Origin of the sequence: Kitasatospora sp. NPDC052896 (genome assembly GCF_044547075.1) — a bacterium.
In the GTDB taxonomy this organism is placed as follows: Bacteria; Actinomycetota; Actinomycetes; order Streptomycetales; family Streptomycetaceae; genus Kitasatospora.
In genome coordinates this window covers 226,554-271,337 of the sequence record NZ_JBITZU010000010.1, presented here as the reverse complement: position 1 = coordinate 271,337, position 44,784 = coordinate 226,554, and the positions used below count along the sequence as shown (strand labels likewise).

40 protein-coding genes and 2 pseudogenes (1 of these 42 cut by a window edge) are annotated in these 44,784 nt (G+C 71.5%); 17 read left to right on the top strand and 25 right to left on the bottom strand.

Features of this window, described 5'->3' with window-relative positions:
• Positions 1–131 precede the first annotated feature (131 nt).
• The gene (gene tnpA, locus ACIGXM_RS22525; RefSeq protein WP_396563550.1) at positions 132–560 is read left to right on the top strand and encodes an IS200/IS605 family transposase; all 429 of its coding nucleotides are present in this window, start codon (positions 132–134) and stop codon (positions 558–560) included.
• 97 nt (positions 561–657) lie between these two features.
• Here tnpA and ACIGXM_RS22520 read toward each other — a convergent pair whose 3' ends face one another.
• The gene (locus ACIGXM_RS22520; RefSeq protein WP_396563548.1) at positions 658–1,758 is read right to left on the bottom strand and encodes a DUF1254 domain-containing protein; all 1,101 of its coding nucleotides are present in this window, start codon (positions 1,756–1,758) and stop codon (positions 658–660) included.
• 166 nt (positions 1,759–1,924) lie between these two features.
• Complete coding sequence (locus ACIGXM_RS22515; RefSeq protein ID WP_396563546.1) at positions 1,925–3,091, bottom strand: alpha-hydroxy-acid oxidizing protein; 1,167 nt, start codon at positions 3,089–3,091, stop codon at positions 1,925–1,927.
• Between the two features lie 121 nt (positions 3,092–3,212).
• Between ACIGXM_RS22515 and ACIGXM_RS22510 the strand changes: the two genes are divergently transcribed.
• Complete coding sequence (locus ACIGXM_RS22510) at positions 3,213–4,310, top strand: Lrp/AsnC family transcriptional regulator (RefSeq protein WP_396563544.1); 1,098 nt, start codon at positions 3,213–3,215, stop codon at positions 4,308–4,310.
• A gap of 234 nt (positions 4,311–4,544) precedes the next feature.
• Here ACIGXM_RS22510 and ACIGXM_RS22505 read toward each other — a convergent pair whose 3' ends face one another.
• The gene (locus ACIGXM_RS22505; protein ID WP_396563542.1) at positions 4,545–5,048 is read right to left on the bottom strand and encodes a hypothetical protein; all 504 of its coding nucleotides are present in this window, start codon (positions 5,046–5,048) and stop codon (positions 4,545–4,547) included.
• Between the two features lie 706 nt (positions 5,049–5,754).
• Here ACIGXM_RS22505 and ACIGXM_RS22500 point away from each other — a divergent pair.
• Positions 5,755–5,877: a hypothetical protein gene (locus ACIGXM_RS22500; protein WP_396563540.1), complete on the top strand. Its 123-nt coding sequence runs from the start codon at positions 5,755–5,757 to the stop codon at positions 5,875–5,877.
• A gap of 245 nt (positions 5,878–6,122) precedes the next feature.
• On the opposite strand, the gene ACIGXM_RS22495 is transcribed toward ACIGXM_RS22500, so the two are convergent.
• The 3 genes from ACIGXM_RS22495 to ACIGXM_RS22485 all read right to left on the bottom strand — a co-directional run bounded on the left by ACIGXM_RS22495 (position 6,123) and on the right by ACIGXM_RS22485 (position 11,061).
• Positions 6,123–9,389, bottom strand: a complete 3,267-nt coding sequence (locus ACIGXM_RS22495) for a hypothetical protein (RefSeq protein ID WP_396563538.1) — start codon at positions 9,387–9,389, stop codon at positions 6,123–6,125.
• A 602-nt stretch (positions 9,390–9,991) separates the two neighbouring features.
• Positions 9,992–10,396 (bottom strand): carboxymuconolactone decarboxylase family protein, encoded by a 405-nt coding sequence (locus tag ACIGXM_RS22490; protein WP_396563536.1) that lies wholly within the window; start codon positions 10,394–10,396, stop codon positions 9,992–9,994.
• Positions 10,393–11,061, bottom strand: coding sequence for a class II aldolase/adducin family protein (locus tag ACIGXM_RS22485; protein ID WP_396563534.1), 669 nt, complete (start codon positions 11,059–11,061; stop codon positions 10,393–10,395). The genes ACIGXM_RS22490 and ACIGXM_RS22485 overlap by 4 nt, the downstream gene beginning before the upstream one ends.
• 124 nt (positions 11,062–11,185) lie before the next feature.
• Between ACIGXM_RS22485 and ACIGXM_RS22480 the strand changes: the two genes are divergently transcribed.
• From ACIGXM_RS22480 to ACIGXM_RS22460, 5 genes are all read left to right on the top strand, one after another.
• The gene (locus ACIGXM_RS22480) at positions 11,186–11,563 is read left to right on the top strand and encodes a MerR family transcriptional regulator (RefSeq protein WP_396563532.1); all 378 of its coding nucleotides are present in this window, start codon (positions 11,186–11,188) and stop codon (positions 11,561–11,563) included.
• Between the two features lie 415 nt (positions 11,564–11,978).
• Positions 11,979–13,211: an MFS transporter gene (locus ACIGXM_RS22475; RefSeq protein ID WP_396563530.1), complete on the top strand. Its 1,233-nt coding sequence runs from the start codon at positions 11,979–11,981 to the stop codon at positions 13,209–13,211.
• Positions 13,212–13,644: 433 nt separating this feature from the next.
• The gene (locus tag ACIGXM_RS22470; protein ID WP_396563528.1) at positions 13,645–14,625 is read left to right on the top strand and encodes an amidohydrolase family protein; all 981 of its coding nucleotides are present in this window, start codon (positions 13,645–13,647) and stop codon (positions 14,623–14,625) included.
• A 468-nt stretch (positions 14,626–15,093) separates the two neighbouring features.
• Positions 15,094–16,317, top strand: coding sequence for a 3,4-dihydroxy-2-butanone-4-phosphate synthase (locus tag ACIGXM_RS22465; protein WP_396563526.1), 1,224 nt, complete (start codon positions 15,094–15,096; stop codon positions 16,315–16,317).
• Positions 16,314–17,060, top strand: a complete 747-nt coding sequence (locus tag ACIGXM_RS22460; protein ID WP_396563574.1) for a class I SAM-dependent methyltransferase — start codon at positions 16,314–16,316, stop codon at positions 17,058–17,060. Before ACIGXM_RS22465 ends, ACIGXM_RS22460 begins: the two co-directional genes overlap by 4 nt.
• Before the next feature lie 60 nt (positions 17,061–17,120).
• On the opposite strand, the gene ACIGXM_RS22455 is transcribed toward ACIGXM_RS22460, so the two are convergent.
• Positions 17,121–17,291: a hypothetical protein gene (locus ACIGXM_RS22455; protein ID WP_396563524.1), complete on the bottom strand. Its 171-nt coding sequence runs from the start codon at positions 17,289–17,291 to the stop codon at positions 17,121–17,123.
• Positions 17,292–17,425: 134 nt separating this feature from the next.
• Here ACIGXM_RS22455 and ACIGXM_RS22450 point away from each other — a divergent pair, with 134 nt between their 5' ends.
• Together ACIGXM_RS22450 and ACIGXM_RS22445 are read left to right on the top strand one after the other, a co-directional pair.
• Complete coding sequence (locus ACIGXM_RS22450) at positions 17,426–18,568, top strand: UDP-N-acetylglucosamine--N-acetylmuramyl-(pentapeptide) pyrophosphoryl-undecaprenol N-acetylglucosamine transferase (RefSeq protein ID WP_396563572.1); 1,143 nt, start codon at positions 17,426–17,428, stop codon at positions 18,566–18,568.
• A gap of 98 nt (positions 18,569–18,666) precedes the next feature.
• Positions 18,667–18,891, top strand: a pseudogene (locus ACIGXM_RS22445) (Tn3 family transposase); the annotation flags it as partial.
• A 760-nt stretch (positions 18,892–19,651) separates the two neighbouring features.
• On the opposite strand, the gene ACIGXM_RS22440 reads toward ACIGXM_RS22445, so the two are convergent.
• Positions 19,652–20,017, bottom strand: a complete 366-nt coding sequence (locus ACIGXM_RS22440; protein WP_396563522.1) for a hypothetical protein — start codon at positions 20,015–20,017, stop codon at positions 19,652–19,654.
• A gap of 45 nt (positions 20,018–20,062) precedes the next feature.
• Between ACIGXM_RS22440 and ACIGXM_RS22435 the strand changes: the two genes are divergently transcribed.
• Positions 20,063–20,869, top strand: coding sequence for a hypothetical protein (locus ACIGXM_RS22435; protein WP_396563576.1), 807 nt, complete (start codon positions 20,063–20,065; stop codon positions 20,867–20,869).
• 62 nt (positions 20,870–20,931) lie between these two features.
• Here the strand turns inward: ACIGXM_RS22435 and ACIGXM_RS22430 are convergent.
• A pseudogene (locus ACIGXM_RS22430) lies at positions 20,932–21,129 on the bottom strand (transposase); the annotation flags it as partial.
• Between the two features lie 664 nt (positions 21,130–21,793).
• Here ACIGXM_RS22430 and ACIGXM_RS22425 point away from each other — a divergent pair.
• Positions 21,794–22,252 (top strand): hypothetical protein, encoded by a 459-nt coding sequence (locus ACIGXM_RS22425; protein ID WP_396563520.1) that lies wholly within the window; start codon positions 21,794–21,796, stop codon positions 22,250–22,252.
• A gap of 340 nt (positions 22,253–22,592) precedes the next feature.
• On the opposite strand, the gene ACIGXM_RS22420 is transcribed toward ACIGXM_RS22425, so the two are convergent.
• The 4 genes from ACIGXM_RS22420 to ACIGXM_RS22405 all read right to left on the bottom strand — a co-directional run bounded on the left by ACIGXM_RS22420 (position 22,593) and on the right by ACIGXM_RS22405 (position 27,330).
• Positions 22,593–22,940 (bottom strand): YidH family protein, encoded by a 348-nt coding sequence (locus ACIGXM_RS22420; protein ID WP_396563519.1) that lies wholly within the window; start codon positions 22,938–22,940, stop codon positions 22,593–22,595.
• Between the two features lie 300 nt (positions 22,941–23,240).
• Positions 23,241–25,142, bottom strand: a complete 1,902-nt coding sequence (locus tag ACIGXM_RS22415) for an alkyl/aryl-sulfatase (protein ID WP_396563570.1) — start codon at positions 25,140–25,142, stop codon at positions 23,241–23,243.
• Between the two features lie 635 nt (positions 25,143–25,777).
• On the bottom strand, positions 25,778–26,593 hold the full coding sequence (locus ACIGXM_RS22410) for an alpha/beta fold hydrolase (RefSeq protein ID WP_396563517.1): 816 nt from the start codon (positions 26,591–26,593) through the stop codon (positions 25,778–25,780).
• Between the two features lie 74 nt (positions 26,594–26,667).
• Positions 26,668–27,330: a DUF4097 family beta strand repeat-containing protein gene (locus tag ACIGXM_RS22405; RefSeq protein ID WP_396563515.1), complete on the bottom strand. Its 663-nt coding sequence runs from the start codon at positions 27,328–27,330 to the stop codon at positions 26,668–26,670.
• 327 nt (positions 27,331–27,657) lie between these two features.
• Between ACIGXM_RS22405 and ACIGXM_RS22400 the strand changes: the two genes are divergently transcribed.
• Positions 27,658–28,350 (top strand): SMI1/KNR4 family protein, encoded by a 693-nt coding sequence (locus ACIGXM_RS22400; RefSeq protein WP_396563513.1) that lies wholly within the window; start codon positions 27,658–27,660, stop codon positions 28,348–28,350.
• Between the two features lie 491 nt (positions 28,351–28,841).
• Here ACIGXM_RS22400 and ACIGXM_RS22395 read toward each other — a convergent pair whose 3' ends face one another.
• Genes ACIGXM_RS22395 through ACIGXM_RS22385 form a run of 3 tightly spaced genes read right to left on the bottom strand, consistent with a single transcriptional unit; the run spans position 28,842 to position 30,049 of the window.
• The gene (locus ACIGXM_RS22395) at positions 28,842–29,129 is read right to left on the bottom strand and encodes a hypothetical protein (protein WP_396563511.1); all 288 of its coding nucleotides are present in this window, start codon (positions 29,127–29,129) and stop codon (positions 28,842–28,844) included.
• A complete protein-coding gene (locus ACIGXM_RS22390; RefSeq protein ID WP_396563509.1) occupies positions 29,126–29,593 on the bottom strand; it encodes a hypothetical protein in 468 nt (155 codons plus the stop codon). The genes ACIGXM_RS22395 and ACIGXM_RS22390 overlap by 4 nt, the downstream gene beginning before the upstream one ends.
• A 27-nt stretch (positions 29,594–29,620) precedes the next feature.
• The gene (locus ACIGXM_RS22385) at positions 29,621–30,049 is read right to left on the bottom strand and encodes a TetR/AcrR family transcriptional regulator (RefSeq protein ID WP_396563507.1); all 429 of its coding nucleotides are present in this window, start codon (positions 30,047–30,049) and stop codon (positions 29,621–29,623) included.
• Between the two features lie 187 nt (positions 30,050–30,236).
• Here ACIGXM_RS22385 and ACIGXM_RS22380 point away from each other — a divergent pair, with 187 nt between their 5' ends.
• The 3 genes from ACIGXM_RS22380 to ACIGXM_RS22370 all read left to right on the top strand — a co-directional run bounded on the left by ACIGXM_RS22380 (position 30,237) and on the right by ACIGXM_RS22370 (position 34,068).
• Positions 30,237–30,785 carry a GNAT family N-acetyltransferase gene (locus ACIGXM_RS22380; protein WP_396563505.1) on the top strand — a complete coding sequence of 183 codons (549 nt, stop codon included), beginning with the start codon at positions 30,237–30,239 and terminating at the stop codon, positions 30,783–30,785.
• A gap of 343 nt (positions 30,786–31,128) precedes the next feature.
• Complete coding sequence (locus ACIGXM_RS22375) at positions 31,129–33,435, top strand: WD40 repeat domain-containing protein (protein WP_396563503.1); 2,307 nt, start codon at positions 31,129–31,131, stop codon at positions 33,433–33,435.
• A 258-nt stretch (positions 33,436–33,693) separates the two neighbouring features.
• Positions 33,694–34,068, top strand: coding sequence for a hypothetical protein (locus ACIGXM_RS22370; protein WP_396563501.1), 375 nt, complete (start codon positions 33,694–33,696; stop codon positions 34,066–34,068).
• Positions 34,069–34,180: 112 nt separating this feature from the next.
• Here the strand turns inward: ACIGXM_RS22370 and ACIGXM_RS22365 are convergent, their stop codons facing one another.
• From ACIGXM_RS22365 to ACIGXM_RS22345, 5 genes are read right to left on the bottom strand one after another with little or no spacing between them, the layout of a single operon-like run.
• Entirely contained in the window at positions 34,181–34,753 is a 573-nt protein-coding gene (locus ACIGXM_RS22365; protein ID WP_396563499.1) for a hypothetical protein, read from the bottom strand.
• Entirely contained in the window at positions 34,750–36,147 is a 1,398-nt protein-coding gene (locus ACIGXM_RS22360) for a hypothetical protein (RefSeq protein ID WP_396563497.1), read from the bottom strand. Before ACIGXM_RS22360 ends, ACIGXM_RS22365 begins: the two co-directional genes overlap by 4 nt.
• Positions 36,144–36,953, bottom strand: coding sequence for an ABC transporter ATP-binding protein (locus tag ACIGXM_RS22355; RefSeq protein WP_396563495.1), 810 nt, complete (start codon positions 36,951–36,953; stop codon positions 36,144–36,146). The genes ACIGXM_RS22360 and ACIGXM_RS22355 overlap by 4 nt, the downstream gene beginning before the upstream one ends.
• Before the next feature lie 32 nt (positions 36,954–36,985).
• Positions 36,986–37,798: a zf-HC2 domain-containing protein gene (locus ACIGXM_RS22350; protein WP_396563493.1), complete on the bottom strand. Its 813-nt coding sequence runs from the start codon at positions 37,796–37,798 to the stop codon at positions 36,986–36,988.
• Positions 37,795–38,298 carry an RNA polymerase sigma factor gene (locus tag ACIGXM_RS22345; protein ID WP_396563568.1) on the bottom strand — a complete coding sequence of 168 codons (504 nt, stop codon included), beginning with the start codon at positions 38,296–38,298 and terminating at the stop codon, positions 37,795–37,797. The genes ACIGXM_RS22350 and ACIGXM_RS22345 overlap by 4 nt, the downstream gene beginning before the upstream one ends.
• A gap of 634 nt (positions 38,299–38,932) precedes the next feature.
• Between ACIGXM_RS22345 and ACIGXM_RS22340 the strand changes: the two genes are divergently transcribed.
• Positions 38,933–39,430 (top strand): RICIN domain-containing protein, encoded by a 498-nt coding sequence (locus ACIGXM_RS22340; RefSeq protein ID WP_396563491.1) that lies wholly within the window; start codon positions 38,933–38,935, stop codon positions 39,428–39,430.
• Positions 39,431–40,004: 574 nt separating this feature from the next.
• On the opposite strand, the gene ACIGXM_RS22335 is transcribed toward ACIGXM_RS22340, so the two are convergent.
• From ACIGXM_RS22335 to ACIGXM_RS22320, 4 genes are all read right to left on the bottom strand, one after another.
• Positions 40,005–42,329 (bottom strand): Helicase associated domain protein, encoded by a 2,325-nt coding sequence (locus ACIGXM_RS22335; RefSeq protein WP_396563489.1) that lies wholly within the window; start codon positions 42,327–42,329, stop codon positions 40,005–40,007.
• A gap of 139 nt (positions 42,330–42,468) precedes the next feature.
• Positions 42,469–42,735 carry a hypothetical protein gene (locus tag ACIGXM_RS22330; RefSeq protein ID WP_396563487.1) on the bottom strand — a complete coding sequence of 89 codons (267 nt, stop codon included), beginning with the start codon at positions 42,733–42,735 and terminating at the stop codon, positions 42,469–42,471.
• Positions 42,736–42,798: 63 nt separating this feature from the next.
• Positions 42,799–43,503 (bottom strand): helix-turn-helix domain containing protein, encoded by a 705-nt coding sequence (locus ACIGXM_RS22325; protein ID WP_396563485.1) that lies wholly within the window; start codon positions 43,501–43,503, stop codon positions 42,799–42,801.
• Positions 43,500–44,784: the 3' portion of a hypothetical protein gene (locus ACIGXM_RS22320; protein WP_396563483.1), read on the bottom strand. 923 nt of this gene lie beyond the right edge of the window; 1,285 of the gene's 2,208 nt are visible here — the last part of the coding sequence; the start codon falls outside the window, past its right edge; it ends in the stop codon at positions 43,500–43,502. Before ACIGXM_RS22320 ends, ACIGXM_RS22325 begins: the two co-directional genes overlap by 4 nt.

Sequence of the window (44,784 nt, the reverse complement as noted above, 5' to 3'; positions counted from 1 at the left end):
GCAGTGATCGCGCAGCATCTCGCCGAGCGCCTGCGCCTGGCCCACGGTGGGCCGCATGAGGAACTTGTACGCACGGATCATTCGGCCCACCCCCTCTCGGCGCTGACGGTTGATCATACTACCCTTGGCCCATGTCACCACGCTGGAAACCAGACCCCGATATACGGCGGGGAAACCACGTCGTCTACAACCTGCACGCACACTTGGTCTTCGTCACCAAGTACCGGCGGGAGATCTTCGATGACGCCATGCTCACCCGCTGCGAGGCGATCATGCGTGACGTGTGCGAGAGCTTCGGTGCGGAACTGCGGGAGTTCAACGGCGAAGGCGATCACGTCCACCTGCTGGTGCACTACCCACCGAAGATGGCGATCTCCAAGCTGGTGAACAGCTTGAAGGGCGTCAGCTCCCGCTACCTGCGCGCCGAGTACACCGGCCGCATCAACCGGATCGGCATGGGGTCCGTGTTCTGGGCACCCTCGTATTTCGCCGGTTCCTGCGGCGGCGCTCCGCTGAGCATCGTCAAGGAGTACATCGAGAACCAGAAGCGGCCCACCTGACCGTCACCACGAAGGCACAGAGACCTCCGGCGCTCCGCGCCTCCGTGCCAGGGATCGCATTCCCGCCCGGCCTGAAGGCCGGGATTCCCTGCGAAGATCAGGGGATGGAGCCATCGGGGTTGAGGGTCGGCGTGACGGTGTGTCCGACCTCGTAGCGGTTGATCGGGTTGGGGACCAGGAAGCCGGACGGGTCGTACATCGTGAGGGACCAGAAGGCGTTCACCGGCGGAGTCTGGCCGGGGGCGAAGTGGATGACGTACCGGTTGGCTCCGGTGAGCTGCTTGCCCTGGCTGTCGGTGCGGGTCAGCGGGTAGACGGCGTCCTGGGGGAGGTTGGCGCCGAGCCCCTGCCAGGCGGTGGTCGCGCGCAGCAGGTAGTCGGTGCCGTAGTCGCCCAGGCCGAGCGAGACGCGCCAGCCGTTCACGTTGTTTCCGGACGTGGCGAGCGCGGTCTGGATCTGCTTCTGGGCCGCGGGGACGGCTTGGCACAGGGCTTGTGCCGTGGCGGGGCCCTTGGCGTTGATGTCGAACGGGCGGCCGGGGACGATGCCCAGGCGGGCCAGGGTGGCCACCATGGGGGCGTCCTGCTTGGCGGGCCGGTTGGTGGCCATGGCCGTGGCGAGCTGGGAGAAGAAGGTCTGCGCGTCCATGTCGGCGACGCGGGCGGCCGGTGCCGTGGTGGGGACGGTCGGGTCGACGTGGCCGGCCGGCGGAGTGTGGGGGTGGCCGTAGTCGCGCAGCGGTTCGAGGGTGTAGTGGCTCGTCAGGGCCTCGACGGCGGGCAGGTCGGCGGGTCCGTTGAGCTGGGTCCGGCCGAGGATCCACGCGCTCTGGGTGGGAGCCTTGATCTGCTTGACTCCGGCGGGCAGGTGGCCGTGCCAGCCGGGACCGGTGATGGCGAAGTCGCCGGCCGAGCTGCCGGTGGTGCGGGTTCCCGGCGAGGCGAAGACGTTGGTCCAGGCGTCGAGCATGGGCATCATGAAGTACCGGCCGTGGGTGTCCGGCACGTGGAGCACGATGGGCCCGGACTTCAGGTCCAGCCACGCCGAGGTGTACAGGGTGTCGACGTTGGGGGCCACGACGGTGTGGAACTGCGGGCCTGGAGTGGTGTCCGCCTTGGCGAACTGGTTCACCGGCGCCCGCAGGGTCGCCGGATCGGGCTTGACGACGTTGGTGGACGCCTGCTCGGTGGCCCGCATCAGGACCAGTGGGTAGCCGTAGACGTACGCCTTGACCGCGTCGGCGGTGGTGGCGGCGGGGGCGGGCGCGGGGTGTGCCGTGCTCGCCTGGGCGGCGGTAGGCCGGGCCGGAGCCGTGGTGAAGGGTCCGGAGCCGACGGACGCCCGGGGGCGGCCGGCGCCGGGGTTACCGGTTGCGGCGCAGTGCGTCCGGCGTGAGCGTGGCGAGCTCGGGGTAGCCGTCGACCGCCATGGTCAAGTCCGCTTCGGCCAGGATCGAGCGCAGCACGTGCACGATGCCCTCGGTGCCGCCCAGGGCGAGGCCGTAGGCGTACGGGCGGCCGATGCCGACGGCGGTGGCTCCCAGTGCGATGGCCTTGACCGCGTCGGTTCCGCTGCGGATGCCGGAGTCGAAGAGGACGGGCAGGTCGCCGGCCGCGTCGACGACGGCGGGCAGGGCGTCGAGGGCCGGCAGCCCGCCGTTGGCCTGCCGGCCGCCGTGGTTGGAGCAGTAGATGCCGTCCACGCCGCCGTCCTTGGCGCGGCGCACGTCCTCGGGGTGGCAGATGCCCTTCACGATCAGCGGCAGCGAGGTGAGCGAACGCAGCCAGGGCAGGTCGTCCCAGGTCAGTGCCTTACCGAAGACATCCTTCCAGCGCAGGACGGCCGCGACGGGGTCATCCTCCGGTGCCCGTTCCAGCTGGGCCCGGAAGACCGGGTCGCTGGTGTAGTTGGCCAGACAGTGGCCGCGCAGCTGGGGGAAGTTGCTCATCCCCAGGTCCCGGGGGCGCCACCCGGTGATCCAGGTGTCCAGGGTGACCACGATGCCCTTGAAGCCGGCCGCCTCGGCACGCCGCACCAGGCTCTCGGCCAGCTCCCGGTCGGTCGGGGTGTAGAGCTGGAAGAAGCCCGGGGTCCGGCCGAACTCCGCGGCGACCGCCTCCATCGGGTCCACGGACAGGGTTGAGGCGATCATCGGGACTCCGGTGCGTGCGGCGGCACGTGCCGTGGCGAGGTCGCCGTGGCCGTCCTGGGCGCACACACCGATGACGCCGACCGGGGCCATGAACAGCGGCGTCGGCAGTCTCATCCCGAACAGCTCGACGGAGAGGTCGCGCTGCTCCGCCCCGACGAACATCCTCGGCACCAGCCCCCAGTCCTCGAACGCGGTGACGTTGGCCCGCTGCGTGTGCTCGTTTCCGGCGCCGCCCGCCACGTAGGACCACACGGACGGGGGCAGCGCGGCCTGCGCCCCCGCCTCCCAGCCGCTGTAGGTCATCGGATACGACGGCACGATCCCGCGAAGGCCGCCGGCGTAGATCTCGTCCTGGTAGGAACCGAACGACTGGCTCATGAACTGCTCTTTCTCTTCGAACTCCGGATCCCGGGGCACCGGATCTCCGTCGCATCCACGGTGCGATGCTTGTCGGCGGAAGTGACGCGAACGCAGGAATCCCGCAGGGAAGGGCACTTGGGTGCAGGAACGAGCCGCGATGATGAGCGAGGAGGATCTGGCGCTCGTCCATGCCCTGCAACTGCGCCCGCGAGCCTCGTGGACGGTGCTCGGCCAGGCGCTCGGGGCGGACCCCGTCACCGTCGCCCGCCGTTGGACCCGACTGGCGCGGCGAGGTGAAGCCTGGATCCTCGGCTCGCCCGGCCCGCTCCTGTTCGAGCACATCTGCGTGGCCTTCGTCGAAGTCGAGTGCGCCGTCGGACACGCCACCGCCGTGGTCCGGGCGTTGAGCGGCCACGCCCACGCGCTCACCATCGAACGCCCGGCCGGGAGCCATGACCTCCTCGTGACGGTGTCGACGCGTGACCTGCTTGCCATGTCCCGCTTCACCCTCGATCACCTTCCGGCGATCGAGGGCGTGACCGCCGTGCGCACCCGGATCGTGACGCACATGTTCACCGAGGGCGGCAGCTGGCGCATCGCCGCGCTCGACCCCAGCCAGCGAGCCCAACTGATCGAGCCGGCGGACGGGTCGCGCACCCGCCGGGGACCGCTGGACATCAGTCCCTTCGACCGGGCGGTCCTCAGACGGCTGGCGGTCGACGGCAGGGCCTCCTACCAGGCGCTGGCCGCAGGGCTGGACACCAGCGCCTCCACCGTGAAACGTCGGATCGACCGGCTCGTCCACCTCGGGCTGATCACGTTCCGTTGTGACTTCGCCCGGCCTCTGGGTGGTTGGCCGGTCGCGGTCACCTTCTGGGCCCGCGTACCGGCCGCGGACCTCCCGGAGGTCGGCCACGCGCTCGTCCGCTACCCGGAGACCCGCAACTGCGCTGCCGTCAGCGGACCGTACAACCTCATCGTGGAAGCGAGCCTGCACTCCCTCGCCGACGTCCTGCGCTTCGAGACCCACCTGGCGACCAGGCACCCCAGTCTGGACATCGTCGACCGGGCGGTCATGCTCCGCCAGGACAAGCTGCTCGGTCACCTGCTCGATCCGCACGGCAGATCCGTGGGCGTCGTTCCGGCGGACCTCTGGTCCGCACCCGGCACACCGGCTCCCGAATACCGTCGGGTCACGGCCTCCTCCGTCACGTCCCCTCCGACGGACGTCGGCTGACCGAGAGGGAGCGGCTGGATCGTCGACCTCTGCGACACCCGGCGGCGCCACAGTGCGGCCAGCGGCCACCGCCGTCGAGTTCGAACGGATCAGCTGGTGCGACCCGCAACCGCCGAAAGCGCCGGGCGAGCACCCGGCGCTTTCATGGACGGCCCCACGGCCGCTCAAGGAGCAGGCGCGGTGGGCTGGACGAGGGCAGCGCTCGCTGGAACTCCCCTCCAACCCATCGGCTGGTCACGGGTGGTGGTGTTCCCGGATGACGGTGAGGTCGGTGGTGGAGTCGAGCAGCGCGCCGGTGACGCCGTCGATGAGCTGGACCGTGTTGACGACCTCGCCGGGGGCGTCATGGTCGACCACGACGGGGATGGTGTACGTGACCGCCGACGGCGCCCCGGGAGCCAATCCGGCAGCGATGTCGCACTCGACCAGGGTCGGGCTGACGGCCGAGCAGCCCTTGGGGAGGGCCTTGTCCAGGGTGAGGCCGGTGGGAAGCGTGTCGACCACCACGGCGGCGTCGGCGGTGGCGGTGGGCCCGAGGTTCGTGACGGTGATGCTGTACTGGCCGGTCCTGCCCTGCTCGAAGGTCTCCGGGTGGTGGGACTTCTGGACGACCAGCGTGGGCACCAGGGGCTGCGCCTGCGCCGGGGCGGCGAACGCCGCCATCGGCACAACGGCGCCGGCCGCGATCGCGGTCAGGCATGCCAGCCGCCGGCGGACGGGGCGATGTGTGAGCTTCATGAAGGTGTCTCTCCTGTCTCGAGGGGAAGGTCGCCATGCTGGACGAGGACGCCTGCGGTCATGGCGCCACGACGCGCACGACGGCAACGGAAAGAGCTATCTATCAGCATCTGTCCGTTTCACCCACTATGAGATAGTGGCAGAAACTCCCCTTCGCGCCGCGCCCACTCGCAAGGAGTGAACTTCGACTTCCCGTCCGACTTTTGGCGCATTCTTGGCAGGACGTCATTGAACTCGTGATCAAAACACCTTGCGGGAACGGCAGCCTGTAGATCGTGACCTTGGCCGGCTCGATGCTGCTCGGCCGGGCTTCGGAGCCGGTGGGGATGTTGGTGGCCGCGTGATCGCGGAGGCGGTCCGGCGGGCGGGACCGCCGCATTGCTGGCCAACGACGAGGGCGCCCACTCCCTCCCCCCTTTGGAATCGACAGAGAGACTGAATCAACGATCTCCTTGATTAGTCACATCAAAAAGGCGCTATAGGAGTTCCCCAATTCGGTGGGCAGTGAGACCGCAGGTGAACGCGAGCTACTTCCGCGGGGCGAAACTCACCGGTCTGTGCACACCAAGGCTCACGCACCCCCACCAGGAGGATGGGACGCCGCTGGGCACCTGGCTGAACAAACAACCAACGCGCGGGGCGGGACAAAGGTCAACCCGGCGCAGCGCGGACAGTTGGAGGCCCTGGGCGTGGCCTGGTGGGTCGGGTGGCTGGAGCCGCCCGGGGGGTCAAGCTCGGGGTCCGGATCTCCGACACCAAGGGCCGCCGGGCCAAGCTGACCGGCGAGCAGCTCGACCAGCTCACCGCGCTCGGGCTCGACTGGAGCTGACCCGGTTGGGCCCTGGCATCGGCCGGGAGGCGCCCGGCCGCCGGTGCGTGACCGTCACACGGTGGCCGGGCTCCGAGCCTCGGTGGCACGGGTCCGGACGGCGGGGGGAGATATCCACCGCCCGGACCGCGCTCTCACCCACCGGCTCTCTTCTCACCCTGATCCGCCCCCGCAAACCACCCCACCCGGCCCCGCCCACGGACCGGCGAAGAAGACCGCCGCGCCACCCTGTGCCGCCGTCTCCGTCACGCGAGGTCCTCCTCCCGGTCGGTGGGGCTGTGCTTGCTGTCGCAGTGCTCACCGCGTTCGCCGTGTCCGTTGTGCTTGATGGTGGTGGGGTCGGTGGCGGTGTGGGTGGTGCTGTCGCCGCCACCGGTGACGGTGGCCGTGTTGGTGACCTCGTGGCGGGCGCGGCAGGAGACTCTGACCGTGAGGGTGATGTCCGGGTAGCTCTGGCCGGCGGACAGGACGTCGCTGCGGGTGCAGGTCACCGTGCTCAGGTCGCACTTCCAGCCCGGGCCGCCGATGCCGGCCGCGCTCAGCCCCCACGGGAGCAGGTCCCGCACGGTGACCGCGCTGCCGTTGGTGGGGCCATTGCCGCTGTTCGCCACAGTGATCGTGTAGATGCCCCGCCTGCCTCGGGTGAAGTGCCAGGTGTGGGTCTTGCTGATGGTCAGCGAAGGCGACGCCGGTGCGGGGTTGACGGTGGTGGGGTCGGTGGCGGTGTGGGTGGTGCTGTCGCCGCCACCGGTGGCCGTGGCGGTGTTGGTGACCTGCGCGGGGGCGGTCGGTGAGACGTCGACCGTCAGCGTGATGTCCGGGTAGCTCTGACCGGCGGACAGGACGTCACTGCGGGTGCAGGTCACCGTGCCCGGGTCACACGTCCAGCCCGGGCCGCCGATTCCGGCCGCGCTCAGGCCCGTCGGCAGCAGGTCCTTCACAGTGACCGTGCTGCCGTCGGTGGGGCCGGTATCGCCCACGGTGATCGTGTAGGTGCCCTGCTGACCCTGCGTGAAATTGCCCGCGTGGTGCTTGCTGATCGTCAGCGACGGCTTGGGATTGATGGTGGTGGGGTCAGTGGCGGTGTGGGTGGCGCTGCCGCCTCCGACGGCGGCGGCGGTGTTGGTGACCTGTGCGGGGGCGGTGGGTGAGACGTCGACCGTCAGCGTGATGTCCGGGTAGCTCTGGCCGGCGGACAGGACGTCACTTCGGGTGCAGGTCACCGTGCCCGGGTCACACGTCCAGCCCGGGCCGCCGATTCCGGCCGCGCTCAGGCCCGTCGGCAGCAGGTCCTTCACGATGACCGTGCTGCCGTCGGTGGGGCCGGGCCCGTTGTTGCCCACCGTGATCGTGTAGGTGCCCTGCTCGCCCCGGACGAAGTTTCCCGTGTGGTGCTTGCTGATGGTCAGCGACGACGGGGGGTTGACGGTGGTGGGGTCGGTGGCGGTGTGGGTGGTGGTGTCGCCGCCACCGGTAGCGGTGACCGTGTTGGTGACCTGCGCGGGGGCGCTGGGTGAGACGTCGACCGTCAGCGTGATGTCCGGGTAGCTCTGGCCGGCGGACAGGACGTCACTGCGGGTGCAGGTCACCGTGCCCGGGTCACACGTCCAACCCGGGCCGCCGATTCCGGCCGCGCTCAGGCCCGTCGGCAGCAGGTCCTTCACAGTGACCGTGCTGCCGTCGGTCTGCCCGGCATCGCTGGCATCGCCCACGGTGATCGTGTAGGTGCCCTGCTGACCCTGCGTGAAATTGCCCGCGTGGTGCTTGCTGATCGTCAGCGACGGCTTGGGATTGATGGTGGTGGGGTCGCTGGCCGCGTGGGTGGTGGTGTCGCCGCCACCGATGGTCGTCGCCGTGTTGATGACCTGTGCGGGGGCGGTGGGTGAGACGTCGACCGTCAGCGTGATGTCCGGGTAGCTCTGGCCGGCGGGCAGGGAGCCGCCGCGGCGGGTGCAGGTCATCCCTCCGGTCAGGGTGCAGGTCCATCCCGAGCCGTTGGCGCTGGCCGCGGTCAGCCCCGGCGGGAGAACGTCGAACACGTCCACCTCGGCGTTGGTGGTCGGCCCAGCTCCGATTGCGTTGCCCACGGTGATCGTGTACACGCCCTGCTGACCCTGCGTGAAATTGCCCGCGTGGTGCTTGCTGATCGTCAGGAAGGGCCCGGTCGAGGAAGGCAGGTTGGTCAATGCGAAGGGAGCCGGGGGGACGGAGGGCTCGCCGGGCAGACTGGCGGTGAGGGTGTAGGAGCCGACGGTGTTGTTGGCGGTGAAAGTGGGCGCGGTCGCCACGCCGTTCGCGTTCGTGGTCTCGGTGACCGAGGTCTGGGTGCCACCGAAGGTTCCGGATGGGCCGGTGCGTGGCGCGGCGAAGGTCACCTGTACCCCGGACACGGGGTGTCCGAGGGCGTCGGTGACCGTGGCTTGGAAGGGAACGCGGAAGAAGGTCCCGATGTGGGTGGACTGCGGGGTTCCGGCGGTGGCGGTGATGGCGTCGGGCGCAGCCGTGTAGGAGATGGTCACCTGGCCGTTGTTGTTGGCCGTGCCGATCGAGGATGTGGTGTAGCTGGTGTTGGTGCCCGACGGTGTGGCGAAGCTGCTGCCGCCCCCACCGCCGCCACCGGTGGCTTCCAGCGGCAGGGTGATGCCCAGGATGTTGTAGATGGGTTCGGCGGAACCCCCGCCGCCGCCACCGCCGAAGTACCCACCACCGCCGCCGCCGCCACCCTTGCCGCCCACGCAGAGGTCGGGAGCGTAGTTGTCCGCGCCGCGGCCCCCGGCGCCGCCGGTGCCTACCGCGGTACCGGAGAAGCCGCTTCCCGCCTTACCGGCCTCGGCCGTGCAGTGTTGTGCCGGGACGCTGCCGCCTGCGCCTCCCGAGCCGGAGGAACGGGCGGTGGTGCTGCCGCCCACTCCGCCGTCGCCCGGCGAGGAGGAGATGAAAGGGGCGCTGAAGTACGAGCCCCGGCCGCCGTTGTTCGCGTTCAGTCCCCCGTTGCCGCCGCGTCCCCCGGACGAGGGGAAGGGAAGCAGATACTCCTCGCCGTTGCCGGCACCACCGCCACCGCCCGCCACGACCTGCAATGCGCCGGCCGTGCTGACGGTGGACGCCCCACCCCCACCCGCCCCGAGGTGACGGTCGCCCACGTCCGGTCCACCCGGTCCGCCGCCGCCGTACCCACCGTCGGCCGGTCCGCCGCAGTCCTTGCCGCCCGCGCCCCCGACATTGACGGTGTAGGTGGTCAGTGCGGTGGTGACCAGGGTGGTGGCCACCCGCCCCCCGGTTCCGCCTGGCTGGTTGAAGAAGGTGTTGCAGGCGGTCAGGTCGCCGCCGCCGGCGCCGTCCGCGGTGATGGTCACCGCCGTCCCGGCCGGGACGGTGTAGGTCTCCGGGGCGCCGGTGAAGGTGAAGGTGCGGATCACCGGTGCCGCCGCCGGTACACCATTTGCGGAGCGGGCGGTCACCGGTGCGGCCGTGGCCGGCAGCACCGCCACACCGGTCAGTAGCGCGCACACCGCCGCGATCACCCTGACACGCCCCCCGCCTCGTCGTTGCCCGAACTCCGGGCCGGCCGCGGCCGACGGCGATGACGAGGCAGCCCGACGGGGCGTCAGCGGAGGGGCCGGGAGCCGTGATCCGTGCCTGCGCACAGTGTCCCTGCGGGGATCAACGCTTCGACGAGCGTCACCGGTCATCGTGCAGGCACCTCTCCTCGTAGCGAAACCCGCCCCCTTTTCCCTTCGGAGCGGAGGGACAGCACGGCGCCAGACGGCACCACCGGCGGTCTTGAGGAAGCATAAAAGGGGCAATCTGTCAAATTCGGGAAATGCAGGGCGGACCGCGGCGCGTTGCCACGAGGACCCGTGCCGCCCGAGAGTCAGCCGCCCCCTGCCCCGGCAACGACGTCGCCACCGCATTCGACCCGAATGCCTGACCCGTCCCACGCGAGTGCCCTCCGAGCCGTCCGGCCAGCTCGGGGGCCACCACCGCATTCGACCTCCGGTCCTTGCCGCCGCCTGGCTCACGCTCGCCCCGGCCGACCACGTGCCCCTCGCCCGTCACGCGGAACAGGCCCGGGGCACGGGCCGACTGCGCCAGCCGGCGCCACTCAGCCCACTCAGTGCACCGACAACTGTCCCTCCTCCCCCGGCAGCAGCTCGGCGACGATCTCGATCCCCAGCGCGTAGGCCGGCGCACCGGCCGTGACCAGCGCCGTCTCGGCGACTCCGACGAGGTCGGCGAGGTCGGCGCCGGCGTGGAGTGCTCCGCGGGCGTGGATCCGGGCCGGTCCCGGGCGGCCGAGTGCCAGCAACTGGCCGAAGTGCACGAGCTGCTGGACCCGGGCGCCGAGCGGGTTGTCGGTCAGCACGATCTGTCGCAGTGCCATGAAGGCTTCCTCGGTGGGCAGTCGGCCGAGGGTCCGGGCCACCCGCAACCGGTCCTCCGCGCCGGGCGGCACGGTGCCGAGCGTCGAGCGGAAGCGCTCCCGCAAGGCCTCAGCGCGCTGGGCTTCGTCCCTCACGACGATGCCGCCCGGGCCATCGACGCCCGCACCGCCTCCAGGGCGCCCTCCGGGAAGTCCACCGCGCCGCCCAGTGCCCGCGCGGCGATCTCCGCCTCCGCGCTCTCCTCGATCGCCATCACCAGGTGTGCGGCCGCCTGCGGGTCGGCGCCGAAGACCAGCAGGCCGTGGTTGGCCAGCAGCACCGCGGCCGTGGTGGGGCGCTGCTCCAGGACCTCGGCGACCCCGCGCACCGAGACGTCGGAGCCGCGCGGCCCCCAGGGCACCACCGGCACCTCCTCGGCCTGTCCGAAGCGCAGCATCGGCTCGGTGCGGCACGGCAGCGGCCGGTGCGCCACCGCGAAGGCGGTCGCAGCGGGCGAGTGGGTGTGGATCACCGCACCCACCTGCGGGCGGGTGCGGTAGACGATGCCGTGCATGGCGATGATCTCGGCTCCGGCCGCCTGCAGGTGGCCGTCCAGCACCCGGCCGCGGAGGTCCAGGGTCGCCAACTGCTCGGACTTCAGGTCGCGCACCCACCCCGGGGAGAGCAGGAAGCGCTCGTCGTCGAGCCGCACGCTCAGGTTGGCGTGCCCCGAGTGCGACATCACCCCCGCGACGAAGAGCTTCCTGGCCGTCTCGACCAGCTGGTCGGCCCGGTCCTCCCGCTCGATGGTGTCCGTCATCGCAACCTCCAGGTGTTCCGTCCGGCAGCGGCTGTGGTGCCGCCGGCTCGTTACTCGAAGCCTCCGACTTGAACTAAGGTTTAAGTCAAGCGTCCAGCCAAGAGTCGGGGGACACGACGTGCTGATGACCATCGGTCACCTCGCCGAGCTCACCGGGGTCCCGGCGTCCGCTATCCGCTTCTGGGAACGCCACGAGCTGCTCCCGCCGCCCGAACGCCAGGGCGGCCAGCGCCGCTACCCTCCGGAGGCCGTCAAGCGAATCGTGCTGCTGCGCAAGTGCCAGCAGGCCGGCCTCACCCTGGCTCAGATCCGCGAGTTCCAGCAGGACCAACCGCGCCGGGCCGCGATGATCCGCACCAAGCTCGCCGAGATCGAGCAGCTCATGGTCGACCTCGACCACGCCCACCAGCTGATGTCCCACGCCCTGCGGTGCAGCAAGACGGACATCCTCAACTGTCCGACCTTCAGTGCCCAGATGGCGAGTTGGCGACAGCCGTCCTGAGTGATCGCCGTCCGGCCGGCGGTGGCGACGTCCAGGGCGTGGACGGAACCTGCCGATTCTGGCGCTGCGCGGCGGGTCTCGTTCCGGCCGGGAGCAGGGCGGCGGCTTCGCTGCGGCCTGCCGCGGTCGGGCACCGGAGCTTGCGGTTGTCCGGCAGGGCTACGGCCAGTCGGCGGCACGATCCCGCAGTCGGAGCAGAACCGAACGGCTTCGACCGTCGGACCGGTCCGCCGGACCGGATCACCGATCGAGTAGGGCGTGTCGTCGTCCATGCCCCCACCCTCGCGCCTCCCCTGGTGGAGACTCGAGCCCATCGGCCTGCCGGCAGCAAACCATCTCATCCACAAGTCTTGACATTCCTCCGACCGAAGGATCACTCATCAGTCCTCGTCTCTGGGGCACGTCCGCCGTACATGTGTCCTCACGCCCCTGGCACCGTTGGCCGCTGCTGCAGAACCCCAACTTCCGGCTCTTCGCCCTGGGCCAGACGGCCTCCAACACCGGGACGTGGATGCAGAAGGTGGCACAGGACTGGCTGGCCCTGGAGCTGTCACACGGTGACGGCACCGTCTTGGGCACCACCACGGCCCTGCAGTTCCTGCCACTCCTGCTGCTCGGCTCCTACGGCGGCGTCATCGTGGACCGGCACTCCAGGTGGCAGACCCTTCTCGTCTCCGAAGCGATCATGGCGGCCCTCGCCCTGATCCCCGCCGTGCTCGTCGTGACCGGAACAGCCCGCCTGGACGCCCTCTACCTCGTGGCCCTGGCGCTCGGGCTCACCATGGTCGTCGAGAAACCGGCCCTGCAGGCGTTCCTCGCGGAATCCGTCGCACCGACACAGCTCGTCAGCGCCCTCGCCTTCAACAGCGCGGTTCTCAACCTCGCCCGCATGGCAGGCCCCGCACTGGCCGGCCCTCTCATCGTCCTCTTCGGTCCCGGCCCCGCCTTCGTCGCCAACGCCCTCTCCTACCTGGCAGTGATCGTCTGCCTGCTGCGCATGGACCGCCGAGCCGTCCATGCTGCCCCGCCGCTTCCCCGCGCGAACCGACAAGTACGGGCAGGCCTGCGCTACGTCCGCGACCGCCCCGACCTCGCACTCACCCTCACCCTCGTCGCGATCGTCGCCGCGGTCGGCATGAACTTCCAGATCACCACCGCACTGATAATCACCCACACCTACCATGCCCCGGCGGCGGTGTTCGGGCTCGGCAATGCCGCCCTGGCCGCCGGCTCGGTGATCGGCTCGCTGCTGGCCGGGTACCGTCAGCGGGTGACCGGTCAGCAACTGGCGGCCGCCGCGCTCGCCTTCGGGCTGCTGGAGGCCACGTGCAGCCTGATGCCCGGCCACATCACCTTTCTGGTGCTGCTCGTACCGACGGGAACCGCACTGCTGGTGTTCCTCACCGCGGCCAAGGCCCGGCTCCAGCTTGGCGTCAGCGATGACATGCGCGGACGGGTGATGAGCCTGTATCTGCTCACCTCTTTCGGTACCACACCACTGGGCGCCCCTTGCATCGGATGGATTGCCCAGACGGCCGGCCCCCGGACCGCGCTCGCTCTGAGCGGAGCCGTGTGCGCCGCTGCGGCCGGCGCTGTCGGCGTGCTCTACCCACGCTTGCCAACCATCACGCAGCACCGAGCCGAATGAATCCGACGGAAGGGCCGACGAGCCGCGGTGCCGACCCGACAACCCGAGATCATCCCGGTGTGGTGTTGGTCGCCGGTTCAGATGGCTCATCCAGGATTTTCGTGAGGCGGGCCCGTGCTTCCGTGTGCTGGTGACGCTCCGTCATCTCGGTGCAGGGGGATCGGGCAGCGTGAGGACTTGCTCAGGCAGGTGCCGCCCGGGCGGTGGGTCGCTCCGTGCGGGCGCGAATCGGTACTCCGGGCGGGCGGAGTGGGGCCACCGACGGGCGCGGCGGCGATCGGCAGCCTGACAGGAGGTGCTGTCCTGGTCGGAACACGACCCGCCGGTCCGCTCCAGTGCCGGGTGCTGGCCGGCGCTGTGTGCGTCGGCCCCGGCCTGTCCGCGGGCCGGAGAGCGGCAGGTGGCCGCCGATCACCGAGGGGCCTCACGGACCATGAAGATCATCGCGCTTGAGGAGCACCTGGCCAACCAGGAGGTGCTCGACGCCTGGCGGGCGCTTCCGCCCGGCTACCAGGACGACAGCCTGGAGATCTTCGACGAGCCCCTGATCGAAGCGCGCCTGGCGGATCTCGCCGGAGAGCGGATCCGCAGCATGGACGACGCCGGAGTCGACGTGCAGGTGCTCTCCCTGACCACCCCCGGCATGGCCAACCTCAAGGCCACCGCCGCGGTGTCCCTCGCGCGCCGGACCAACGACCTGATCGCCGAGACCGTCGCGGCCAAGCCCGACCGCTTCGAGGGGTTCGCCACCCTGCCCACACCGGACCCCGAGGCCGCGGCGGCCGAGCTGCGACGCGCCGTGGAGACCCTCGGCCTCAAGGGCGCCATGATCTTCGGGCGGGTCGGCGAACGGAACATGGACCACCCCTCCTTCCGCCCTCTCTACGAGGCGGCCGCGCAGCTGCGGGTCCCGCTCTACGTCCACCCGCAGCTCCCCTGTCGGGCGGTCAGGGACGCCTACTACACGGGGTTCGGACCCCAGGTCGAGGTGGCGTTCGCCGGCCCCGGCATCGGCTGGCACTACGAGACCGGCGTCCAGCTGATCCGCCTGATCCTTTCCGGGACCCTGGACCGCCATCCGGACCTGCAGTTCATCCTCGGCCACTGGGGCGAGGTAGTGCTCTTCTACCTCGAGCGGATGGCCTTCCTGGACGGGGCGTCCTCGCTCCACCGGCCGCTGCGCGACTACTTCCGGCAGAACGTCTCGTACACGCCGAGCGGCATCTTCAACCACGAGTACCTGCGGCGCACCGTCAAGGCGGTGGGCGTCGAGCGGGTGTTGTTCTCCGCCGACTACCCGTTCATCGACGCCGGTCTCGGCGGGGCACGCGGCTTCCTGGAGCAGGCCGAGCTGGCACCGCGGGAGAAGGAGCTCATCGCGCACGGGAACTGGGAGCGTCTGACCGCCCGCTGAGCGGACGGCGATCCGACGGGAGAACTGGCGCCGACACCGGGGCACGATGCTCGACCAGCTCGGGATGATCTGGTCCGCCTCCGACGCCCGGTTCAAGGCTGGCCTGGTTCAAGGCCGGCCTGGACCGGGCGTGGAACCCGGCCCGGGCGCAGCGCGTGGATCCGACGATGTCGGCGTTCGCCGTCTGTCCGTGGGCCATCACACGGATCAACTCCCGGGCCGCTCCCCGCGCGTGCGAGCTGGGGGTCTGGCTCAGGCCCGGCGGGTATGGCTATGATCAAGTCAGGTGCAACTCCCAGGTGTGGCTGTACAGTCAGCCGGTTCCGCCGTTGTCGGGCGGAACGACCCGGTGTGATTCCGGGACCATGCGGTCAGACCCCGCCCCTCGGCCCGCAGTGGTTACGGGCCCTCACGAGCCATCAGTGGCGCTGTTGTCGGCGCCTTGTGACGATGAGGGGTACAGGCGAAATGTTCACTGGTCGTATCGCGGAGATCGGCGTCATCGATCGGATCGACGGGGATCTGGTCGGGATCCGTGCGCCGCTGGCCGCCAACTCGCTCGAGGTCGGCGGTGCGTTGTGCGTGAACGGGGTCAGACTCACCGTTCGGGAGCTGTCCGACGGGGTCGCCGTCGCCACGGTGACGGCGGAGACCCGACGGCGCTCGACCTTCGACACGTTGGGCGTGGACGATGTGATCAATGTCGAGGTCCCGATGGCCGTCGGCGACGGCTTGGACGGACATCTGCTGCAGGGCTACGTGGACTCGGTGGGCAAGGTGCTCCGGGTCGACGACGAAGGAGCCGGCTGCCGACGGGTGTGGATCCGTCCGCCGGACCGGACGATGGCGCAGCTGATCTCGAAGACCCCGATCGCGGTCGACGGCGTCAGCATGACGGTCGCCGAGCAGTTGCGTGACCGCTTCTCCGTCGTGGTCCTTCCCGTGACCCGGGAGGCCACCACTCTGGAGCGCTTGGAGCCGGGCGTGCGGGTGAACCTCGAGGTCGATCTGATCAGCCGGCTGGCCGCGCGGGGAGCCGACCACGCACGCCAGTCCCTGAGCCGCATCGTCACCGGGCTGCCGTGGGCCGGCCATGTGTCGGGGCGGCTGGGGGCCGAGAAGGTCGTGCGTCAACTCGCCGCCGGTGGCGGGGTGGTGGTCTGGGACCCGACGACCGAGGGCGAGGGCGACGTGGTCTTCGGCGGGGCGAACCTGCCGCCGCAAGCGTTCACCTTCCTGCTCACCGAGGTCTGCGGCCACTCCACGGTGCCGTGCGCGCCGGAGGTGCTGGAGCGGCTGGAGATCGGCCCGATCCCCGGTGAGGGCGACCGGCACGGCACCGCCGCGCACGTGCCCGTCGACCTGGCAGCCTCCGCCGGCACCGGCGTCTCGGCGGCCGACCGGGCGGCCACCGTCCGCCGCCTCGCCGACCCCGGCGCGCGGCCGGGAGACTTCCTGCGCCCGGGCCACGTCTTCCCGCTGCGAGCCCGCCCCGGGCTGCTCGCCGAGCGGCAGGGCCACACGGAGGCGACCGTCGCCCTGTGCGTCGCGGCCGGGCTGCCGCCGGTCGGCGTCTGCTGCGAGGTGATGAACCCGGACGGCACCATGGCCAAGGCCGCGGAGCTGGAGATCGCCGCGCTTCGCTGGGGACTGCCGATGGTGGAGATCGCGGACCTGCGGGCTTGGCTGTGAGCGGGGGTGTCGGCGAGGTGCTCTACGACGACCCCGGGTTCTTCGCTCGTTACCAGCGGATGCGCGCCGACCGCGCGGGGCTCAACGAGGACCTCGAACAACCCGCGCTGGCCCGGATGCTGCCGGACGTGTCGGGGCTGGACGTGCTCGACCTCGGGTGCGGCGACGGCACCCTCACCCGGCGGCTCGCCGCCGCCGGGGCCCGGTCCGTCCTGGGGGTGGACGCCTCCACGCGCATGCTCGCGCTGGCCCGGGCGCGACCGGCTCCCCGCGTACGGTACCTGCACGACCGGGCCGAGCGGCTCGCGCTGCCGTCGGCCGCCCTGGATCTGGTGGTCAGCAGTCTCGTCCTGCACTACCTGGCCGACTACCCGGGCCTCATCCAGCGCGTGTCCGACTGGCTTCGGCCGGGCGGTCAACTGGTCTTCTCCGTGGAACACCCGGTGTGCACCGCCCAGAACCCCATGACGGGCTGGCACACCACCGGTGGCGGTACCGTCTGGCCCCTCGACGGCTACGCGCAGGAGACGGCCCGACGGCAGGAATGGTTCGGTACACCGGTGACCAAGTACCACCGGCGACTCACCACCCTGCTCGGCGGCATCGCCGACTCCGGCCTCGTCGTGACCGGAATCGACGAGCCGTACCCCGATGACGAAGTCCTCGCCAAGCGACCGGAGTTCGCCGAGCACCTCCGCCGACCACCGCTCCTCCTGATCAGCGCGCACAAATCGGCCGGATGACGTGATCCCCCGGTGCACCGGGAATCGCGTTCGGGTGGGCAGCGGGGCGCTGGCGACGGATCAGGCACACCGGCCGTCGTGGACCGGCACCGCGCACACCCGCACGCGAACCGGTTCGGCCGTCGTCGCCGCGCGACAGGCCGCACCCTCCACGCGCGGCCACGCCAGCCCGTCGAGCACAGCCTCGCTCCACCGCCGGCGGGCAAATACCTGAATATCGACATTGATCATCTCCTGCTATGGTTCCACTGCCCTCGGGAGCGTAGGGCTCGTCCCTCGGTGACGGGGGGCTCAGCGGCTTTGCCAGGTTGGGAGTTCCCTCGGTGAACATCGACACCAGCGTTCCGGATCGACCCCTGCGGCTGATGGTCACCGGTGGTGGCACCGGCGGCCACACCTATCCCGCGCTCACCGCGATCCGCACCCTGCGGGCCAGGCTGGCGGCGGTCGGGCAGACGGTGGACGTCCTGTGGGTCGGTACCGCCGCGGGACTGGAGGCCAGGGTCGCGGCCAACGAGGGCATCGCGTTCACCACGGTGGCCACCGGCAAGATCCGCCGCAGCGCCAACCCGTTGAAGATGCTCTCCCCGGCGAACATCAAGGACATGGCACGGGTGCCACTGGGCATCCTCCAGGCCCGGCGGCAGGTCAAGGGCTTCGCCCCCGACGTGGTGCTGGCCACCGGCGGCTACGTCGCGGTGCCGGTGGGCGTGGCGGCGAGCATGTGCCGGCGTCCGCTGGTCATCCACGAGCAGACGGTCCGCCTGGGGCTCGCCAACCGCACGCTCGCCGGGCGCGCGACGCGGATCGCGGTCTCCTCCGACTCGACGCTGCCGCTACTGGCCGAGTCGGTGCGCCCGGCCGCGGTGGTGACCGGCAACCCGGTACGTCCCGAGGTGCTGGCCGGTCAGGCGGACAAGGCCGTCGCGGCGCTCGGGCTGTGGCAGTTCGACCGCTCGCTGCCGACCGTCTACGTGACCGGCGGCGCCCAGGGCAGTCAGCAGATCAACGACCTGGTGCGCGGGATCCTGCCCTGGCTGCTGCAACGCGCCAACGTGATCCACCAGTGCGGGCCGAACCACGAGGCGGACCTGCGCCAGGCCGCCGCCGCACTGCCCGGGCAGCTGGCCCAGCGGTACCTGGTGGCCGGTTTCGTCGGCCCCGAACTGCCGGACGTCCTCGACCTGGCGGAACTGGTGATCGCCCGCAGCGGGGCCGGCACGATCGCCGAACTGACCGCCCTGGGCAAGGCCGCCGTCTTCGTCCCGCTGGCCTCCTCCGCCGGCAACGAGCAGGCGCACAACGCCCGCCACCTGGAGGAGGCCGGAGCCGCCGTCGCGCTGCTCGGCGAGGTCTCCGCCGCCCATCTCCAGGAGGCCGTGGCCCCGCTGCTCACCGACCCCGCCCGGCGCTACGCCATGGCGCAGCAGGCCCGCGCCCACGGGCGCCCGGACGCGGCCGAGCGACTGGTCGACCTGCTTCTCTCGGTGGTCCCCGGCCGGCACTGACAGTCGAGCAGGCGGGGTTCAGGCAGGCCCCGGCCGGCGGCCAACCACCCGGGCCGGTGGCCCGGGCCTACGCAGCCACGCCGGGGACGGCTCAGCGGGTGACCGGCGGCGAGGCCCGCCTCAAGGACCTGCACGTGACGATCGCGGCGCTACTGGTTGCGCACGGCTGCGACGTCGGCCACACCCCGGTGATCGGCGTGCCGGACGCGCTGCGGTACCGCCGGCCGTCCCACGTCGACCAGACCCACCTGAGGCTGGGGACCTACCGGCAGGCCAACACTGCGCTCATCGGAGCCCGAGCCCCGATCCCGCTCGCCCAGGCGTGACTCCTCCTCCACCTAAAAGGTGGGGGCCTCTCGCCAACCCTTCCGCGGCTTGCCCAGGCCGGGCGAGGGCTTGCCCAGGTGGTGCGCGGCGGTACCGTGCGGGCGATCGTCCGGGTTCGGGGCGGGCAAGGTGCTCATCGAGGTCGCCTTCCGTCAGGACGCGTGCCCGGCCGGCTCGGCGCCCGGATGCACTCAGCGGGCCGACGCGCTCGTGTTGGAGGAGCCGGCGCGGCAGGATCGCTCCTCGACGTCGACGACCGTCACCCCGGCTGCGGTCCATACCCGCGCGAGCTCGGCGCCGTGGACACTGGTGCCCATCCGGCGGCATCAGCCGGGCCACCGGCCTGCCCACACCGCCCGACAGGTCGAAGAGGCCCGTCGGATGAACCGACGGTCCGTCATGAAGGGTCGGGGCTAGGCCAATGCGGCGATGCTCCGGCGGTGCGCCACGGGACACTCCGATGTCGCCCTTAAGAATGAAAATCCATCCGACGGATAATCCTAAAGGAGCGTTATGCAGACCCGTGTGACAGAAGGGCTTCTGGTCGGTCTGACCTCATGTGCTCTCGCCCTGGGCACAGGGGGTTCGGCGTATGCGGTGGACGTCGCGAATTCCCAGCCCGTTTCCGCCTCAGCCACCACCCGGCAGCCCACTGACGGTACTGCGAGACCATCCAGAGCCGAGGGGCCACCACCGGCCGGGACGCACGCCCGAACAGAGCTACCGCGGTCGAAAGTGCCCACCCGGTCAGGGCAGTCACAGTCGTCGGAGCCGGGCGGGGCCCCTGCCGAGCAGAAGACGCCGGCACAGGACACCACCCCACAGACCGCGCCGGAGAAGACCACCACCGAAGCCACATCTCGGGACCACGGTAGACATGACGAGACCGAGCAGCAGGGGGAGCACGGCCATCACGGCCATCACGGCGAGCACGGCCATCACGGCCATCACGGCGAGCACGGCGAGCACGGCGAGCACGGCGAGCACGGCGAGCACGGCGAGCACGGCGAGCACGGCCATCACGGCCATCACGGCGAGCACGGAGACTTGGGCGAGCATGCGGACCACTACGACGCCAACCAGGGGGATCGTGTAGATCACGGTGACGGGCGCTGCGGACACGAGGAACGCGGGTACTGCGAGCCGACGTGGGGAGCAGGTCAGCAGGTGGTGGTGAACCCGGTGCAGGACGCCCATGTCAACGTTGAGGTCAACGTCGGGAACCAGCAGAAGGAAGACTCCGATCAGGCCGCGGTAGATGACTCGAAGCCGTCACGGGGTTCCCACGAGGGGCACGAGACGGGTGAGGCGAGGCCGTCCTCGGGTGGCTGGGGTCACGGCGGCAAAGGTAGCTGGGGTCACGGCGGGGGCGACGGGGATCACACCGGCAGAGGTGGCTGGGGCCACGGCGACCACGCCGGCAAGGGCGGCTGGGGCCACGGCGACAGCGACGGCGACCACGCCAGCAAGGGCGGCTGGGGCCACGGCGACAGCGACGGCGACCACGCCGGCAAGGGCGGCTGGGGCCACGGCGACAGCGACGGCGACCACGCCGGCAAGGGCGGCTGGGGCCACGGCGACGACGACGGCGACCACGCCGGCAAGGGCGGCTGGGAACACGGCGACAGCGACGGCGACCACGCCGGCAAGGGCGGCTGGGAACACGGCGGCGGGGGCGAGTGGAAGCACCCGCATGGCGGTGTCCACACGGGCGGTGGCGGCGGTGCGCGCATGCTCTCCTCATCGGGCATCGGTCAAGGGCTCGGCAGTGCTTTCGCTCTGCCCGGGGGAAAGAGCGAGCACGTGAAGGCCCCGGGGGATGTCGAGCAACGGCCCGCCGACACCCACACGGTTGCTAACGGCCTCACCTCCTCCGGCATCGGCCTGGTCAACGGCATGGCTCTGTTCGCCGGCGGAGTCGCCCTCGGTGCCAGCGCGCTACGCCGCAGATCAGCAGCACGAAACACGAACTGATCGCCGTGGACGCAGGCCTCCTTGATGACCGCGTGCAGGGCCTGGTCGATCCGGCGGCGCCGCTCCGGCGGCACCGGGAAGAAGCTCCCCGACCGTAGTTCGGGGATGGCCAGGTCCAGATCGCCGGCCTGGCTGGTCAGCGTCCCGTCCCGGTGCCCGTCTCGAAACGCGGTGCGCGTCTCGGCGTGCTCGTTCCGCTCCGCGTCCATCCGGGCCGTGGCCTCGGCCTCGACCAGTTCCTGAAGGATCCGCTCGGCCACGCCGTGGACGAGTTCGAGCCCATCGGCCGAACGTAGTGGCTCCAGCAGGTGGATCAGGTCATGCCTGGGCAGCGCCACCGTGCACTCCCCTCATTGAACCAGCAGTTCACTGAGGGGAGTTGCACGGTGGTTGACCCGTACTCAGGGGGTTGAGGCTCCCATGGGTGTGCGCGCCTGGAGCGGGCCCGCGCACGCCTCAACCGTGATCGGCGACACCATGCGGCGAGACGCCGTCTCAGCCGATACCGCAGCAAGATCGCAGGGCCAAAACCCGTTGGCGTGCTGGCAGTGGGCGGCAGCATTCCGACTGTCCAAGGTCGACTGCCGCGTCCTACTTGGCCGTTCCTCGCAGTAGACGCCCCCGGCAGGGCAGGGTTCGGACAGAAGCTCCCATGGCTTCCCGGCGTCAGGGGCCTGTGAGAAATCGGCGCCGGAACCCGGCAACAGCGATGCCGCACGGCGTGCCCCTGCGGGCCACCGGGCGGTTGCACCGGCTTGACGACCTCTCGACTGTCCTCCCTGCCGAACCCCGGGGTGGACTCTGCCGGTCAACCTCTCCCGTTCACGCGATCCGGTGAACCGGCGGACGGGGTGAGCCGGGCCGGCGGTGCCCAGCCGGTATACGGAAGACGGCCATCCCGGCCCAGCCGACCCCGGAGTGACGATGAACGCCACGAAGTACCTGACCACCCCACTCGCCGCAATGACCCTCGGCACGACCCTGGTGCTGGGCGCCATTGCCCCGACCGCGGCAGCCGCCCCCGCCGCCATCCCCAGCGCACTGCACGCCGCACCGAAGGCCGCGGCCGACATCATCGAGCTCGACAACAGCAGCAACGGCAGCACGATCGAGGTGGCGGCCGGTGACCAGATCGACGTCCGGCTCCACGGGGAGAGCGGCGACGGCATCACCCTGGCCTGGAGCGAGCCGCGCGCCAGCAACAGCGCCGTGCTGCACCGGAGCTCGGGCGGCACCTCGTCGGACGGCAACGCCTGGGCCGCGTTCGGCGCGCAGGACACCGGCACCAGCCAGATCACCGCCTTCCGACGCTGCATGCCCACCCCGGGCGCCGTCTGCCCGAGACTCGTGCTCCTGTGGCGGGTCACCATCCAGGTGGGCTGACGCCAGAAGTTCCTCACGCCGCACGAAGCCACACCCGGCCGGCGACAGCTCCCGACCCCAGCCACGATCACTCTCTGTGAGGCCGGGCAGGGGTGTGGGTGCCGCCCGGGCGGTGGGTCCACTCGGTACGGGCGTCGGTGTTCCAGACCTTCTCCCGCTTCGGGACCGTGCCGCGGTCGACGCGGGCCAGGGTCTTCAGGTGCTCCTCGCGCCGGTGGTCCTCCTCGGCCCGGCGGGCGGTCCGGCGCCGGTCGTAGTGCGCCCGGTCCGGGAGGTTGTCGAGGGCGTCGGTGAGGGAGTGCGGGCCGGTGCGGCCGTAGCGCCACCGAGGCCACCGCCGTCAGATCAGCACCAGGACGGCGATCAGGGCGAGGACGGTCACCGCGCCAGCGGTGGTGACGGCGCCGAAGCTCGCGGGCGCGAACACGCCGGCGTTCAACTGTCGCGCGACGGATCGGTAGCGGACGGTTCCGTAGGCGGACACGAGCAACCCGGCGAAGAGCAGGATGAGGCCGGCCGCCACGGCATGGGCACCTCGGTGCGGAGCGAACTTCGCGACCGCCACGCCAAGGGCCGCCACACTGATGCCGGTGCGCAGCCAGGCCAGGTAGGTCCGCTCGTTGGCCAGGTGGTCGCGGGCGGTGCTGCCGGTGGCGGGTTGTTCGGCGCCATGGGTACGGCGGGTCATATGTCATCTCATACGTTCTCCCGGGGGTGGCCGCATCCCGGCGCGATCTCCGCGGCACGGTGGGGAGGGCGCGAGTTCGTGGCCGTTCGGCAGCCAGGCGAGCTGGACGTCGAACCGGGCGAGGCCCACCGCGGAGCGACTGGCCGCGCTCGCCGGCCTCGGGCTGGACCGGCACTGACCGAGCGCGCTCCGTGGCCACCGGCGGATGGGCCAGTGCCGCGAAGTCCGTCCCGCCCTCGCGGTGACCTTTCCCCGCTCCCAGGCCGTTGACCAATGGTTGAGGCGAGGCCAGCTGGAGTGCTAGGGAGTGACGATCGCGAAGTCGGGGTCCGGATCACCGAGATAGCCGAGCAGTTCGGTGAGTTTGCCGGCATCACCGGTGACCTCGATGTCCGCGCGAACCGCCAGGTCGGCCGGGGTGGCGGCGCCGAGCAGCACGGCACGCAGGTCGGCCTCGGCGAGGGTGAACTCGACATCCGGGTCGGCCGCGGCGGGCCCGGTGCCGGCGACATGGACGAGGACGCCGTTGCGCAGCCGCTGGGTGACGGGTTCGCCGTCGGTCACGTTCCAGCGCACGGTGATGTCCGCGTCCCAGCTTCGCGGGCCGTCCACCCGGATGGCGAGGGCATCGAACAGCTGGTCGAGCGTCAGCGCCGCCAGCAGGTCGGGCGAGGTGGTGGCGGTAGGTGTCCCGACCGAGCCGTGGCGCAGTTCGTGGGCTCCCATCAGGAAGAAATTGCGCCACGTGCCGTTCTCGCTGCCGTACCCGAGCTGTTCCAGGGCGTCGGCCTGCAACTCGCGGGCCCCGGTGTGATCCGGGGCGGCGAACAGCACGTGGTTGACCACCTGAACCACCCAGCGGAAGTCGCCGTCGGCGAACGACTGGCGGGCACGGCGCACGACTTCGTCAGCGCCGCCCATGAACTCCACGTACCGCTTGCCGGACTCTGCCGGCGGGTGCTCCCACAGGTGCGCCGGGTTGCCGTCGAACCAGCCCAGGTAGCGCTGGTAGACGGCCTTGGCGTTGTGGCTGACCGAGCCGTAGTAGCCGTGGGTGTTCCAGGCCCGCTCCAGAGCCGGGGGGACATGGATCTGCTCGGCGATCTCCAGTGCTGTCAGCCCCTGGTTGAGCATGCGCAAGGTCTGGTCGTGGAGGTAGGCGTACAGGTCGCGTTGCTCGGCCAGGAACGACACGACCCGCTCGCGCCCCCGGACCGGCCAGTGGTGCGAGGCGAAGGCCACGTCGCTGGAGCCGGCGAAGAGATGGACGGCCTCGGTGAGGTAGCGGGCCCACACGCGCGGGTCGCGAACCTCGGCGCCACGGAGCGTGAGCAGGTTGTGCAGGTTGTGGGTGGCGTTCTCCGCCATGCACAGCGCCGCACGGTCGGGGAAGTGGATGTTCAGCTCCGCCGGTGCCTCGGTGCCGGGAGTGAGCTGGAACACCATCCGGATGCCGTCGACGGTCTCCGTCTGCCCAGTGCGGGTGATGTCCACTGTCGGCGGGATCAGGCCGACCGCGCCGGTCGAGACCGTCTGTCCCAGGCCCGCGCCGATCTGCCCCCGCTCCCCCTTCGGCAGAGCGGCACCGTACATGTAGGCGGAACGGCGGTTCATGGCCGTACCGGCGTAGACATTCTCGCTGACGGCGTGCTCCAGGAACCCGTGGGGGGCGATCACCGGCACGCCTTGGGCGACGTCCTCGTCGGTCACGACACCCCGCACGCCGCCGAAGTGGTCGACGTGGCTGTGCGTGTACAGCACCCCGGTCACCTGACGATCCCCCCGGTGGGAGCGGTACAGGGCCAGACCCGCCGCCGCGGTCTCGGCGCACACCAGCGGATCGATGACAAGGACGCCGCGCTCCCCCTCGACGATCGTCATGTTCGACAGATCGAAGCCACGCACCTGGTAGACACCCTCGGTAACCTCGAACAGCCCGTGGTCGGAGCACATCCTGCTCTGCCTCCACAGGCTCGGATTGGCCGTGTCGGGGCACTCCTGCTCAAGGAACCCGTACGCACCGAGGTCCCAGACCGATCGCCCGTCGCGGTCACGGATCACGCTCTCCTGCGCCGTGCCCATGAAACCGCGCCGCGCATCCTGAAGATCCTCCACGTCGTCGAAGGCGAACCGCTGCCGCACGGCCGCGTTGGCCTTCACGATGCCCGGTGCAGCGGGCTTGGCTCCGGTGTTCCCAGGCATCTCGAACTCCTCGCAGCGACGCACGAAGACCTGCGACATGTACGCACGGGTCAGCGCCACCCTCCCCCGGCCCGGGCACCCGCACGACCGGATGTACATCATCCGAGGAAGCCATGACCACCCGAAGGCCACGACGGCCCGCCAGGTGAAGGGCAGGTTGCCGACCGCGCTGACCGTGACGATCAGGCAGGTGAGGAAACCGGCCCGGCCCGACCACGAGCAGCCGAACACGGTCGCCGACGACCTCGCCCTGCACAAGCACGCGATCCGACGCTCAATACACTCCTCGACGCGGCTTCGCGCCCCGTGTGTTGCACGATTCCACCAACCTGCGCGGTCCGCAGGAGATCGCAAGGAAGGCCGGATGCTGCTCCGCTTCTCGGCTCCGCGTGATCCGGTGATGGGGTGCGGCCGGTCGACCCCGTCGAGGAGGGTGTCGAGGTAGGCCTTGCGTGGCAAGCGGTCGCCGCTTTCGTAGCGGGAGATGGCGGTGATGCTTCGGCCCTGTTTGATCACGTGGGCGCGTTGTCGGTGGGATCGAGGTGTCGGTGGCCGGGCCTGTCGTGGCGGGGTTCGTCGGTCAGGTGGTTCGGGTGGTGCCGGGTGGTCTTCACCGTGACGCTGGGTGTCGCGGGTCAGGCGGCCTGGTGGTCGCGGGTGGTGGTGAGCTCGCGGACCGCGTTGGCGACGGCTCGGGAGTCGTTGTGAAGGATCTTGGAGTGGTTGCTCGCGACCTTGGTGCTGACCTGGATGTGGGGGTTGTCGGCGATCGCGGTGGTGAGGTCGGCGCGGAGCTTTTCGATCACCTTTTCTTCGGCGCCCAGGTTGCCGCCGCTGCCGAGGACGTAGCGGGTGGGTGTGGTGGTCCGGTCGAGGACGGGGTTGAGGTTGTCGGGGGCGCAGAGGTCGATGAGTTCGAGGTTGATCTCGGCGTGTTGGGCGGCGCTCATGCGGGCGGCCAAGCCGAGGCGGCGGGCGATGGGGAAGATCGGGCTGAGGTTGCGGAACAGCTTGCGGACCTTCTCGCGGGTGGCGTCGTCGAGTCGCTCGGTCGGCAGGGCGCCGTCCACGGAGACCACCCCCGCGACGCGGTCGGGGTGGCGGGCGGCCCAGTGGATGGCGATCATCGCGCCGTAGGACCAGCCGACCAGGATCGGGCGCTGGACGCCGCGGGCGGTGAGGACGGCGTCGAGGTCGCGGATGGTGGCTTCGAAGGTGTAGTCGGTGGCGGTCCTGGACTTGCCGCGGGCGCGCTCGTCGTAGGCGATGTGGCGGTAGTCGCTGCCGAGGTCGGTGATGACGGGGTGCCAGGGCTTCTGGTCGGCGTAGGAGCCGTTGAGGTAGACCACGGCAGGGCCGGGGCCGCCGGTGTCGGTGACGGCCAGGGCGGTGTCGTCGACCGACACCATGCCGGTCCAGGCGGTCTGCTCGATGGTCGTGCTGATGGCCATGGTGTGCCGGTCTCCAGGGTCGGAAGTTGGATCGGGAGCGGTGGATGGTGGTGGCGCCGCTGCGGCGGGCCACGTCAGAGGCTGCGGGCGGTGATGTCGCCGTGGGAGGTGGTCGCGTGGATGTTCAGGGTGGTGCTGTCGGTGTTCTTGAGGGCGTTGTGGATGCGGCCGTGGGTGGTGCCGGCGTCCAGGGCGGCCGAGACGCCGGCGGCGGCGCCGATGGTGATGTCGCCGGACTGGGTGCGGAGTTGGACCGTGCCGCGCACGGCCTCGGTGATCCGGATGTCGCCGCGTCCGGTGCTGATCTGCGCCGGGCCGCCCAGGCGGCCGATCTCGACGTCGCCGTCGACCGCGGTGAGGCGGACGCTCGCGGCCTCGTCGATCTTGATCTGGCGGTACGCGCCTTCGAAGGCGATGTCGCCCAGGCGGCCGACGCCGCGGAGCTCGCAGCTGGCGGTCTTGGCCTCGACGTGGGAGCCGGTGGGCAGTTGGACGGTGACCTCCACGGATCCGTGGCCCAGGAGCTGGTTCTTGGGCTCGGGGGTGTGGATCCGCAGGACGCCGTCGGCGTAGGCAACGGCGGTCTGCTCGGCGGTCTGGACGTCGCGGCTCCTGGAGGGGTTGGCGGGCCGGACCTCGACGGTGGTGTCGGCGCGGTCGACGGCGATGAACTGGACGCGTCCGGCGGGGACGGCCAGGTGGGCGGTGATCGGGGCGGGGGTGTCGAACTTCTGCATGACGGGCTCCTTGTCCTGCGTCGCGGGCCCCTTCGGCCCGGCGTTTCCCATGACGGAAAAGCTACGTTGCTTTCCAAAACATGGCAACAGATGCGTTGCACAGAATCAGCATCAATGCAGTTCAAAGCCACTAAATCGTTGCGATGGCCTTGAGCTTAATGCAACAGCCGCCATCCTGTTCGTTGCAACTGATTGAGAGTGAACGCCATACTGGAGACAGCGGTGTTCAGTTGCCGCTGGCAAGATCCTCCGGTGGCCATGGCCGGGTCGAGCCGGCGCTCCGAAGACCTTCCCCGACTCTCCCGGGAGCCAGCTACGCTCCGCGGCATGGATGATCAGTTGTGGGTCGGCGTGCGGGAGCGCGTCGAGGCGTTGGCGGGTGTCCCGACACAAGCAGGACGTCATCCGGTGTTCGGGCCCGGTGGCCACGGCTTCCGGCTCGACCCGGTCCTGTCCCCGGCGGCCGTGGTCGAAGTGGAGGCGCGGATCGGCGTCGAACTGCCACAGGAGTACCGAACCTTCCTGCTCCAGGTGGGCGCGGGCGGCGCCGGCCCCGCCTACGGCCTCTATCCGGCACAACTGAAGCCCGGCTACCCACTGTGGTCGGGTCACAACGCGGACACGGCGGACTACTCCCGACTGGCCGAGGCGTTCCCCGCAACACCGCTGGACCCGACTGCCCTCCGGACGCTGCTGGCGCGGTGCCCCCCGGAAGAGGACGACCGCGACCCCGACTACCTCGCTTTTCTGGACCGGTGGAACGAGGTGATGTGGGGCCCGCACCGCACGGTCGGTGCGATTCCCCTGTGCAGCCTCGGCGACGGCCGTGAGCAGTGGCTGGTGCTCAGTGGCCCCGAGCGTGGGCGGATCTGGAACGACGACCGCGCTGACCACGGCGACCTGACCCCGGCCCCGGACGGCAGCGGCGGGACCGTGACGTTCGCCCGTTGGTACCTGGACTGGCTGGACAGCACGGAACAGCGGTTGTCCAGCGTCCGGGATCAGGTCCCGGATTTCTGAGGCGTGTCGTGCGTGCCCGGGCCCGACCACCGGCAGGGACAGCCCGCGCATGGGGTGCCTGGCCCGCAGGAGGCCGGATCACGTTCCGCAACGCAATGTGGCCGGTCGAACCGACATGGTGTCAGTTTGACCGGCCGCATTGGTTCGGTTGACCGGTCCGGTGGCAGAGGTGGCGGCGGCCGCCCGGGCGCAGCAGTCGAGCGAGCAGCGGCAGCGTGGCCCTGTTCGGCAGATTCCGACAGCACCTGCTCAACACTCCGGGAGGCACCCGGGTCGGGCCGTGTTCGATGTTCACGAGAAGCGGTTCTGGCTCAACTTCCGTGCTCTGTCCGCGCTCTGTGACTGTAGATCTCCGTGGGACCTCTCACGGATCGTCTGAGTGGGAGAACCACATCCGGAGCACGCCGGCCCGTACTGTCCGCTACCCAGGACCACCTCGACAGTCCGGAAGCCGTGGCTGATCCAGCGACGTTGCTCACCGGCCGGTGGCGTCAGGCGCGTTCCTGCTCGCTCGTCTCCTCGACGGCTGCGGCCCGGGCGCGACGGCGGCCCAGCAAGGTGCATCCCACAGTCACCAGGCCGATGGCGACGACCTTGGCGGCCCCGTAGTAGCCGGACGCCAGTTCCTCTGGGGTGCCGGGCAGCCTGAAGGAGACCCACACTGCCGCGACTCCCCCGAAGACGATCAGTGCGACGGCCCCCCACGTCCCGAGCTCCGCCCACCAGGGCCCCGGGGCGTGACCCCGCTGTTCGGCCTGCTCAACGTCTCTGTCGGTCATGGTCTGTTCTCCTGGGCGTGTGGTGACGGTCGCGAGGTGAGACGCGGGCCCGACGCGGAAGGTTCACCGGGCCAAACGTTCCCTGCTAAAGCCAACATCCTGTCAGCCAGCGAAATCCGCCCTCGCCCACCCCCATTGAGCGGGTAACGAACGACTCCCGCCGGAAGTGTTGGCACAGGACCACTGCACCACATCAAGGGACGCACGATCAGCGAGAACAGGGCCATCGCGTTCACCCACCGCTGTCGCACGATGCCGTAGCCGATCCACGGCAGCAGCAGGCCGCTGACGACCATCGCGAGCCACTGACCGGTGCCGGCCGCGCGCAGACCGTAGTAGGAGCCGAGCGGCAGGACGAGTTCGAAGAGCAGCTGTGCGCCGATCTGCCGGCGTAACGCGGTGGTGCGGCGTCGGGCTTCGGCGGCCGGGGTCGGGTCGGTCCGCGCTGCCTGGCTGCTGACCATGGGGTGTTCCCCGTGTCGTGTCCGTGGTCATGACGTCTTCCTGGTGGCGCGGTCGAAGAGGTCCGCGAGCTCCCGGCCGGCGGCGCGTACGTCGAGATCGGGCTCGTCGCGAGCGCGGCGCACCACGTCGTCGATGGCGGCGCGGATCGCCCGCATCATCACCCACGGGTCGAAGTCGCAGAACTCGCCTGCCCGTTGCCCCTTGCGGATCTGCTCCACCTGGAAGGCGAGGATCGCCTCCATGCCCTCCGCGAACGCCACCATGCCGGGGTCGCCGCCGCGAAGGTTGCCCAGGACCTCGGCGATCGCCGCGAGGCGGTTCGGGTACTCGGCGAGCAGGTCGGGGTTGCCCTCGATGGACGTGCGCAGGCGGGCCGCGTAGCTCTCGTGGGCCTCGATACGGGGCCGCAGGTAGCCACCCGCGACCCGCATCGCCTCGGCGACGACCTCGCGCATCAGATCGTCCCGCCTTTTGCGGTCCTTCGCCGGGCGGAGCTTCACGTGCGGTGCGGCGGATCTTTCCGGGCGCGCGCAACTGGCATCCCGTCGGGGCGCGTCTCGATGTGCGGCGACGTCAGAAGTCGCTGCCCGCAGTGGCCATACGGGGTCGAACCGGGTGGCCGAGAGGATCAGGAGCCGCTCCATGTCGGATGAGATCACGGTCCACCCCCTCCCCTGGCCACCCGCCCCGATCAGGACCGAGCGGCTCGTGCTCCGTGAGCCCGGGACCCGGGACCGTGCGGCGTTCATCGAGCTGCTCGCCTCGCCGGAGGTGCACACCTACCTCGGTGGCCCCCGGCCGCGTGACGAGCTCGAGCGCGAGATGTCCCCGGTGCCCGAGCGGTGGCCCGGGAGCTTCGTCGTCGAGCTCGACGGGTCGATGATCGGCCAGATCCTGCTCAGGAGAGCAACGGGGAACCGTCGCCCGGCTGCCGCCGGGAAGGCCGATCTCGGCTACCTGTTCCTGCCGCGGGCCTGGGGATTCGGGTACGCCGCCGAGGCGTGCGCGGCGGCACTCGGCTGGTTCGCCGACGCGCTTCCCGGCGAACCAGTGGTGCTCGCCACCCAGACCGCCAACGACCGCTCGATGCGCCTCGCGGCGAAGCTGGGGTTCACCGAGGTGGAGCGGTTCGAGGCCTGGGGCGCCGAGCAGTGGCTCGGCATGTGGTCCCCGGTCACACCGTCCGCTTGAGCACGCGCTCGACAGCGGATCCAAAAAACGGCGACGGCCGGGCCGGGCGGAGGCGACCTGGCGACTTCCAGGCGTTTTCGGGTCTTGGCGGCCGCCGTACACCCGGGTGCTCTCCTCCTCGGGTACCTCACCGCGGCCGACGCGGACCAGAGAGTCCATCAGCTCCTGGTGGGCCTCCTGCCGCCCGCGCTCGCGGGCGGCCTGGCGCCGGTCATGGGCGGCACGGGTGCCCGGGTTGTCCAGCGCCTCGATGAGGCAGTGCCGTCCGGCGGCTGAGCGGGGGCCGGTGCCGCGCGGGCACCCTCCGGTACGGGTGTCAGCGGCATCCGCTACGGTGCCCGGCATGCCCACCACGCGCCGGGATGCCGCTCCTTCCGCCCCGCGGTCCCCGTCCGCGCACCCGTTGACCGATCCGGCTTTCCTGGTGACCGCGGCCGCGGCGGATGTCCAACCGCTGCTCGACAGCGCGGCCGATCCCGCGGCCCGGCTGGCCGCCGGGGTGTACCGGACCTCGGCGCACCGGCACCGCGAGGCCGTTCCCGAGGTTCGGCGCCAGTTGCTGGCGCTGGACGCGGCGCGCTGGGGGGCTGCCGAGCTGGCGGCGGAGCTGGCCGCGGTCCCGCTGCCGGACGTGGCGCCGGCCCCCTGGCGGGTCCGGTGGGCCACCGGTGCCGAGCTCACGCCGGCGTTCCGCTGCGCGGTCCCGGTGCCGCAGGGGGGCATGGGCTCGGTGGCGGCCCTGGCCGTCGACGGTCGACTGCACGTGGTCACCGGCGACTTCGACGGTCGGCTGCGGCGCTGGGATCCGGCCACCGGGGGCGAGTGCGGCGCGCCTCTGCGTGGTCACCGCGGCGTGGTGCACGCGGTGGCCGCCGGGTGGCTGGGCGAGCGCCCGGTGCTGGTCAGTGGCGGGTCGGATCAGACGGTCCGGCGCTGGGACCTGATGACGGGTCAGCCCATGGGTCGGCCGCTGCGCGGTCACCGGGGCGAGGTGCACGCGGTGACCGTGGTGCAGGCCGGAGGGCGCCTCCTGGCCGTCTCCGGGGCGAAGGACCGGACCCTGCGGGTCTGGGACGTGGCGACCGGCGAGCTCGTGGGCCGACCGCTGACGGGTCACACCGACGGGGTCCTGGCGTTGTCCGCGACCGTGGCCGGCGGGCGGGCGGTGATCGTCTCCGGCGGGGCGGACGGCATGCTGCGCGCCTGGGATCCGCTCACCGGCGAGGGACTCGGCCGCCCGGCCGGCGGCCCCGGCTGGCGCACGTCGGTCGCCGCGCTGCTCGTCGACGGACGGCTCTGCGCCGCCACCAACGGCCCGGACACCGCCGCCCAGGTGTGGGACCTGGACACCGGCGAGCAGTTGGGCGGCCCGCTGTCCGGCCACACCGCCCTCGTCGACGCGGTGGCCGCGATCGAGCTGGACGGGCGACCGCACGTGGTGACCGGCAGCCGGGACCGCACCGTGCGGCTGTGGGACGCCGCCACCGGACAACCGGTCGGCCCGCCGCTGGTCGGCCACCCGGCGGGGGTGTGGGCGCTGGCGACCAGCAGTGTCGCGGGTCGTCCCCAGGTGGTGGGCGCCGGGGCGCCCGGGTACGGCTACGAGGACGAGGAGGGTGAGATCCGGGTCTGGGAACCCTCTGCGGCACCGCCGACGGGCCTGCCGGGCGGACACGACCGCGGGGTGCGCGCGGTGACAACGGTCCTGCTCGACGGAACCGCCCATGTCGTCACCGGGGGTGGCGACGGCACCCTGCGGCTCTGGGAGGCGGCCGGTGGCCGGCCGGTGCGGCGGCCACTGACGGGCCACACCCACGCGGTGTACGCGGTGGCCGAGGCCCGGCTCGACGCCGGCCGCTGCCTGGTCAGCCTCGGCGGGGACGGCACCCTGCGCCGCTGGGATCCGGTCACCGGCACCGAACTCGGCCGGCCGATGCCGGCCGGTCAGAACGACGGCCTCGGCTGGCTGCCGCTACTGGCGACGGTGGACCTGAACGGTCGGGCCTGCGCGGTCACCAGCGGTGCCGCACCGGACGGTGCGGGCGTGGACGACGAGGACGAGGAGGACGAGGAGTCCGAGACGGTCCGCATCTGGGACCTGGCGACCGGCAAACCGGTGGGCCGTCCGCTGACGGGTGGCAGCGGCACGGTGGCGTCACTGGCGACGGTGGTAGTCGGTGGCCGCCCGCACGCGCTGGCCGGATTCCACGCCGACGACTGCGGGTTGGACGGCACGGTGCTGCTGTGGGACCTGGGCACCGGCAAGCCGGCCGGCCCGCCGTTGGAGGTGGGCGAGGGCGAGGTGGGCGCGGTGGCCGCGGTCCCGGTCGGCGACCACGGCTACGCGATCGCCGGGAGCGAGGACGGCCAGGTGGTGATCTGGGACCTCCCCACCCGAAGGCCGGTCGGCAGTGGGGAGCACCACCACCAAGCCCCGGTGAGCGCGGCCGCGGCGGCGCTGCTGGCGGGGCGCCCGTACGCGGCCACCGGCTGCGAGAACGGCCGGGTCCGCGTCTGGGACCTGACCACCGGCGAGCCGGTCGGGCCCGCGCTGGCCTTCCCGCTGCCGGTCCACGCCCTGGCCTGGTCAACGGCCGGCCAGTTGGTGGTCGGCTTCGGCGACGAGGTGGCGGTGCTGGAGCGGCCCTGAACGCGGCGTCCGGCCGGAGCGGCAGCACCACGCGCCACCCCCGAGCGGCAGCCGGTGGCCCCGCCGAACGCCACCGCTCCCCACACCGGCGCCGCGCGGGTGGACGCGGTCGTGGCGCCGGGCGGGCTCGAGACGCGGGCTCGGGAGCGCGAAGCCCCCATCGCCGAGAACCCGGCGCCGGTCCCCGGACGGCGGATAATGTCCGGGGCCGCGGACCGACCGCGCCGGCGGCACCGATCGATGGAGAGGCAGAGGACGATGACCCTGGAGAAAGGCCGGCGTGTCAGGCTGGCCGAGGACCTCGGGATCGGTGAGGCAGTCGCCGGGGAGCCCGGGGCCGTCGTCGGGTTTCTCTCGCTGGGAGCCGGGATCGAGGGCACCATCGAGCAGGTGGACGGGGAGCTCTCGCAGAGCGAGGAGGCTCGCGAGTACCAGCGACTCAGAGCACTGTTCGAGGACTACGGGCACACCATGCCGGCGGCCAGCCGGGAGCGGCTGGAGACGGAGATCGCCGCGCTGGAGCCGCAGTGGGCCGCGGATCGGGAGCGCGGGAGGCGGGTGACGGTCCGGGTCCGGTTGGACAACGGCTTCGTCCTGGACGGGGCGCACCAGGACATCCTCACCCCACTGTGAAGGAGGAGGCCCTGGTGCCAACGGCGGGAAGGTCTCGCGGGCGCGGACGGCCCCGCGAACGGGCCGTCGAAGGTCTCGAGTTCGAGCGGAGCGCGGGCGCGGGGCGTGCCCGTTACCGTCTCGGCCCTGCTATGGCGTAGAGCACGGTTCCGCTCACCAGCAGGGCCCACGCCGTCCCGGTGGCCGCCGTCGTGCCGGGGGGCAAGATCATCCAGCTGGCCACCTGTCCCCCGGTGCCGCCCGGAGGCGGGACGAGGAGGGTGAGCGCGAGCCAGCCGGTCGGCAGGGTCCATGCGAACGGTGCCCCGCACAGCACCGCCCCGAGCGCGGCCAGGCCGACCAGGCCCGCGCTGTCCCGGGCGACGACCTCGGCGGGGGCGAGCTCCGGCCCCACCGCCTGGACCGCCAGCAGCGCCGCGGCGGCAACCGCGCCGATCAGCAGCACGTGCGCGGCCCGGCGGGGCGCCCACCGGATCGCGGCCGTGCTTTCCAGCGCGATGTCCCGCCCACCGAGCCCGACGGAAGAGGCCGTCACGTTCGCGGTGAGAACCACGACCGCGATCACCAGGTCCATCGGGCCCGCGCCGTCCTGGTGGAAGGCCCACGCCGCCAGCGCGACGAGCGTGACCGCGGCGGCCGAGGTGGGCGCCTGCCGTGAACGCGCGTACAGGATCAGCCATCTCATCGCGACGTCTCCCCCGTCAGCGCCGAAAGCGCGTCGTCCCCCGTGCAGGAGAGGGCGGCGGCGTGCACCTCGGCGATCCGCGAGCGCTGCTCGGCCGGTGGCATCGCCATCAGCCGCTGCCAGGCGGCGTCGGCGTCCGCCCACGTACGCTGCGAGTACGCGTAGGCGTCCGGGCTCTGCAGCGGTTCGAACTGGTGATCACTGAGGGCCCAGCTCGCGGCGATGCTCTGTACGGGGATGTCGACCTGCCCCCCGCCCTCCCAGGGGGTGCGCGGTGCGCAGTTCGGTGCCAGGCCCTGGGCGACCAGGAGGCGGGTCAGTTCCGCCCCCGTCGCATGGGCGATCAGCGGGTCGTCGAAGTCGACCAGCACCACGTCACCGGAGAGTTGGCGGTCGTCGCCGAGCGCGCGCAGCTCGGTGTCCTCCCGCACCGAGTTCGGCGCCTGGTCGCCCAGGGCGTCGTGCAGCACGCGCAGCGCGTCCTTGCCGCTCGGGGCGAGTTCGGGCAGATGTGAGCGGTTCGTCTGGGTCACGCACACCGGTCCGTCGCAGACCAGAGCCGCGGCGGCCTTGTCGACGACGTAGGTGTCGCGCGGATCGGCGGGCAGGATCAGCAGGGCCAGGGCCGCGCCGGCCAGAACGGGGGTCACCGCGAGCAGCCGGGCCCGGCGGGTGGCGGCCGACAGCAGTGCGAAGCCGGTGGCGAGCAGGCCGAGCAGCCAGAGCGTCTGGCCGAGGTGCACGGAGCCGGACAGGGTCAGCAGCGTCTCCCGCGGATCCGCGGTCACCGGGGACAGCAGGGCGAGCCGGTTCGGCGCGATGCTCGACGGCAGTGCCCCCTCATTGTTCTGCCGCAGGAGGCTTATCAGCAGGAGAAGGAGCACGGTCAGGGTCGGCGGGGTGAGCACGGAGGGCAGGGCCCGCGCGACGCCCATGCCGAACACGGCCCCCGCGACGAGGGCCAGCGCCGCCACGAGCGAGATCGGCAGCCAGCCGAGACTTGTGTAGGTGGTGGCGCCGAGGGCCACCTGGACTCCGCCCACGAGGACGAGGAGGCCGAAGCCCGAAGCCAGCACGAGCGCCGTCGCACCGGCCGGCAGCGCCGCACGGCGCCAGGCCGGCAGCGGCGTGGTCGTCAGTAGTTCGGCCATCCGCGAGCGGGAGTCGCGCAGCCCGTACACCGCTCCCAGGCCCACCACGAGCGGCCACCAGAAGCCCAGCAGGTACCGGGTCCACAGGGCCATGGAGGTCCACTGGGCCGTCCATCCGGTGTCGCCCTGCCACCAGATCCCGTCGATCAGGAAGAGGACCGCCAGGCTGCCGCCCAGGACGACGAGGCCGGGCCACGGGGCGATGGAGCGCTTCAGCTCGATACCCAGGACACGCCCGTTCACCAGGTACCCCCCTGGTGCTCGGAGCCCTGGAGCAACGCCGAATAGCCACGCTCCAGGGGGCTGTCACCCGGGTACTCGGAGCCGCCCGCCGCCGCCAGGACTCCCGGGGGGCCCTGGAAGACGAGGCGGCCCTCGGCGAAGAGCACCACGTCGGAGCAGGCGGCCGCGACGTCCTCGACCAGGTGGGTGGAGACGACCACGCAGGCGTCGCGGCCCAACTCCTGCAGCAGCTCGCGGAAGCGCAGGCGCTGCGCCGGGTCCAGGCCGACGGTCGGCTCGTCCAGCAGTAGCAACACAGGGTCGTTGACGATGGCCTGGGCGATGCCGGCTCGCCGCACCATGCCGCCGGACAGGGTCTTCATCCGCTGGTCCGCCTGGCCGGCCAGGCCCACCCGTTCCACGGCGCGTTGGACGGCCGCGGGGATGTCCGCTTTGGGAACCTCCTTCAGCCAGGCCATGTACTCGACGAACTCACGGACCGTGAAGCGCTTGTAGTAGCCGAACTCCTGCGGCAGGTAGCCGATCCGGCGGCGCAGGGCCCGCAGGTCGCCCAGCCCGCTCACGGAGGTGCCGCACAGCTCCAGTCCGCCCGCGGCGGGGCGCAGCACGGTGGCCAGCGCCCGGATCAGGGTGGTCTTTCCCGCCCCGTTGGGCCCCAGCAGGCCGTGGGCGCCGATGCCGAGCGAGAGGTCGAGCCCGTCGACGGCCATCTTCCTGCGTCCGGCCCGTACTTTCAGGCCGGTGGCCCGGATCTCCCAGGCGTAGGTCTTCGGGGCGGTGTCAGCCGCGCTCGTCGCGGGCGTCATGCGGTGGTCCCTTCCGGGGGTCAACGTTGGTTTCACAGTGCTGAGTACGCGTCTCTGCGGGCGATCACGGAGCCGATGCCGAGCGCGAGGAGCAGCCCCCAGAGGGGCAGTTGGTCAGGCTGCAGGGCGAGCGGGACGCGGCCGGTGGTCCAGGCGGGTGCCGCGATGACGACGCCCCAGGTGGCCACCAGCGCGGCGGCGGCGCGGGTCACGCCGACCACGCTGCCCAACGCCAGGGCGGTGGAGGTGAAGGCCAGCGAGGGCAGCAGCCACTGCGCGGCCGTCATGGCTCCGGTCAGCCATCCCGCCACCAGGAGCACCGGCACGACCACCGCCAGGACGGCGGTGGTGCGTCGAAGGAGCAGGGGCAGACCGGCGCGGGCGGTGGAGGCCGTCAGTTCGTGCGCCGGGTCCAGAGCGCGCGACCACGATGCGGCCACGACGCACAGCGGTAGCACGGGCGCGACCAGCACCATGGGCGAGGCGCCCCCGAAGACCGGCGCCCCGGTCGTGTCCAGCAGCAGCGCCAGCAGGGTGACGGCGACGGTCATGGCGAGCCACGGGGCCATGACCGGCGTCAGCCAGGCCGACACCCACCTCGGACGGTATCGCCGTGAGGGGGCCCGGACGGCCGCGTCCAGCTGCGGTTCCAACCCGGCTCGGACGGTGTCGAGGAGCGTGGCGATGCCGGGCGCCTCGGTGGCCACGGCGGCCGACAGGCGGCCGCGGCACGTCGCGCACGTCTCCAGATGGGCCTCCAGCGCCCACAGCGTGTCCGCGGCCATTGTCGTGTCACCGCGTGCGTAGTCGTCGATCAACCGCATCGACGCGTGTTCCGCGCTCAAGTCAGTGCCTCCCGCATCGCGATCCGGGCCCGGCGGGCGCGGGTCTTGACCGTGCCTTCGGGCAGTCTGAGCAGGACGGCCGTCTCCCGGACGGAGAACCCGTCGAGCACCGTGGCCTGCAGTACCTCTCGGAGTTCCGGCGCCAGTCGCCGCAGGGCGTCGCCGACGTCGCCGCCGACGGTCCCGGCCAGTGCCTCCTCCTCCGCCGCGGGCACCACCGCCCGCTCGGCGGCGGCGAGTGGCGGTTCGGCGTGGTGGGCACGGCGCCGGAACGCGTCGACGAGGCGGCGCGCCGCGATCGTCCACAGCCACCCGACGGCCGTCCCGCCGACCGCGCTCCCGGCGAACGCACCGGCCGCGCGCCAAACCGCCAGATAGGTCTCCTGCATGACCTCGGCGACGATCTGCTCGTCCGTGCAGCGGCGGCGCAACCGCACCGCCAGCCACGGCGACGTGCGCCGGTACAACTCGTCGAACGCCCCGCGGTCACCTCTGGCCACCAGCCGGAGGAGGCGTTCCTCGTCCAGCTCGTCCACTGCCCTCCTGCGTGATCTCACACCAGCCAGACGGCAGATGACGCGCACAGGTTCTGCATCAGACGTGATCCGCGTCACAGTGTCACGTGCGGAGGTTTGCGATCCCCACGAAACCCGGCCGTCGGCTTCGATCCGGCCCATGACGGACCCTGGCGTGCCGCCGTGCTTCGCCCTCCTCGGCGCGGCCCTGACCGAGTACGCCGCGAGGAGCCTTGGGAACGCTCCTCGGTCCCGTCGGCGCGCGGAATCACGCCGCGTCGGACGTCCAGTCAGCCGGCCTTCGACCCGGCCGCCATCGTGCACTGGTCGGCCTTCACCCGGACGGTGAAGGCCAGGTGCCCGCCGACGGCCCTGGATCTCCTCCCGACGGCGACGGGATCCGTGGCCCCGTGGAGTCGGCCGGCATTATCACGAGCAGGCCGGCAACCGCGCCCCGGTCACCCGATTGCCGCAGCCCGCGTGCGCCAGTGGGATGACGCGGCGACCGTGGTACTGCGAGCAGACCGTTCTCCTGACCCTGCCAGGAGACGCCTGCCCGAGCAACACGATGCAGTCGGGAACGCCAACGGGTTTCACCGCACCGTTAAGGAGAACCTCGATGCGTACTGCAGCACGAACCTCGGCACTCGCCACCGCGACCCTCCTCGGCATGGCGCTCGCCAGCCCAGCGGCAAGCGCGGCGACCACGTCCACCCCCCAGAACAACGTCGTCAGGCTCACGAACAAGGCCAGCGGCTGGTGCCTGTACTACGACGGCAACGTGGTGAAGACGTCCACGTGCGGCAGGACGTACACGGACCAGAGATGGCGCGTCGAGCCAGTGGGGGGCGGCCTCTACCAGCTCCGGAGCCTCGACTACGGCACCTGCCTGTCCGGGTCCCCCTACAGCAGGGGCCAGAAACTGACGGCGATCGGATGCGGTGGCGCGGGAACCAGATGGGCCCCCAACTACTCTCCCGCGCCGGGAGCCACGGTCACGTGGTCGGTGTCCGCCGGCGGCAACACCAGGTGCATGGGCAGCAACCCCGACCACAACGCCTACACCTGGACGTGCAACTCCAGTGACCGCCAGCAGTGGGAGCTGATGAACGCGTAACCGCCTCACGCTCCGGTGGCGTCACAAGAGGCGGGTGGCGGTGGCCAGTTCGGCCACCGCCACCCGCCTGAGTGGGGGACGACGTCCTGGTGGACCGCGTCCGCGACTCCGTCACCGGCCGCGGCAGGTCCTGACCCCGCCGCCGGCCCGTGCCCGCACCGGCGGCGCGCTCGTTGAGCCCGTCGCCTGCCCGGCGGAGCGGGCGGCGTACGGACTCATCCCCGGTCCGCGCGCCGCCCACCCCACCGTCATCGCCCAACTGGACCGCCAGGCCCTGGACACGGTGCGTCACGACGTCGAGTCGGGCCAGGTCCAGGTCTCAATGGCACCCCGCCGCACTCCATCTCGAGGCCAAGCTCCGTTGGCTCGACCATTTCTGACGGCTAGTCACACGAGTGGCTCCTTCTGATCCTGCCGGGCGCCCAACACCACGCGCCGATCCGACAGGATCCGAAAGAGGGGGCCCAGCGGGGAGCTCGGCGTGCCCGGAACGTCCAGACGGGGGTGCCCCTCGCGCGGTGCCCACCGGCTCGGGGGCTGTCCCGGCTCACGCGTCCTGGACGGTGAGCGCAAGTCAGCTGCTGGTCGGCTCGGCGGGCAGGGCGTCCAGGAGGGCGGTCTGCTGGTCGATCAGCTTGCCGTCCGTGCGGGCCTTGTCCTGCTTGCGCAGCCACGCCCCGGGGCGGAACGTGGGGTCCGCCTGGCCGCCGGTGCGGTTGGCGGGACCGGTGAGGGTGCCGCCGGCGGCGAGGTAGGCGAGCAGGCGCCGGTAGGAGCGGTTCCAGTCCGGCTCCAGGCGCCACAGCTCGTCCAGCGCGTCGAGCTTGGCGGCCTGGTCGGTGGTGAGGTTCTCGGCCTTGCGCTGGCGGCGCATCCACGCCCCGACCGCGTAGTCGTCCAACTTGGCGGTGGCGGGGATCGCCAGGTGGCCGTGCTGGTGGTGGAAGGCCTTCGCGTAGGCGTGGCCGCGTTCCCAGGCGTTGGCGTTCTTCGACCAGATCATGCCGAGCGCGTCCAACTCCGAGACGCGGGCGGCATCGAGCAGGCCCTGACCGCCCAGGTGGCGCTGGCGGGTGAGCCAGGAGATCAACTCGGCGTGCTTCGTCTTGTCGGTGGGGTCGACGTGGCCGTGCTCGATGTGGAACGCGGTGGCGACGGCGTGCATGCGCTGCCACTCGGTGGCCCTGGGGTTGAAGGCGCGCAGCTTGACGGTCTGCAGGATCTGCCGGGCATGGTGCTTGGCGTTGATCCGCAGCCACTCGATCGGCGACTCCGCAGCGGTGCCGCTCTCGGCCTGGCCGGCCCCGGCGCCTTCCACACTCCCGGCCCGCGCCTGGCTCGCGGTGTGGTGCTCGGGCTGGTGCCGGCTGGTGCGCAGCTCGGTGATCCGGCCGACCACCCGGGCGTCGTGGGCGGCAAGGGCCCGCAGGACCCGCCAGATCGTACGGAAGCTGGACGCTTCGATCTCGGCGTCGGCCTCGGCCTTCACCGCCGCGCCGGCCTCCCGGACCTCGGCCGGGTCGGCACTGGCGGTGTCGTCGCCGACCAGCGGGCTGGGCAGGTACACCGGGATGACGACCCAGGAGACCTTTCCCTGCCGGTAGGACTGGCGCAGCGCCCGGCCGATGGCCTGGACGATGTCGATGACCGAGGATTTGGGGTCGGCGAAGACGATCGCGTCCACGGCCGCGATGTCGATGCCCTCCGACAGCAGGCGGGAGTTGGCGAGGATGCCGCACTCCTCACCGTCCTCGCCGGTGTGCGCGGCGAAGTCGGCGAAGGCCTGGCGGCGGTCCTTGAGCCGGTCGGTACCCGCGACGGCCCGGGCCCACAGCCGCTCCGGCCGGTCCGCATCCGGCAGCAGCTCGGATGCCTCGAGCAGGTCACCGGCGAACGCGCGCGCCGCCGCGATCCGGGAATGGAAGCTGATGACTCGGCGCAGGCCCAGGTCGGCGACGGCGCGCAGCACAGCGATCTGCAGCGCCAGGCGCAGCAGATCCTCGTTGGAGCGCTGCGACTTGAGGTCGGCGATCGCGGGCAGGTTGAGCAGCTCGCGCAGGTCCTCGTCGGTCACCACCGGCACCAGGACGCGGTAGTCGGCGAGGTAGCCGTGCTCGATCCCCTGCCCCAGCGACCAGCGGTGGACGGTGGGGCCGTAGATCCGCTCGTCGTCCATCGAACACAGCACGGTCCCCTCAGCGACGTCCACCACCTCACGCGGGATGCGGGCCTCGTCGACGATCCGCGGCGTCGCGGTGAAGTACAGGCGCCGCACAGCGGGGACCTGGTCATCGTCGTGGACGGCCGCCCACGGCTTGCCGTCCGATCCGGCGGTACGGTGCGCCTCGTCGACCACCACCAGGTCCCAGGCCGGCAGGCCGTGGAGTTGGTGGGCCTGGACGATCCGCTCGAGTGATGCGTAGGTGGCATAGACGGTGACCGGCTCACCCGCCTTCGTGCCGCCGACCAGGTCGGCGATCCGGGCCGCCACGGTGGTCACCTGCGCCTCGATCCGCCCGCCGGCCTCCGCGCTCTCCAGCGCCTCCTCCCGCGAGCACGCCGCCACCGCAAGTCCCCGCCGGCCGCCCTTCGTCGACCACGAGGCGGCGGTCTGCTCCAGCAACTCGATCGTCGGCACCAACACCAAAACCCGCCCCCGCAGGGCCAGACGGCGGGCGCAGTTGGCGGCGATGACCGTCTTGCCGGAGCCGGTCGCGGCCACGATCGTCGCCCGGCCGCCGTCCTTCACCGCGCGCATCGCGGCCGCCACGGCCTCCTTCTGGAACCAGTGCAGCGGCACCGGCACAACGGAGCCGAGCGGCTGCTGCGGGAGCGGCGGGGCGGCCTGCGGGCGCAGCCCAGCCGGCACGTCCTGCTCGGCGATGGTCGTGATCTCCACGGGCGGGCTTCCCCTTCTGTCGCTCGGACGGGCGGGCGTGGTGCGGCAGTGTGGTGGTAGATGGAGTCGTGGCGGGCGGGCTCCCCGGAGGTAGGTCATGGTCGTGGGGAGAGCGCCCCCTCCTGGTGTGGTTCGAGCCCTAGTCGTCTTCGGTGTAGCGCTGAAGGCCGTCTATGAGGCCTTCCATGAGGTAGCCGCGTGGGTTGGGGCGCTCCCCGTCCAGTCCGGTCCGAAACAACAGGTCGAAGACCGCTTCCCGCAGTGCCTCCGCCTGATCGGGTGTCGGGGGCTGGTACGGGTCCAGGGTGATGCCGCTGGCTGTGGCCGCCTCCTGCAGGATCAGGCGCGACTGTTCGGTCTTCGGCAGCCACGGCCGCCGGCGGTCGGAATGGTCTTCTTGCTTCATCGGTGTTCCTGCTCGTTTGGTTCATCGGTCTCGGTGTCCGGCCGGGCCGGCCGCCCGCCCCTGCTACTGCTGCGGCGGCGTCCAGCCACGGACTTCGAGGTACTGGATGTCGGCGTCCTCGACGGCGCGGCCGGTCTCCACCAGCCAGGCCTTCATGGCCTCGGTGACGTCACCGTGGTGATCGGCGACCCGCTGGGACCACTCGGCCGCGTCGAACCCGCCGGTCGAACTGGAGCCGTAGGTGCGTTCCTCGGTCCCGTCGGCGCGCGGGATCACGCCGCGGCGGATGCCCGGCGAGTCCGTCTTCGAGCCGGCCGCCATCGTGAACTGGTTGACCTTCATGCGGACGGTGAAGGCCAGGTGCCCGCCGGCGGCCCCGGTCTCGTGGACGACCGGGGCGAGGTGGGCGGCTCCGGTCTTGATGGCCTGCTTCCCCGCACGGCCGGCCATCGACCCGCCGGGGACGCCGATCACGTCCTTGCCCCGCACCCGCGCCTTCTGTCCCGTCCTGGTCCTGCGGCGGGTGACACTCTCCTGGGCGACGGCGCCGAGCGCCTCGGTGTCACGCTCGCCGCCGCGCACCGCGCGCAGGACCTGGCGAAGCGCCTGGACGAACGCGGCGCCCTTGCCCTTGGTGAAGAACTGGCTCACGAGCGAGGCGTCGCGGCCGAGCATCTTGGCGACCTGGCGCTTGGTGTAGCCCTGGTCGATCAGCTCCTGGGTCAACCTGGCGGCCTCGTTCGGGTTGTCCGGGTCGGCGGGGCTCACTGCTGGTCACCTCCGGCGGCGAGTTCGGCGCGGCCCTGGGCGCGCAGCTTCAGGTACTCCTCCTGGCTGGTCGGGTGCGCCACCGGCCCGGTCAGGTGGCCCTTGAGGAGGTAGTCGCCGGGCTCGCCCCGGTACGGCCACGGCTGGCGCTCCGTCAGCGCGATGCCGTCCGTGCCGAAGTACACGACCGTGCCCGGCCTGGCGTGCAGGGCGCCGGCCACCGCGACGACCTCCTTGCCCTCGCGGTACTTCATGTCCAGCAGCGCCGCCCGGGCGCCGGACCACACGTAGGCCGCCCACTCCGGGTGCGCGTAGGGGTCGCGGGAGAACCCGGCCTGCCGCTGCCAGGTCACCACCTCGCTGTCCTGGCCGAGGATCTCCACCCCGCCCGGCAGCTCCTCCCCCACCGGCGTGGTGCCGGAGACCAGACGCGGACGCTGCGCGAACCCGCCCAGGCCGAACAGCAGCACCGAGCGGACCGCGCGGCTCGCGAGGTAGGCCGCGGTGCGCTGCCGCTCGTCGGCGTGCAGCTTCGAGAGGTTGGTCAGGTCCGCCCACGCGGCTTTCAGCCGCTTGCCCCACTCGTCGAGCGGCTTGCCGTCCTCCCACACCAGACCGCCCAGGATCTCGATCCGCCACGGCGCGATGTGGTTCGACAACGCGAGGTGCACCTCCGCTCCCCCAGCCCAGGTGGTGAACGTGGCGCCGGGCTCCGACGGGTAGACCCACGCGCGGTCACCGGTCACCGGCGCCGGGAGCAGCCCGACGTGGTTCCAGCCCTGCGGGACGGAGACCCGGATGTTCCAGTGCGAGCAGGACATCAGCGCCTTCACCTGCGCTGCCTCCGACATGGCGGCGAAGCGGGCGGCGGTGATCCGGGTCGGGGTGCCGACCGGGGACTTCCACAGGTGCTTGGCGTACGCGAACGTGCGGTCGTACTCCACCAGAGCGGGCAACTGCTCCGGCACCCGCGGCGGCAGGATCAGCTCGGTGCGGCCCTGCCCGCCAGTCGCGTGCAGCAGACCGCGCAGCTCCTCCGACAGGACCGGATAGCCGCCCGCCCACTTACCCTTCGTTGGGATGGTGCGCGACCACAGGTCCCGCCCGGTCTGCGACGGCGAGCCCAGCAAGACCCCGTCGTCCCAATGGCGGCGCAGCGCCTGCCACAGCAGCTTGAACGCCTCGCGGCAGGTGACGACGTCGGCGCCGTCCGGGTCGAACCACTCCCCCACCGAGCGGATCTCGGTGGTGCCACTGTCCGGGGCCGCGGCCGGGGCGTAG

Bases quoted from the DNA above. Each gene is read 5' to 3' on its own strand.
- ACIGXM_RS22380 (WP_396563505.1), top strand. From the start codon at position 30,237: ATGTCGGATGAGATCACGGTCCACCCCCTCCCCTGGCCACCCGCCCCG.
- ACIGXM_RS22370 (WP_396563501.1), top strand. From the start codon at position 33,694: ATGACCCTGGAGAAAGGCCGGCGTGTCAGGCTGGCCGAGGACCTCGGG.
- ACIGXM_RS22410 (WP_396563517.1), bottom strand. From the start codon at position 26,593: ATGGCCATCAGCACGACCATCGAGCAGACCGCCTGGACCGGCATGGTG.
- ACIGXM_RS22405 (WP_396563515.1), bottom strand. From the start codon at position 27,330: ATGCAGAAGTTCGACACCCCCGCCCCGATCACCGCCCACCTGGCCGTC.
- ACIGXM_RS22485 (WP_396563534.1), bottom strand. From the start codon at position 11,061: ATGACGGACACCATCGAGCGGGAGGACCGGGCCGACCAGCTGGTCGAG.
- ACIGXM_RS22385 (WP_396563507.1), bottom strand. From the start codon at position 30,049: ATGCGCGAGGTCGTCGCCGAGGCGATGCGGGTCGCGGGTGGCTACCTG.
- ACIGXM_RS22505 (WP_396563542.1), bottom strand. From the start codon at position 5,048: ATGAAGCTCACACATCGCCCCGTCCGCCGGCGGCTGGCATGCCTGACC.
- tnpA (WP_396563550.1), top strand. From the start codon at position 132: ATGTCACCACGCTGGAAACCAGACCCCGATATACGGCGGGGAAACCAC.
- ACIGXM_RS22455 (WP_396563524.1), bottom strand. From the start codon at position 17,291: ATGATCAATGTCGATATTCAGGTATTTGCCCGCCGGCGGTGGAGCGAG.
- ACIGXM_RS22480 (WP_396563532.1), top strand. From the start codon at position 11,186: ATGACCATCGGTCACCTCGCCGAGCTCACCGGGGTCCCGGCGTCCGCT.
- ACIGXM_RS22415 (WP_396563570.1), bottom strand. From the start codon at position 25,142: ATGCCTGGGAACACCGGAGCCAAGCCCGCTGCACCGGGCATCGTGAAG.
- ACIGXM_RS22420 (WP_396563519.1), bottom strand. From the start codon at position 22,940: ATGACCCGCCGTACCCATGGCGCCGAACAACCCGCCACCGGCAGCACC.
- ACIGXM_RS22425 (WP_396563520.1), top strand. From the start codon at position 21,794: ATGAACGCCACGAAGTACCTGACCACCCCACTCGCCGCAATGACCCTC.
- ACIGXM_RS22400 (WP_396563513.1), top strand. From the start codon at position 27,658: ATGGATGATCAGTTGTGGGTCGGCGTGCGGGAGCGCGTCGAGGCGTTG.
- ACIGXM_RS22515 (WP_396563546.1), bottom strand. From the start codon at position 3,091: ATGAGCCAGTCGTTCGGTTCCTACCAGGACGAGATCTACGCCGGCGGC.
- ACIGXM_RS22465 (WP_396563526.1), top strand. From the start codon at position 15,094: ATGTTCACTGGTCGTATCGCGGAGATCGGCGTCATCGATCGGATCGAC.
- ACIGXM_RS22390 (WP_396563509.1), bottom strand. From the start codon at position 29,593: ATGGTCAGCAGCCAGGCAGCGCGGACCGACCCGACCCCGGCCGCCGAA.
- ACIGXM_RS22340 (WP_396563491.1), top strand. From the start codon at position 38,933: ATGCGTACTGCAGCACGAACCTCGGCACTCGCCACCGCGACCCTCCTC.
- ACIGXM_RS22450 (WP_396563572.1), top strand. From the start codon at position 17,426: ATGGTCACCGGTGGTGGCACCGGCGGCCACACCTATCCCGCGCTCACC.
- ACIGXM_RS22520 (WP_396563548.1), bottom strand. From the start codon at position 1,758: ATGCGGGCCACCGAGCAGGCGTCCACCAACGTCGTCAAGCCCGATCCG.
- ACIGXM_RS22355 (WP_396563495.1), bottom strand. From the start codon at position 36,953: ATGACGCCCGCGACGAGCGCGGCTGACACCGCCCCGAAGACCTACGCC.
- ACIGXM_RS22365 (WP_396563499.1), bottom strand. From the start codon at position 34,753: ATGAGATGGCTGATCCTGTACGCGCGTTCACGGCAGGCGCCCACCTCG.
- ACIGXM_RS22395 (WP_396563511.1), bottom strand. From the start codon at position 29,129: ATGACCGACAGAGACGTTGAGCAGGCCGAACAGCGGGGTCACGCCCCG.
- ACIGXM_RS22330 (WP_396563487.1), bottom strand. From the start codon at position 42,735: ATGAAGCAAGAAGACCATTCCGACCGCCGGCGGCCGTGGCTGCCGAAG.
- ACIGXM_RS22375 (WP_396563503.1), top strand. From the start codon at position 31,129: ATGCCCACCACGCGCCGGGATGCCGCTCCTTCCGCCCCGCGGTCCCCG.
- ACIGXM_RS22470 (WP_396563528.1), top strand. From the start codon at position 13,645: ATGAAGATCATCGCGCTTGAGGAGCACCTGGCCAACCAGGAGGTGCTC.